33 protein-coding genes and 1 pseudogene are annotated in these 48439 nt (G+C 66.6%); 15 read left to right on the top strand and 19 right to left on the bottom strand.

The genetic code is table 11. The features are described from left to right. Nucleotides 1–286: 286 nt before the first annotated feature. Nucleotides 287–451: pseudogene (locus tag ASE59_RS21060) on the top strand (hypothetical protein); the annotation flags it as partial. Nucleotides 452–506: 55 nt separating this feature from the next. After that, nucleotides 507–1073: a hypothetical protein gene (locus ASE59_RS19330; protein WP_235515796.1), complete on the top strand. Its 567-nt coding sequence runs from the start codon at nt 507–509 to the stop codon at nt 1071–1073. Here ASE59_RS19330 and ASE59_RS14870 read toward each other — a convergent pair. The 4 genes from ASE59_RS14870 to ASE59_RS14855 form a co-directional block, all read right to left on the bottom strand. After that, the gene (locus ASE59_RS14870; RefSeq protein ID WP_056457914.1) at nt 983–2074 is read right to left on the bottom strand and encodes an SGNH/GDSL hydrolase family protein; all 1092 of its coding nucleotides are present in this window, start codon (nt 2072–2074) and stop codon (nt 983–985) included. The two genes, ASE59_RS19330 and ASE59_RS14870, sit on opposite strands and share 91 nt — an antisense overlap. Nucleotides 2075–2286: 212 nt before the next feature. After that, nucleotides 2287–3777, bottom strand: coding sequence for a tryptophan halogenase family protein (locus tag ASE59_RS14865; protein WP_056457911.1), 1491 nt, complete (start codon nt 3775–3777; stop codon nt 2287–2289). Continuing rightward, nucleotides 3774–5084 (bottom strand): tryptophan 7-halogenase, encoded by a 1311-nt coding sequence (locus ASE59_RS14860; RefSeq protein ID WP_056457908.1) that lies wholly within the window; start codon nt 5082–5084, stop codon nt 3774–3776. The genes ASE59_RS14865 and ASE59_RS14860 overlap by 4 nt, the downstream gene beginning before the upstream one ends. Continuing rightward, a complete protein-coding gene (locus ASE59_RS14855) occupies nt 5081–6571 on the bottom strand; it encodes a tryptophan halogenase family protein (RefSeq protein ID WP_056457905.1) in 1491 nt (496 codons plus the stop codon). Before ASE59_RS14855 ends, ASE59_RS14860 begins: the two co-directional genes overlap by 4 nt. A 185-nt stretch (nt 6572–6756) precedes the next feature. Here ASE59_RS14855 and ASE59_RS14850 point away from each other — a divergent pair, with 185 nt between their 5' ends. The 3 genes from ASE59_RS14850 to ASE59_RS14840 all read left to right on the top strand — a co-directional run bounded on the left by ASE59_RS14850 (nt 6757) and on the right by ASE59_RS14840 (nt 11889). Next, the gene (locus ASE59_RS14850; RefSeq protein ID WP_056457903.1) at nt 6757–10053 is read left to right on the top strand and encodes a TonB-dependent receptor; all 3297 of its coding nucleotides are present in this window, start codon (nt 6757–6759) and stop codon (nt 10051–10053) included. A 260-nt stretch (nt 10054–10313) separates the two neighbouring features. After that, a complete protein-coding gene (locus tag ASE59_RS14845; protein WP_235515795.1) occupies nt 10314–11399 on the top strand; it encodes a serine hydrolase domain-containing protein in 1086 nt (361 codons plus the stop codon). Nucleotides 11400–11406: 7 nt separating this feature from the next. Further along, a complete protein-coding gene (locus tag ASE59_RS14840; RefSeq protein ID WP_082458490.1) occupies nt 11407–11889 on the top strand; it encodes a nuclear transport factor 2 family protein in 483 nt (160 codons plus the stop codon). A gap of 81 nt (nt 11890–11970) precedes the next feature. Here the strand turns inward: ASE59_RS14840 and nhaA are convergent, their stop codons facing one another. Beyond that, on the bottom strand, nt 11971–13158 hold the full coding sequence (gene nhaA, locus ASE59_RS14835; protein WP_056457900.1) for a Na+/H+ antiporter NhaA: 1188 nt from the start codon (nt 13156–13158) through the stop codon (nt 11971–11973). Nucleotides 13159–13467: 309 nt separating this feature from the next. Between nhaA and ASE59_RS14830 the strand changes: the two genes are divergently transcribed. Next, nucleotides 13468–14808 (top strand): glycoside hydrolase 5 family protein, encoded by a 1341-nt coding sequence (locus ASE59_RS14830; protein ID WP_056457897.1) that lies wholly within the window; start codon nt 13468–13470, stop codon nt 14806–14808. A 71-nt stretch (nt 14809–14879) separates the two neighbouring features. Further along, nucleotides 14880–16262 (top strand): M20/M25/M40 family metallo-hydrolase, encoded by a 1383-nt coding sequence (locus ASE59_RS14825; protein ID WP_056457894.1) that lies wholly within the window; start codon nt 14880–14882, stop codon nt 16260–16262. Between the two features lie 132 nt (nt 16263–16394). On the opposite strand, the gene ASE59_RS14820 is transcribed toward ASE59_RS14825, so the two are convergent. The 8 genes from ASE59_RS14820 to ASE59_RS14785 all read right to left on the bottom strand — a co-directional run bounded on the left by ASE59_RS14820 (nt 16395) and on the right by ASE59_RS14785 (nt 26837). Further along, the gene (locus tag ASE59_RS14820) at nt 16395–17969 is read right to left on the bottom strand and encodes an amidase (RefSeq protein ID WP_056457891.1); all 1575 of its coding nucleotides are present in this window, start codon (nt 17967–17969) and stop codon (nt 16395–16397) included. Between the two features lie 88 nt (nt 17970–18057). Beyond that, nucleotides 18058–18744: a response regulator transcription factor gene (locus ASE59_RS14815; RefSeq protein WP_056457888.1), complete on the bottom strand. Its 687-nt coding sequence runs from the start codon at nt 18742–18744 to the stop codon at nt 18058–18060. A 1-nt stretch (nt 18745) separates the two neighbouring features. After that, on the bottom strand, nt 18746–21433 hold the full coding sequence (locus tag ASE59_RS14810) for a sensor histidine kinase (RefSeq protein ID WP_156360103.1): 2688 nt from the start codon (nt 21431–21433) through the stop codon (nt 18746–18748). Continuing rightward, nucleotides 21433–22011 (bottom strand): potassium-transporting ATPase subunit KdpC, encoded by a 579-nt coding sequence (kdpC, locus tag ASE59_RS14805; RefSeq protein WP_056457880.1) that lies wholly within the window; start codon nt 22009–22011, stop codon nt 21433–21435. The genes ASE59_RS14810 and kdpC overlap by 1 nt, the downstream gene beginning before the upstream one ends. A gap of 11 nt (nt 22012–22022) precedes the next feature. Continuing rightward, on the bottom strand, nt 22023–24056 hold the full coding sequence (gene kdpB / locus ASE59_RS14800) for a potassium-transporting ATPase subunit KdpB (RefSeq protein WP_056457877.1): 2034 nt from the start codon (nt 24054–24056) through the stop codon (nt 22023–22025). An 11-nt stretch (nt 24057–24067) separates the two neighbouring features. Then, nucleotides 24068–25771 carry a potassium-transporting ATPase subunit KdpA gene (gene kdpA, locus ASE59_RS14795; RefSeq protein WP_056457872.1) on the bottom strand — a complete coding sequence of 568 codons (1704 nt, stop codon included), beginning with the start codon at nt 25769–25771 and terminating at the stop codon, nt 24068–24070. Nucleotides 25772–25784: 13 nt separating this feature from the next. Further along, nucleotides 25785–25874, bottom strand: a complete 90-nt coding sequence (gene kdpF / locus ASE59_RS14790; protein WP_019517694.1) for a K(+)-transporting ATPase subunit F — start codon at nt 25872–25874, stop codon at nt 25785–25787. Between the two features lie 108 nt (nt 25875–25982). After that, nucleotides 25983–26837, bottom strand: a complete 855-nt coding sequence (locus ASE59_RS14785; RefSeq protein WP_056457869.1) for a TorF family putative porin — start codon at nt 26835–26837, stop codon at nt 25983–25985. A 648-nt stretch (nt 26838–27485) separates the two neighbouring features. On the opposite strand from ASE59_RS14785, the gene ASE59_RS14780 reads away from it, so the two are divergent. From ASE59_RS14780 to ASE59_RS14765, 4 genes are all read left to right on the top strand, one after another. Continuing rightward, nucleotides 27486–30587, top strand: a complete 3102-nt coding sequence (locus tag ASE59_RS14780; RefSeq protein ID WP_056457866.1) for a TonB-dependent receptor — start codon at nt 27486–27488, stop codon at nt 30585–30587. A gap of 97 nt (nt 30588–30684) precedes the next feature. Further along, the gene (locus tag ASE59_RS14775) at nt 30685–32187 is read left to right on the top strand and encodes a tryptophan halogenase family protein (protein WP_056457863.1); all 1503 of its coding nucleotides are present in this window, start codon (nt 30685–30687) and stop codon (nt 32185–32187) included. After that, entirely contained in the window at nt 32184–33485 is a 1302-nt protein-coding gene (locus ASE59_RS14770; RefSeq protein ID WP_056457860.1) for a sugar porter family MFS transporter, read from the top strand. Before ASE59_RS14775 ends, ASE59_RS14770 begins: the two co-directional genes overlap by 4 nt. After that, a complete protein-coding gene (locus ASE59_RS14765; RefSeq protein WP_056457857.1) occupies nt 33482–36862 on the top strand; it encodes a glycoside hydrolase family 2 in 3381 nt (1126 codons plus the stop codon). The genes ASE59_RS14770 and ASE59_RS14765 overlap by 4 nt, the downstream gene beginning before the upstream one ends. 18 nt (nt 36863–36880) lie before the next feature. On the opposite strand, the gene ASE59_RS14760 is transcribed toward ASE59_RS14765, so the two are convergent. After that, on the bottom strand, nt 36881–37981 hold the full coding sequence (locus tag ASE59_RS14760; protein ID WP_056457854.1) for a DNA alkylation repair protein: 1101 nt from the start codon (nt 37979–37981) through the stop codon (nt 36881–36883). A gap of 41 nt (nt 37982–38022) precedes the next feature. Continuing rightward, nucleotides 38023–39102 (bottom strand): CAP domain-containing protein, encoded by a 1080-nt coding sequence (locus tag ASE59_RS14755; protein WP_156360102.1) that lies wholly within the window; start codon nt 39100–39102, stop codon nt 38023–38025. 167 nt (nt 39103–39269) lie between these two features. Between ASE59_RS14755 and ASE59_RS14750 the strand changes: the two genes are divergently transcribed. From ASE59_RS14750 to ASE59_RS14740, 3 genes are all read left to right on the top strand, one after another. Beyond that, on the top strand, nt 39270–39506 hold the full coding sequence (locus tag ASE59_RS14750; RefSeq protein ID WP_056457846.1) for a DUF3253 domain-containing protein: 237 nt from the start codon (nt 39270–39272) through the stop codon (nt 39504–39506). A gap of 83 nt (nt 39507–39589) precedes the next feature. After that, the gene (locus ASE59_RS14745; protein ID WP_056457843.1) at nt 39590–39895 is read left to right on the top strand and encodes an ArsR/SmtB family transcription factor; all 306 of its coding nucleotides are present in this window, start codon (nt 39590–39592) and stop codon (nt 39893–39895) included. A gap of 3 nt (nt 39896–39898) precedes the next feature. Beyond that, nucleotides 39899–40069 carry a metallothionein gene (locus tag ASE59_RS14740; RefSeq protein ID WP_082458494.1) on the top strand — a complete coding sequence of 57 codons (171 nt, stop codon included), beginning with the start codon at nt 39899–39901 and terminating at the stop codon, nt 40067–40069. 49 nt (nt 40070–40118) lie between these two features. Here the strand turns inward: ASE59_RS14740 and ASE59_RS14735 are convergent, their stop codons facing one another. Then, complete coding sequence (locus ASE59_RS14735; protein ID WP_056457837.1) at nt 40119–42203, bottom strand: TonB-dependent receptor; 2085 nt, start codon at nt 42201–42203, stop codon at nt 40119–40121. A 195-nt stretch (nt 42204–42398) separates the two neighbouring features. Between ASE59_RS14735 and ASE59_RS14730 the strand changes: the two genes are divergently transcribed. After that, nucleotides 42399–44183, top strand: a complete 1785-nt coding sequence (locus ASE59_RS14730) for a M14 family metallopeptidase (RefSeq protein ID WP_414899192.1) — start codon at nt 42399–42401, stop codon at nt 44181–44183. A 239-nt stretch (nt 44184–44422) separates the two neighbouring features. Here the strand turns inward: ASE59_RS14730 and ASE59_RS14725 are convergent, their stop codons facing one another. Genes ASE59_RS14725 through ASE59_RS14715 form a run of 3 tightly spaced genes read right to left on the bottom strand, consistent with a single transcriptional unit; the run spans nt 44423 to nt 48188 of the window. Further along, the gene (locus ASE59_RS14725) at nt 44423–46234 is read right to left on the bottom strand and encodes a glycoside hydrolase family 15 protein (RefSeq protein WP_056457834.1); all 1812 of its coding nucleotides are present in this window, start codon (nt 46232–46234) and stop codon (nt 44423–44425) included. Continuing rightward, nucleotides 46227–47048 carry a glucose 1-dehydrogenase gene (locus ASE59_RS14720; protein WP_056457832.1) on the bottom strand — a complete coding sequence of 274 codons (822 nt, stop codon included), beginning with the start codon at nt 47046–47048 and terminating at the stop codon, nt 46227–46229. Before ASE59_RS14720 ends, ASE59_RS14725 begins: the two co-directional genes overlap by 8 nt. A 6-nt stretch (nt 47049–47054) precedes the next feature. Then, nucleotides 47055–48188: a Gfo/Idh/MocA family protein gene (locus tag ASE59_RS14715; RefSeq protein ID WP_056457829.1), complete on the bottom strand. Its 1134-nt coding sequence runs from the start codon at nt 48186–48188 to the stop codon at nt 47055–47057. Nucleotides 48189–48439 lie beyond the last annotated feature (251 nt).

The following is a 48439-nucleotide window of genomic DNA, read 5'->3' as shown; positions in this document are numbered from 1 at the left end:
GGCGGTGCCCAAACGGACATGCGCCTGCACCTCGCCACGATTGGGGTCGAAGACCGCGCCGGTTGCGCCATCTACATTGCCTGAACCGCCCGCGATCACATGATCGATGACCCGCATAGTCTCTCCTGTCGGTCGCGGTGGGCGGTCTGATGCCGACTCATCCGCGTGTAATTTTATTGCTTTTGGCATAGGCGCAACGAGGGGGCAATCGCCGGAAGTTGGCGAAGGTGTCACGTGGCGCCTGACTTCAGCTGATAATTAATAAGACAAATAGCGTAATTATTGGATGGAGAATGGCGATGACGCCGCCAATGAGTTGGAATGCTGCAATAAATTCGCCTGCAACGTCAACGAACAGGTGATCCGCGCTACCGCCGATGCGATCGCGGCGAACGGGATTCGGCAAGCGGGCTATGATTATGTCGTGATCGACGATTGCTGGCACGGCAGCCGCGACGCCAACGGCTTCATCACCGAGGACCGGCAGCGTTTCCCGAGCGACCCGCGTGCGCAACGCCGAGGAAGCCTATACCACCATGGCCGACGCGCCGATGACAGCGCCGCTGATCGCCGGCAACGACGTCGCCACCATGTCGCAGGCGACGCGCGACATATTGCTCAATCGTGAGGTGATCGCGGTCGATCAGGACCCGTTGGGGCAGCAGGGACGCCGGGTCGCGCGCGACGGGACCAGCGAGGTGTGGGTCAAGCCGACGGCCGATGGCGGGCGGGTCTTGCTGTTGTGGAACCGGGGCGACGCGCCGGCGCGGATTTCGGCCGAGTGGACGGCACTGGGTTTGTCGGCGTCGGTACGGTTAAAGGCGCGCGATCTTTGGGCGCATCGCGATCTGGGGCCGCTGGCGTGGGAGACGCAGCGGCGAATGGGCCTCCTTTGCGCCTCCGCGCCTCTGCGCGAACCATTTTGCGGTTACCCGGATAGAGCCGCTGGAGGCCCCAGCCTTCGCTGGGGCGACGATTGCGGTCAGCGCCGCTTCCATACGTCCGATCGCGCATCGATCGCGTTGCCGATTGCGGCCGCGATCTTTGCGTCGTCGGTCAGGTCGGGGTGGTAGTGGCAGCCGCCGAAGGTGAGACCGGTGAGCGGCACGACCGCAAGGCGGGTTTCGCCGGTGGCGCGGAGCTTGGTCGCCACCTGCCGCACTTCGCGCGCGATTTCGCCGTCGGCGAGGTCGGTCGCCCACAGCACGAAGAAGGCGTTCGGGTCGCGGCGGCGCAGGCTCTGGACGAAGGCGACATAGCGCGCCTCGTAATCGGCATGGAGCGCGGCGCGGTCGGCCCAGCGTTCGCCGGGTTTGAGCGGCGTCGAGAAATCGTTGGTGCCGAGCGCGATAACGATGGCCTGCGGGTGCCAGTTCGCGTCGTCGGCAGGCGTCTTTGCGTCGAAGAGGGCGTAGGGATAGGCCTGCGGCACGGTGGGTGCGGCGAAACCGCCATAGTTGCGGACGATGCCGCGCCCGGAAATGGCGTTGACGCGGGTGTCGGCAGCGTAGCGCTGGGCAAGGCGGCCGGCGATCCCCTGCGACGTGTCGGTGGTTTCCCACACCTGCGCCTCGGTACAGTCGCGGGTGGTCGAGGTGTTACCATAGCCGACGGTGTGAGAATCGCCGATGAACTCGATGCGGCGGGCGGCGGCTTTGGGTGCCGGAAGGGGCGTGGTGCCGGTGGGGGCGAACAAGCCGCCCAAGCCAGTCGCACCCGCCTGCGATTCACTGACCACGTCGATGCGGATGCGGTGGCGTCCGGCATTCGGCGCGTTGATGCGGTAGCGGCCGGGTTTCGGGCGGACCAGGGCGATCGGGGCGGCACCGTCGATGCGAATGCGGAGCGAGACGTCGCCGGAGCCGACGTTCAGGTCGACGGCACGGCCCTTGAACGCGGCTTCGAGATAGGTGCCGGGCCATTGGCGTTGGTAGCCGGTGCCGGCGGGGACGATACGGCCGCCGATGTGGAGCGGGACCGGCTTCGTGGCGGTTTCGGTGGTGGGCGTGACGGTCTGCGCCGGGGCGGTGGCGGGGAGGGTCAGCAGCAGCGCGGCGATCAGTGGACGGGACATGGTGGTTCCTTGGACACAAGCTGGGAAGATCCGTTCGTCCTGAGTAGCTATTGAGCTTGTCGAAATAGCGTATCGAAGGACCGTATGCGACCAAGTGCTTCGATACGGGTCTTCGACAAGCTCAGCCCCTACTCAGCACGAACGGTTGGATAGAGTTAATTTCCAGCGCCAGTCGGCACGGCCCGGTCCGATCGCCCGACGCCGGCCATCCCCTACCCCATCCGCGCCAGCACCGCGCCATGTTGCGGCAGGGTCGCGACCGCCGCCGCAGTGGCGCTGCGCATCTGGCGGATGGCGGGGAGCAGGCGTTCCTCGTCGAGTGCGTCGGCGATCGGGTCGTAGCCGACCGGTTCGATTCCCTGCCCCAGCAGCACCGCGACCCAACTGGGCATCGCGAACAATTCGTCCTCGTAGCGGAAGATGCGGCCCTTCTGCCGGAACAGGTCGATCTTGCGCGCGAGACTGTCGGGCACGTCCATCGTGCGGACATGAGTCCAGAAGGAGGAATCGTCGCGTGCGGTCGCGTGGTAGTGGAGGATGATGAAGTCGCGGATCGACCGGTAGTTGTCGGCCATCTGTCGGTTATATTCGTCGCGCTCGACGGCGGAAAACCCGCGATCGGGGAATAGCGCGAACAGTTTCGATATCCCCTGCTGGATCAAGTGGATGCTCGTCGATTCGAGCGGTTCGAGGAAGCCGCCCGACAGGCCGATCGCAACGACATTGCCCGCCCACATCGCATCGCGCCGCCCGGCGGTGAACGACAGGCGGCGGGGCGCGGCGGTGGGCGCGGCGTCGAGGCGGCTTAGCAACAGCGCCTCCGCCGCATCATCGTCCATATAGCGGCTGGCATAGACCACGCCGTTGCCGGTGCGATGCTGCAACGGGATGCGCCATTGCCAGCCGGCGGCGTGCGCGGTCGCGCGGGTATAGGGCAGCACCGGTTCGGTGCGTTCGGTCGGCACGGCAATGGCGCGGTCGCAGGGCAGCCAGCGCGACCAGTCCTCGAAACCCACTCCCATCGCTTCGCCGAGCAACAGGCTGCGAAAGCCCGAGCAGTCGATGAACAGGTCGCCTTCGACCCGGCGGCCATTGTCCAGCCGGACGGCGGCGACATGGCCGTTGTCGTGATGCTCGACGGCGACGATCCGCCCCTCGATCCGGGTAACGCCGTCCGCCTCCGCCCGGCGGCGCAGGAAGCGGGCGTAGAGCGTGGCGTCGATATGATAGGCATAGGCCATGCCCGACAGTGGCGAGCGTGGATCGGGGTGCGGCGGGCCGAAGGCGTTGGCGCGGGCGGCGACCGTCGTCGGCGAATAATCGCCGATCGGGCCGATGCCGTCCTGCCGCTTCAGCTTGGCCCAAAGCTGGTGGAAATTGACGCCCTCGATATCGCGGCCGAAATTGCCGAAGGGATGGAAATAGCCGCTGTCGGCGGTGTGCCAGCCAGCGAATTCGATGCCGAGTTTGAAGCTGCCGCGCGTTTCGCGCAGGAATTCGGCCTCGTCGATGCCGAGCAGCTTGTTGAAGTTGAGGATCGACGGGATCGTCGCCTCACCCACGCCGACCGTGCCGATCGCGTCGGATTCGACCAGTGTGATGCGGCGCTGGCCATCGTCGAGATAGCGGCCACAGGCGGCGGCGGTCATCCAGCCGGCGGTGCCGCCGCCGATGATGACGACATGGGCGATGGGATCGGTCATGATGGAAACTCCAGCGCGGCGAGGCGCTTGGCCAGCGTGTCGATCACGTGGGCGGCTTCGGCGGGCGAAAGCGACTGCGCGACCGGATCGGGTCGTTCGGGGCGTATCCCCTGCCCCAGCAGCAGCGCAAGCCATGCGTCGCGAGGGAGCGTTTCTTCGTCCGCGGTGACGATATGGCCGCGCCGGGCGAACTGGGTGAGGAGGTTTTCGAGCGAGGGGGGCCGGTTGGCGTGGCGGAGCGCGTGCCAGAACGGACCGGTGGTGCGCCCGCCGGCATGATAGTGCGCGGCGAGGAAATCGCGTAGCCGGTCGGCGCGCTCGTTCGCGCGGCGGTTCACCTCGGCGATCAGCAGCGGCTCGGGGTGGCGCGCGGGCAGCAGTTCTCGAATCAGCGCCAATTGGGTGAGCGCGAGGGTGAAGCCGAGCAGGCCGAGCGGGCCGGGCTGGGTCGCGGCGTCACCGATGGCGAGGATGCGACCGGCAAAGGGCGCGGTCAGGCGGCCGGGGGCGATGGCGATGCCCGCCCCATCCGCCTGCGCCTGTGCGGTGATGCCGGGCCAGTGCGCGCTCCAGCCGGTCGAGGTGGCGCGGTAGCGGTCGAGCGGGCCGGGATCGGCGATGGTGGGCGACAGGGTCAGGCGGGTGGCCGGCAGCGCTTCGCGCCAATCCTCGAATGGGGCGTCAGGGGCAAGCAGGCGCGGCGGGCCGCTGGCGTCGATCAACAGGTCGGCGGTTAGGTGCGTGCCGTCCTGACAGTGGAGCGTGTCGGCGGCGATGGCGGCGAAGGGCGCGGTCAGACGGATGCCGGCCTGTCCGGCGATCGCGGCCAGCGCCTGGGTCAGACGGGCAGGATCGAGGAGCAGCGCCGGTTCGACGCGCGGGTCGGCGATGCCGGCAGCGGCGGCGGCGCAGGCGGGGATCAGGTCGTGGAAGCGGTGTTGGCCGCGGGCGCGCAGCCACAGCGCGTGGAGGCGTCCTTCGGGCAAGGTCGCGGCGCTGTCGTCGCCGATCAGCCAATGGCGGCCGTCACGGCTCCAATCGTCGAAGCGGGTGGCAAGGCGTGGGCGAGCGACGCCTTTAGCCAGCAGCCGATCGGGGGCGAGGCCGAGCGTCGCGAGCAGATCGTGGGTGGCGGGCAGCGCGAGGGGGAAGCGATCGGCCAGCGCATCGGGCGCGATCGGCGCCGGGGTCAGGGTGACGGTGGCGCCGGGCAGCGCCTGGGCAAGGGCGACGGCGGCGATCAGTGCGACCGGGCCGCCGCCGACGACCGCGACCGAGCGCAGCGCTTCGCGGGTGTTGCCGGTCACAGGCCGAGTGCCCGGTCGTGGCTGGGCATCGCATCGACCCGGTCGGCGATCGCCTGTGCCAATGAGCCGAGGGCACGGTCGAGGCCGGCGGCATCGGGGCGGTCGGCGCGTGGGTCCCAACCGGTCGGCAGCACGCGCTGGCCGAGATAGACCGCGACCCAGCTGGGTTCGAGGAACAGGCCATGGCCGTATTTCGCGACCTGCGCGCTGGAACGCCACAGGGCCAGCTTGTCGGCGAGGGTATCGGGGACGGTCATCGTGCGGACATGATTCCAGAAGGTGGAATCGGTGCGCTCGGTGGCGTGATAATGGAGGATCAGGAAGTCGCGGATGCGGTCGTATTCGGCATCGATCGCGGCGTTGAAGCCGTCGCGATCGGCGTCCGCGACGCGGCTATCGGGGAAATGTTCGATCAGCGACGTGATCGCCGCCTGCACCAGATAGATGCTGGTCGATTCGAGCGGTTCGAGGAACCCGGAGGCGAGGCCGACCGCGACGACATTGCCGGCCCAGCTGCGTCGCCTGCGCCCCGCCCTGAACCGCAACATGCGCGGATCGGCAAGGGGTTGGCCGTTGAGGGCGGCGAGCAGCGCAGCGGCGGCTTCGTCGTCGGAGATGTGGCCGCTGGCATAGACATAACCGTTGCCGACCCGGTGCCGCAGCGGAATGCGCCAGCGCCAGCCGGCGGACATGGCGGTGGCGCGGGTGAACGGCTCGATCGTGTCGGGCGGGCTGGTACAGGGCACCGCCACCGCGCGGTCGCAGGGCAGCCAGTGCGACCAGTCCTCCCACGGCTCCGCCAGCGCCTCACCCAGCAGCAGAGAGCGGAAGCCCGAACAGTCGACGAACAGGTCGCCCTCGACCCGGCGGCCGTCGTCGAGCGTGACGGCGGTGACCGTATCGCCCTGCCGGTCGGCGGATACGATGCGGCCCTCGATCCGGGTGACGCCGCGTGCTTCCGACCAGTCGCGCAGGAACGGCGCGAAGCGGGTTGCGTCGAACTGATAGGCATAGCCGAACGAGGTCGTCGGGTCGCTGGGATCGCTGCCCGGCCGTTCGAAGCGGCGGCGTTCGGCAGCAACTACGCCAGCGGAAAAGGCGCCGATCGGCGGCACCGCCCCTGCCTGCGCGCGACGCAACCAGTAATGGTGGAAAGCGACGCCGGACAGCGGGCGGCCATAGGTGCCGAACGGGTGGATGTAGCGGTCGCCGATGCGGGCGAAATCGCGGAACTCGATGCCGAGCTTATACGTCGCCTCGGTCGCGGCCATGAATTCGGCTTCGTCGATGCCAAGTCGTTCGAGATACAGGCGAAGATGCGGCAGGGTCGCCTCACCGACGCCGACGATGCCGATCGCTTCGGATTCGATCAGCGTCACCTCGCATGCGGCGGGCAGCAGTCCTGCAAGGCCGGCGGCAGTCATCCAGCCGGCGGTACCCCCGCCGACGATCACCACGCGAACCTTGCGCTTCTCCCCCGAATCCATGTCCGCCCTGTCCCGCAACTGTCGCCGTAACGCCACAGTGAATTGGCGATCGTGCTTAATTAAAGCAACTTACAATATTTCTATTGTGTTGCTGAAATCCGGCAATTAGCGAGAGCAATCGGTCGCGATTGTCGAACGTATAAGGTTGAGTCCCGCCGACGGGACATTCGGGGAGAGGAAGCGTGATGGGGAAGCAATTCGCCATGGATGGTTTGAATACGCGCAAGCGGCTGGGCACGACGGCGTCGCTGCTGGCGCTGACGGTCGCGGTGCAACTGGCAGCGACGGGCGCGATGGCGCAGACGACGGTCGCGCCGGCATCGCGCGACGACCAGTCCAAGCCGCAGACCGACGCACCGCAGACCGACAATTCGGTTCCGGCCGGCGCCGGCGCGGGCAAGCGTCCGGTATCGGGCAGCATGTCGATCGACAACCAGACCGCGCCCGACCAGTCCAACGTCACGGTAGCGGACGTGCAGACCCCGGCGGCCGATGAATCGGGCGGCGATGACATCGTTGTCACCGGCCTTCGCCAGTCGCTTGCCAACGCGCAAAGCATTAAGCGCAATGCTGACACCGTTGTCGACGCGATCACCGCTGAAGATATCGGCGCCTTGCCCGACCGTTCGGTCAACGAAGCGCTGCAGCGTGTGCCGGGCGTTGCGATCACCCGCTTCGCCGCCGCAACCGACACCGCGCACTTCTCGGTCGAAGGATCGGGCGTCACCATCCGCGGCCTGTCCTACGTCCGCGGCGAGTTCAACGGCCGCGACAGCTTCGGCGTCAGCGGCGGTCGCGAAATCGGCTTCAACGACGTACCGACCGAGCTGGTCGGATCGGTCGAGGTCTACAAGAATCTCACCGCCGACATGATCGAAGGCGGCATTTCGGGTTCGGTCAACATCAACACCCGCAAGCCGTTCGATACCAAGGAAACGCTGGTCTATCTGTCGGCCAGCATGAACTATGGCGACTATAACGGCCGCGGCGAGCCTGCGTTCGTCGGCCTGTTCTCCAAGCAGTGGGATATTCCCAGCGGCGGCCGCTTCGGCATCATGGCCAGCGGCAGCTACAACCGTCAGCGCAGCCGGTCGGACTCGGTATTCTATTCGGCGTTCCTGCCGCGTTACAACGACGACCGGAACGGCAACGGCGTGCAGGACGCGGGCGAAGGCCGTGTGCTGAATGCGGGCACGCCATATCAGTCGACGCTGTTCGACCGCTATCCGGTGCCGTCGGACCGCGAACTCGTTTACGTGCCGTTGGGCGCGGGCATGCGAATGCAGGAATTCGACCGCAAGCGCGTCGGCTATTCGGCGGCAGCGCAATATGAGAACGCGTCGCGCAACCTGCTGGTCACCGCGCAGTTCCTGCGCGCGGAATCGGGGCAGAGCTGGCTCGACCGGACCGTCGAACCGAACGTCTATTATGCCGATGCGAACGCCATCTTCCCGCAAGCCGGCACGCAGCCGACCTATGACGAGGACGGCCTGTTCACCAACGGCACGCTGATCCGCCAGGGCGGCGGGCAGTACACGACGCTCGGCAACCGGTATTTCCAGACCAGCGGGTTCACGCAGGACCAGTCGCTGAACGTCAAGTGGGATCCGACCGATCGCCTGCACCTGAATTTCGACGGGCAGTATGTCTATTCGAAGGCGCGCGATTCCGACGACGTGGTCGAACTCGCCAACTTCAACGGCGTGTCGATCGACGGGCGCGGCGACGTGCCGCAGATCAACCTGATCCCCGCCAACGGCCAGTCGGTCCGCGATTATTTCGCCAGCCAGACCAACACCTATATCCGCGACGCGATGAACAATCGCACGCATTCGGACGGTGACGAATGGGCGTTCCGCGCCGACGCGCAATATGACGTGTCGGACGATTCGTTCCTGCGCAAGGTCCGCGTCGGCGGTCGCTATTCGACCCGCGACCAGACGGTGAAGGCCAACGACTACAATAACTGGGGCGCGGTGTCGGACACCTGGACTTCGGCGCTGGCGACCGTCGACAAGTATCGCGACAGCATGACGCCGGTGAACTTCGCCGACTTCTATCGCGGCGAGGCGGTACAGCCGCCGACGGCATGGGGCATCCAGGACGGCATCCTGACCGACCACGATGCGTTGACCGCGCTGCTGCGGACGGCCACCCGTCAGGGCGGCGGCGGCTACACGCCACTGGAGGATCGCGGTACCGCCGCAGCCCCGCTGGTCGACGGCTATTTCCGGCCGAACGAAGTCTATCGCATTACCGAAAAGACCTATTCGGGCTATGCGCGGCTCGACTTCGGCGTCGACAATATCGGCGGCGGCGAAGCCAATCTGTCGGGTAACGTGGGCGTGCGCTTCGTCCATACCGAGGACCAGTCGTTCGGCGGCGTCGCCTTCCCGAACATCGGCAACACGATCGGCAGTTCGGCGAACGTCGCGGCCTATTGCGCCTCGGCCAACCCGAACAACACCATCCGCCCGATCTGTACGCTGACCGCGGCACAGCAGGCGGCGATCGTAGCCTTCTCGAACAACGGATCGACGACCGACGTCGCCGCCCAGAAGTTCGACAAGTGGCTGCCGAGCCTGAACATCAAGTTCCAGCCAAATTCGCAGTTGCTGTTCCGTCTGGCGGCATCGAAGGCGATTTCGCGTCCGGGCTTCACCGATCTGCGCAACTTCGTCGGCCTCGCGCCGTCGTCGTCGAACACGACCGGCATCTACGGCTTCAGCGCCAATGCGCGGAACCCGTTCCTGCGGCCGATCGACGCCAAGCAGGTCGACCTGACCGCCGAATGGTATTTCGCCAAGGTTGGCTCGCTGACCGCCGCGGTATTCTACAAGCAGTTGTCGAACATCATCCTCGACAATTTCGGGTATAGCCGCAGCTTCACCAACAACGGCCAGACCTTTGCCGCGACGATCAACGGCCCGGTCAACGTGCCCGGCAACGCCAACATCAAGGGTGCGGAATTCTCGTACCAGCAGACCTACGACTTCCTGCCGGGTGCATTGCGCGGGCTGGGGACGCAGGCGACCTTCACCTATATCGAGCCAGGCAAGGTTCCGAACGCGGTGCCGGACAACCGGCCCGAGGACGGCAACCGCCCGCCGCTCGACGTCGCGGGTCTGTATGACGGCCTGCCGCTGGCGCAACTGTCGAAGTACAACTTCAACGTGTCGGCTTTCTACGATCTGGCCGGTGTCTATGCCCGTATTGCCTATAGCTGGCGGTCGAAGTATCTGCTGACCAACCGCGACTGCTGCTTCCCGTTCCTGCCGGTGTACGCACAGGCGACGGGTCAGGCGGACGCATCGCTGTTCTACACGGTCAACCCGCAGTTCAAGATCGGCGTGCAGGTCCAGAACCTGTTCGACGCGACGACGCGGACGACGTTCGTGCTGAACGACGAAGGTCTGGAGGCACCGCGTTCGTACTTCAAGAGCGATCGTCAGTTCCAGATATCGGCACGCCTGACGCTCTGATCCGGTTTCCCTCCCCTTGGGAAAGCGCCTCGAGGGCCGCGACTTGCGTCGCGGCCCTTCTTGTTTGGGGAGCCACGGTTCCGACGTTCATGGTTCCCGCGCAGGGTTGCCGTGCAAGGATGGTCGCAATCGCACGCCAAGCCCGGCGACCGTTCCGATCGAGATGGTATTTTGGGAGTATCGCGGTTCTCACGTCGGTCACGTCAATGGCCGTTGCGATCCTGGTTGCGGCCAAACTTCGATGTCGCTAACTGTTGTATATGAGCAATACAGTTAGCACGTTGCGACAGGGAATTCGTGGCGGCATGGTCGCGTTGATGGCTTGCGCCTCGATGGCGGCCGCCACGACGAACACCGCACTGCCGGATATGAGCACAATCCTTCGCGAACAGCACGTTGAAAGCGCGTCGGTCGCGGTGATTCGGGGCGGACGGATCGTTTCGACCGGGGCCTGGGGCGTGGCTGGCCCCAGCCGTGCGGCGACCGTTGCCACGCCGTACAATCTCGCTTCGCTGACGAAGCCTCTGACGGCGCAGGTCATCCTGCGACTGGTGTCGGCCGGCAAGCTGTCGCTCGACGAGCCGATGGATCGCTACTGGAGCGACCCCGACCTGTCGCGCGATCCCCGGCGGATGAAGCTGACGGTCCGCATGGCGCTGAGCCATCGCACCGGCTTGCCGAACTGGCGCGATGCGAAGGGGCTGGCGTTCGATCATGATCCCGGCACGACCACCGGCTATTCGGGCGAGGGGTATCGATATGCGGCGCGCTACGCCGAGCGTCGCACCGGGCAATCGTTCGAGACACTTGCCGGCCGCTGGCTGTTCGTCCCCGCCCATATGCGGGCGTCGGGCTATGTGTCGGCACAAGGCGAGACGGCGCCGATCGCCGTGCCCTATGACGACGCCGGCAAGCCGCTGCCGGTCGAGCGGGTGACGCGATATAATGCTGCCGATCTGGCGCATGCGACGGCGCGTGATTATGCGCGCTTCCTCATCGATGCCCGCAACGACCGGGGCCTGGTCGCGTCTGTCGCGGCGGAGCGCAGCACATCCCAGGCCGACCTGACGCCCGACATATGTGCCGGATCGAAAGCGGCCACCTGTCCGCCGTGGACCGGCTTCGGCCTCGGCTGGCAGCTGCTCGGGTTTCCCGAGGGCACGACGATGCTGCATACCGGCAAGGATGCAGGCGCCTTCACCTTCGCCGCGATCGATCGGGCGAGCGGCGACGGCATCGTCATCCTGACCAACAGCGACAACGGGTGGCGGGCCATCCTGCCCATCCTCGAAGCCACGGGAAGCGATCCGAAGCTGATCGCCTTCCTTCGCGGCCAGATGAACTGACAGGATCATGCGCCTGACGACCGCGATCGCCGTTGCCGCCGCTGTGCTCGCGACGTCCGTCCCGCCCCCCGCCGATCCGTTGGCCACCGAGATCGGCGCGCTCGATGCGAAGGTATTCGACGCCTACAACCGCTGCGACCTGTCGACCTTCTCGGGCTATTTCGATCCGAAGGTTGCCTTCTACCACGACACCGGCGGCGCAACGTTCGAGCGTGACGCAATGGTCGACGGCGTTCGCAAATTTATTTGCGGGAAGGTGAAGCGCGAGCTGATCCCGGCGACGTTCCGCGTCTATACGATCAAGGACTATGGCGCGATCGAGGAAGGCGAACACCGCTTCTGTGATCTGGCGACGGGACGATGCGAGGGTGTCGCCAGGTTCGTTATGGTCTGGGCGAAGCAGGATGGTGCCTGGCGGATCACCAGCGTCCTGAGTTACGGGCACCGCGCTGCGACACCTGCCGAACAGCGGAGCGCTGCCACCAGATAGCGCGTAGGCTGCCTCCAAATTGGGAACGGCCAGCGAGGTGGCTAAGCCGTTCCCATCGAGATCGAGTTTCGGGAAGGCCAATCACGACCGGATCATAGGACCGCGGTCATCACGGCTGCCCCATCGCAGGATCGTGTAGCCGAGCAGTCCGGCCACCAGCGAACCGGCCAGCACGCCGATCTTGGCCTCTGCCTGGAGCAATGCGCTGTTCGGGAAGGCGAGCAGCGTTATGAAGATGCTCATCGTGAATCCGATCCCGCAGAGGCATGCCACCCCGAACATCTGAAGCCGGCCGGCATATGCGGGCATGTCCGCCAGACCCATGCGGACGGCGAGGGTGGTGAACCCGAAGACGCCCGCGATCTTGCCGATCAGCAACCCCGCTGCAACGCCAAGCGTGACCGGCGCGACGAGGGCGCCGGGCGGCAACCCGAGTACCGGCACCGCGGCGTTCGCCAAGCCGAAGATCGGCACCACGAGGAAGGCGACCGGAAGGTGTAACCGATGCTCCAGCGTGTGAAGCGGACTGGTGTTTTCGTCATCGGCACGGCCGGGTGTGCGATCGATCGGGATGGTGAAGGCGAGCATCACCCCGGCGAGCGTCGCATGAATGCCGGACCGCAGCATCAAAGCCCAGAGGACCAGCCCCACGAGCATATAGGGCGAAAGCCGCCGCACCCCGAACCGGTTGAGGCAGATGAGGACGGCCAGCGCGCCACCTGCCCCGGCAAGGTCGGGCAGTGACAGACCGGCCGTGTAGAACAGCGCGATAATGACCACTGCGCCGAGGTCGTCGATGATCGCCAGCGCCGCGAGGAAGATGCGCAGCGACGCGGGCACCCGGTTGCCGAGCAGCGCGATGACGCCAAGCGCGAAGGCGATGTCGGTCGCGGCCGGTATCGCCCACCCGGCTGCGGTCGGACCGCGGTTGAAGGCGAGATAGATCAGCGCCGGCACGATCATCCCGCCCGTCGCGGCGATCCCGGGCAGGATGCGCCGTGGCCATGTGGAAAGCTGACCGTCCAGCACCTCGCGCTTGATCTCCAGACCTACCAGCAGAAAGAACAGGGCCATCAGGCCGTCGTTGATCCAGTGTTCGAGCGAGAGCGGCCCGAAATAGGTGTGCAGCATCGCGGCATAGCCCGGCCCGATCGGCGAATTTGCGATCCCGAGTGCAACGGCCGCCGCGGCCATCAGGACCAGCCCAGCTGATGATTGTGCGTGGAGGAACCGACGCATGGTGCCGGGGCGGGAATGGGCGTGACTCATAGGATCGTGTTCCAGACGCAGGCAGGCAGCGCTGGCGGCCCGACCAGCGTAGAAACCTGCCTGCCCCGGCGTACCGGTAGCAAACACCCGGTGTCGTTATCGCATCCATGCTTCGGCGCGGCAACTCGGCAATATCCGCCCACTTCCTTGCAGGAGAAAGCGCGCAAGCCCTTCCGGCTCGATCACGCGGCCAAAGAATAAACAAAAACGAAATTCGTTTGTTGACAGCCTCGCCCTGCTTCCGCAGTCTGACAGCGATCGACAAGAGCGGCGCGGCATGACCGACGTCGAGATAAGGGGCTGGAGAGAATGACGACGATCGCACGGCGCGGCTTCATCGGATCGGGCGCGCTGCTTGCCGGCTGTACCATGGCGCCGCCCTTGTCGCGGACCGGCACGGACGGCGCGAACGGTTTCGTACGGCGCGAGGGGATGCGGTTGACGCTGGAGGGCCGCCCCTATCGCTTCGTCGGCGGCAACATGTGGTATGCCGCTTATCTCGGCGCCGATGCACCCTATGGCGACCGCGCGCGATTGGGCCGCGAACTCGACGCGCTGGCGGCGATGGGGGTGACCAACCTGCGCGTGCTGGCGTCGAGCGAGGAAGGGCCGCTCAAGAACTCGATCAAGCCGGGCTTTCGGGGGCCGGGCAAGGACTATAACCAGACGCTGCTCGCCGGACTCGACTATGCGCTCGCCGAGATGGGCAAGCGCGGCATTCGCGCGGTGCTGTACCTGACCAATTTCTGGGAATGGTCGGGCGGCATGATGACGTATCTGTCCTACGTCAATGGCGGCAGCTATCTGAACATGAACGATCCGGCGCATCCATGGCCGGAGTTCGCGAACTTCAACGCGCAATTCTATGGCAATCGCGCCGCCATGGACCTGTATCGCGACTGGATCCGTACCGTCGTCGGGCGGACCAATGGCGTGACCGGCAAGGCGTATGCCGACGATCCCACGATCATGGCGTGGCAGCTGTCGAACGAACCGCGCCCGTCGGGCGACAAGGCGCATGCCAATCTGCCGCAATTCTATGCGTGGGTTCGCGACAGTGCGCAGCTGATCAAGTCGATCGACCGCAACCATCTGGTGTCGACCGGCAGCGAGGGACTGAAGGGTGGGCTGGAAAGCGCCGAGATCGTGCTGGCCGAACATGCGATCCCTGAGATAGACTATCTCACCGTTCATATCTGGCCCAACAACTGGGACTGGGTGAAGCAGACCGACCTCGCCAACACCGCCGCGCGCGGCGAGACGCTGACCGACCAGTATATCGCCGACCATGTCGCGCTGGCCCGGCAACTGAACAAGCCGATGGTGATCGAGGAATTCGGTTATCCGCGCGATGGCGGCAGCAACGATCCGGCAGTCGCGACGACCTACAAGGACCGGTTCTACGGCCGCATCTATTCGGCCGCGATCAACGACATGCGCGAAGGCGGGCCGATCGCCGGCACCAATTTCTGGGCATGGAATGGCGAGGCGCGCGCCGCGCATCCCGACTATCGGTTCCAGGACGGCGACCGCCAATATATGGGCGACCCGCCGCACGAGCCGCAGGGCTGGTACGGCATCTTTACCGGCGACAGCACGATCCGGCTGGTGTCCGACCATGCGAAGGCGATCGCGGCGCTGCCGGCGTGACCCATGCGGGGCGGTCTTGCACACCGCCCCTTCCCCGGCGCAGACTGACGACGTTCCTGTCGGAGAAGTCCATGCGCCACCTGTTCGCCGTCCTTGCCGCGTCCACCCTGATCCCCGCCGCCGCAATCGCGCAGGATGCGCCGACCTCTGCGACCGGCAAGGAAGCGCTGGGCCTGTTGACGCGCGGCATCGCGTTCAAGACGGTGCAGGGCGAGGGGCAGGTGCCGGCCTATGCCGCCTATCTGAAGCAGCAGCTGGTGTCGGCGGGCTTCGCCGATGGCGACGTGACCTTCGTGCCGATCGGCGAGACCGGTTATCTGACCGCGCGCATCGCCGGGCGCGACCGGAAGGCCAAGCCGACGGTGGTGCTGGGCCATATGGACGTCGTCGCCGCCGACGCGAAGGACTGGACCCGCGATCCGTTCACGCCGGTGGTGGAGGACGGCTATGTCTTCGGGCGGGGCAGTCTCGACAACAAGGCGAACGTGTCGCTGGTCGTCGCGACGCTAATGAAGCTGAAGCGCGAGAAATGGGTGCCGAAACGCGACCTCGTGCTGGTGCTGACCGGTGACGAAGAGACCGAGATGAAGACGACGCAGGCGGCGGCCAATGCCTTCGCCAATGCCGGGCTGGTGCTCAACGCCGATGCCGGTGGCGGCGCGCTGGGTGAGGATGGCAAGCCGATCGCCTACGGCCTGCAGGCGGCGGAAAAGGTCTATGGTGACTGGCATCTGACCGTCACCGATCCCGGCGGCCATTCGAGCCGGCCGGGGCCGCGCAACGCGATCGCGGTGCTGGCGAATGCGGTGGTGCGGATCGCCAATTACCGCTTCCCGCCACAGCAGAACGAGATCACCAAGGCGTCGCTGGCCGGTACCGCCGCCGCGACGCCGGGCGAGCTGGGCGCGGCGATGAAGGCGTTCGCCGCCAATCCGGCCGACACCGCCGCCGCCGACATCCTGTCCGCCGACAAACGCTATGTCGGGCAGGTGCGGACGACCTGTGTGCCGACGATGTTCAACGGCGGCCATGCGCCCAACGCCCTGCCGCAGCGGGCGATGGCGAACATCAATTGCCGCATCTTTCCGGGCACGCCGCGCGCCGAGATCGAGAAGAAGCTGGTCGAACTAGTCGCCGATCCGACGATCAAGGTGACGTTTCGCGACAATGGCACGATCGAGGCAGGCGCCTCCCCGCTCGACCCGAAGGTTGTCGGCGCGGTGAAGGCGGTGGTCGCCAAGCGCGCACCGGGTACGCCGGTGCTGCCGATGCAGGAAGCGGGGGCGACCGATTCCATGCATTTCCGGGCGAAGGGGATACCGAGCTTCGGCGTGGGCGGGGTGTTCATGAAGCCGGGCGAAATCTTTGCGCACGGGCTGAACGAACGGGTGCCGGTGGCGACGATCGATCCGGGCGTGGTGTGGTGGGAGGAATTGCTCAAGACGTTGGGATAGCGTCCCCGATTTCGTCCCGAGGGTGACGAAACCTTGCCGAACTTCCCGATCTGACCGGACTTCCGCCGTACCCCGGCGGAGGCCGGGGTACGATGAGTTGGTGGTCGAACGCTGGAACGTCGCGGTCTGGCCCTACCGGCTCCCTTCCAACCCTGCGCCCACGTCCGCTCGCTCCAGATAGCGCGGCGCGACCCGCGCCTGCGCCTTCTGCTCATAGGCGTAGCCGGCGTTCAGCACCTGCTGGTCGGCCCCCGCCGTCCCGATGAACGACAGCCCGACCGGCAGCCCCTGCGCCAGCCCCATCGGCACCGTCAGATGCGGATAGCCCGCCACCGCCGGCAGTTCGGAGGCCGACGGGCCGCCATATTGATCGCCATACACCGGATCACTTAGCCACGCCGCGCCATAGGTCGGTTCGACCAGCAGATCGACCTTCGCCGCCTTCAGCATCGCGTCGATCCCCTCCGCCCCCGCCAGCCGCAGCGACTTCGCCCGCGCGGCGCGATAGGCGGGATCGTCCAGCCCGCCGGTCTTTGCCGCCGCCTCGAACGTCTCCTGTTTGAAGAACGGCATTTCCGTGGTGGCATTGGCGCGGTTGAACGCGATGACCTGATCGAGCGTGCGCGCCGTCACCGCCGGCGGGGTCGTGGCGAGATAGGCGTTCAGATCGGCCTTCAACTCGGTCTGGAGCACCAGCAATTCCGCCTCGCCCAGCCCGTCGAGATTGGGCGGCGTCACCTCGACCAGCGTCGTGCCCGCCGCGCGCAGCACCGCCAGCGCCGCATCGAACCGCTGAATCAGGGGCGGCGTCATGCCCTTCGGCCGGATCACGCCGATCCGCCGCCCCTTGAGCGCGTCCGTCGACAGGCCGGCGGCATAGTCGCGAACCCGGGTACGTGCGGTCGCAGCGTCGGTCGGATCGGGGCCGGCCATTGCCGAGAGCAGCAGCGCCGCGTCGCGCACCGACCGCGCCATCGGGCCGGGCGTGTCCTGGCTATGGCTGATCGGCACCACCCGGCTGCGGCTGATGAGGCCGAGCGTCGGCTTGAACCCGACCAGCCCGTTGATCGACGATGGACAGACGACCGATCCGTCGGTCTCAGTCCCGACCGCGGCGGCCGCAAAGCTCGCTGCAACAGCGGCGCCCGATCCCGATGACGATCCGCACGCGGTGCGATCGAGCGCATAGGGGTTGCGCACCAGCCCGCCGACCGCGCTCCATCCGCTCATCGACCGAGTCGAGCGGATATTGGCCCATTCGGACAGGTTGGTCTTGCCGAGGATCACCGCCCCCGCGCGGCGCAGATACGCGACCAGCGGCGCATCCCGCCCGGTCACGTTGTCGCGTAGCGCCAGACTGCCGGCGGTGGTCGCGGTCCGATCCGCGGTTTCGATATTGTCCTTGATGAGGACGGGCACGCCGTGCAGCGGCCCCCGCACCCGCCCGGCACGGCGTTCGGCATCGAGCGCGGCCGCCTGTTGCAGCGCATCGGGATTGACCGCGATGACGCTGCGCAGCGTCGGTCCGGCGCGATCCATCGCCGCGATCCGGGCGAGATAGGCACGGGTAACGGCAACGCTGTCGGTCGCGCCCGCGCGCATCTGCGCCTGCAACTGGTCGATCGATGCTTCCTCGACCCGTTGCGCGGTGGCGGGCGTCGCGGCCGTCAACGCCGCCCAGAGACCGATCCATCCGTAACCGCGCATCCCGAGCCTTTCGTTGATTGGCGAGGATGTTAGCGCGGTGCGTGCCGGTCGGATAGTGAGACAGGCCGTTCGGTAGCGCGTCACCCGCTCAATGGTCGGCACGCAGCCGGTATCCGACGCCCAGTTCATTGGCGATGACGCTGCCGACCGGGGCGGGGGTTTCGAGTTTTTGGCGGAGGTTTCGGATGACGATACGCAAATATTCCACCCGCGCATCCTCCCCCGCGCCCCAGCAGGCGGCGAGGATGCGTTCGTGGGTCACCACGCGGCCGATGTGATGCGCCAACAGCCCGAGCACTTCATGCTCCTTGCGCGTCAGATGCAGTTCCTCGCCAGCGCGGCAGACGATCCGCCGGTCGAGATCGATGCTGAGATCGCCGCGCCGGACGATCTTTTCCGCCGTCGCCGACGATCCCCGATGCCGGAGCGCCACCCGCAGGCGGGCGAGCAGTTCCTCGGTATCGAACGGCTTGGTCACGAAGTCATCGGCACCGAGGTCGAGCGCCGCGACCTTTTCATCCACCGCATCGCGCGCCGACACCACGAGGATGACCATGTCCCCCTGCCCGCGCAGTTGCGGGATGATGCCCAGCCCGTCGCGGTCGGGCAGGCCGAGATCGAGCAGCACCGCGCCCGGATGTTCGACCGCCGCCTGCCGCAACGCTTCCTTCGCATCCGCCGCCTCCACGACACCATAGTCCGCGCGGAGCAGCGTGTTGCGCAGCAGGCGGCGGATCGCGGCATCGTCGTCGACGACAAGGACTTTGGCGGGCATGTCAGGAAACGCTTTCGGTCGGAAGATCGCGGACGATCAGGTCGGAAGGGAAGACCAGCACGAACGCGGCGCCGTTGCCGTCCGGCCGGTTGCTCGCCTCGACTGTCATACCCATGGCCTCCGCAAACGCCTTGACGATGGCGAGGCCGAGGCCCGTACCGCCGATCGCGCGATCGGATCCTTCGAGGCGTTTGAAGGTCTCGAACACCTCGTCTTCGCGACCGGGTGGCAAACCCGGACCGTGGTCGAGCACGGTCAGCCGCAGTTCGCCGAAGTGGTTGCGCCCCTCGATCACGATATCGGTGCCGGGTTCGCCATAGCGACCGGCATTGTCGAGCAGGTTGAGCAGGCAGTGGTGGAGCAGTTGCGGATCGGCGCGCACCAGCGGCAGGTCGGGCGGCACGTCGAGCCGCACGGCATGACCCTCCAGCGCGCGCCGGGCATCGTGTGCGGCACCGGTCACCGCGTCGCTGAGATCGGTCGCCTCGATCCGCAGCTTCAGCGCGCCCGCCTCGACCCGCGCCATGTCGAGCAGGTTGGCGACGAAGCGATTGAGCCGCTGCGCCTCGCTCTCGATCGTGCCGATCAGGTCGGGCGTCGCGCCATGGTGCAGTTGCGCGGCGGCGGCGATGACGGCGGTCAGCGGGGTGCGCAGGTCGTGGCTGACCGAGGAAAGCAACGCGGCGCGCAGCCGGTCGCGGGTGCGGACGACGTCGACGTCGCGCATCTCGACCTGCAGCCGCAGCCGTTCGAGGACCAATGCCGACTGGTCGATCAGGCTGCCGAGCAGCGGCAACTGATCAGGGCGGACCGGACTGCCCGCCCGGTCGCTGGCGACGCCCAATACGGCCAGCACCCGCTCGCCCGCCTTCATCGGCTGGAACAGCCATTCCGATGCGGTGAGCGTGCCCGATCCCCTGCCCGCCGGGCTGCCGGTATCGAACGCCCAGCCGGCGGCGGCATGGTCCATGGTGTCGAGCCGGTAGGCGGGGTCGCTGGCGGCGAGAATGGCGAGATCGCCGCCCTGCGTCCGCGCCAGCAACACGACCTGTACGTCGAGCAGACGGCCGACATCGTCGCAGATCATCTGCGCGGCGACGTCGCGATCCCCCACCCCGGCGATCCGACGCAGGAAGCCGGCAAGGATGGCGTTGGTCCGCGCGCTGGTGGCGGCAAGGTCCGCCTGCGCCCGGACCCGCGCGGTCAGCTGGCTGGTCGCGACGGCGATGCCGAGCAGCACGAAGATCGAGACGATGTTTTCCGGGTTGTTGACGCTGAGCGTACCGACCGGCGGCAGGAAGAAGAAATTATAGGCGAGGCTGGACGCGATGCCGGCATACAACCCGGTGCGCAGCCCGAACAGGCTGGCCGCCGCCATGACCGGCAGCAGGTACAGGAGCGCGACGTTGCCGAGATCGAGGATCTGGAACAGCGCGCTGGCGATCGCCGTCACGCCGCCGACCATGGCGGTCGTGATCGCATAGCCGGTCCGCGTCCCCCACTGGCCCGGCCTTGCTCGGGCGCGCTGGCGTGTCGCGACAGCCTGCGGCATCGGCAGCACATGGACGGTGACGTCGGGCGTGTCGCGGACCAGACGGTCGACGATCGATCCGTGGCGAAGCTCGAACCAGCGCGAGCGGTGCGATTTGCCGAGCACCAGTTGCGTGGCACGCAGGTCGCGCAGCACCGACTGGATACCTGCGACGACGTTTTCGGCAGGCACGGTCGCCACCGCCCCGCCCAGTTGCGTCGCCAGCGTCATCGTCCTGGCGATGCGTGCATGTTGGTCGTCGGTGAAGTGCGCGGCGCGCGGCGTTTCGATGAACACCGCGGTCCATGGGCCGCGCAGGCCATCGGCGACGCGCTTGGCGGCGCGGACCAGCGTATCGCATCCCGGCAGCTCGCTGATCGCCACCACGATCCGGTCGCCGCCTGCCCAGGTCCCGCCCAGCCCCAGCGCGCGGACGTCGTCGAGCATCCGCGCATCGACCGCCTGCGCGGCCCGGCGCAGCGCCAGTTCTCGCAGCGCCGACAGGTTGGATTTGGAAAAGAAATGATCGAGCGCGCGGGTCGCCTCGGCCGGGAGATAGACCTTGCCCGCCTTCAACCGATCGATCAGTTCGTCGGGCGGAATGTCGACGACCTCGATCTCGGCCAGTTCGAGGATGCGGTCGGGCACCGTCTCGCGCACGCGGACGCGGGTGAAGCTGGCGACGACGTCGTTCAGGCTTTCGACGTGCTGGATGTTGACCGTCGAATAGACGTCGATGCCGGCGGCCAGCAGTTCCTCGACATCCTGATAGCGTTTGGGATGGCGGCTGCCCGGCGCGTTGCTATGGGCGAGTTCGTCTACGAGCGCGAGGCGCGGCGCGCGGGTGAGGATCGCGTCCAGATCCATCTCGGACAGGCGACGCCCCTCATGGGGCATGTCGCGGCGATCGACGACCTCATGCCCGCGGATCAGAGCTTCGGTTTCGGCGCGGCCATGGGTTTCGACCACGCCGATGACGACATCGACGCCATCGCGTTTGCGCGCCGCCCCCTCCGAGAGCATTTCATAGGTCTTGCCGACGCCGGGCGCGGCACCGAGAAAGATTTTGAGCCGCCCCCTGCCCTCCTGCGCGGCGGTGCGCAGCAGGGCGTCGGGATCGGGGCGGCCCGCGTCCGGTCCTGATCCGGCCATTGGCATCAGCGCGTCGGCGCCGCGCCGTCGAGCGCGCGGTTGAGCGCGAGGACGTTGACGTGGCGGTCGCCGAACAGCGACCCTTGCGTATGGGCGGCAACCAGCCCGCGAACGCGCTCCACCGACAGCCCACGGACCTGCGCGATACGGCGGGCCTGTGCCAGTGCGGCGACCGGCGACAGGTCGGGATCGAGACCCGAGCCGCTGGCGGTAACGAGGTCGGCGGGAACCGGCCCGGTCGCGCCCTCGCCGTGCTGCTTCGCGACGTCGGCCTGCACCCGGTCGACCAGCGCCTGCGACGTGGGGCCGAGGTTGGAGCCAGACGACGCCAGCCCGTCATAGCCCTTGCCTGCCGCCGAGGGGCGCGTCTGGAAATAGCGATCGGCGACAAAGGCTTGCCCGATCACCGTCGATCCGATCACCGTCCCGCGCGCATCGCGTACCAAGCTGCCATTCGCCTGGGTCGGGAATATGGCCTGCCCGATGCCGGTCATCGCCAGCGGATAGGCAAGCCCGAGCAGGGCCGCGAACAGGATCGTCATGACGATCGCCGGGCGAAGTGCCGAAGAGAAATCCTTACCCATTTTCCTGATCCTTACGCGAGGCCGAGGGCGCCGACCACCAGGTCGATGACCTTGATGCCGACGAACGGGGCGAGCAGGCCGCCAAGGCCGTAGATGGCGAGATTGCGCGCGAGCAACGGCCCCGCCGCCATCGGTTTGTACGCGACGCCGCGCAGCGCCAGCGGCACCAGCAACGGGATGATGATCGCGTTGAAGATGATCGCGCTCAGGATCGCGCTTTCCGGTGTCGCCAGCCCCATGACGTTGAGCACGCCCAGCCCCGGATAGAGCGCCACGAACATCGCCGGGATGATCGCGAAATATTTGGCGACGTCGTTGGCGACCGAAAAGGTCGTCAGGCTACCGCGCGTCATCAGCAATTGCTTGCCGAGGCCGACCACCTCGATCAGCTTGGTCGGATCGCTGTCGAGGTCGACCATGTTGCCCGCCTCGCGCGCCGCCTGCGTGCCGGTATTCATCGCGACACCGACATCGGCCTGCGCGAGCGCGGGCGCGTCGTTGGTGCCGTCGCCGCACATCGCGACCAGCTTGCCACCCTGCTGTTCCTTGCGGATCAGCGCCAGCTTGTCCTCGGGCGTCGCCTGCGCGAGGAAGTCGTCGACGCCTGCCTCGGCAGCGATCGCGGCGGCGGTCAGGGGGTTGTCGCCGGTGATCATCACCGTGCGGATGCCCATGGTGCGCAATTCGCCGAAGCGTTCGCGGATGCCGGCCTTCACCACGTCCTTCAGGAAGATCGCGCCAAGCAGACGCCCCTCCTTCGCGACCGCCAGCGGGGTGCCGCCGGCACGCGCGATCTCGTCGGTGATGCGGCGGAGTTCGGTCGCGGCAGCGGTGGTGCCCGATCCCTCGTTGGCGCGCAGGATCGAATCAACCGCGCCCTTCTGGATCAGCGTGTCGCCGAAGCGGACGCCCGATACGCGGGTCTGCGCGGTGAAGGCGATGACCTCCGCCCCGTCGGGCATCGGCCGCCGAAGACCGAATTTGTCGCGGGCGAGGACGACGATCGAGCGGCCTTCGGGCGTTTCGTCGGCAAGGCTGGCGAGCAGTGCCGCTTCCGCCAGTTCGGCGTCGCTGGTGCCGCCGACGCTGCGGAACTCGCTCGCCTGACGATCGCCGATCGTGATCGTGCCGGTCTTGTCGAGCAGCAGCACGTCGACGTCGCCCGCCGCCTCCACCGCGCGGCCCGACTTGGCGAGCACGTTGAAGCGGACGAGGCGGTCCATCCCCGCGATGCCGATCGCCGACAACAGCGCGGCGATGGTGGTCGGGATCAGCGTGACGAGCAGCGCGGCGAGGATCGCGACCGGGATGCTGCCGCCGGCATAGGACGCGAAGCCGGGGATGGTGCCGACGGCGATCAGGAAGATGATCGTCAGTCCGACCAGCAGGATCGTCAGCGCGACCTCGTTCGGGGTCTTCTGGCGCTCGGCACCCTCGACCAATGCGATCATGCGGTCGAGGAAACCCTTGCCCGGCTCGACCGTCACCTGCACGCGGATCTCGTCGGAGATGACGCGGGTGCCGGCGGTCACCGCCGATCGGTCGCCGCCCGCCTCGCGGATCACCGGCGCGCTTTCGCCGGTGATGGCGGCTTCGTTCACGCTGGCGACGCCCGCGACGACTTCGCCATCCGACGGGATCAGGTCGTTCGTCTCGACCAGCACGACGTCGCCGACCTTGAGCTGGCTGGCGGGGACATTGTCATAGTCGCGGCCGTCGCCGTTCAGCCGCTTGGCGGTCAGTTCGGCCTTGGTCGCGCGCAACGACGCCGCCTGCGCCTTGCCGCGCCCTTCGGCCAGCGCCTCGGCAAAGGTGCCGAACAACACCGTCAGCCACAGCCACGCGGCGAGCTGCGCCTTGAAAGCGATGGTCAGGTCGTCCTGCCCGACGATCAGCAGAACGGTCATCAGCGTCGCCACCGCCGCCGTGACGAACATGACCGGGTTGCGGACCAGCTCGCGTGGATCGAGCTTCACGAACGATGCCGTGATCGCCGGCAGGACGAGGTCGGCGGTGAACAGGCTCTTGGATTGGGTTTTTGCCATGATGGCCCCCGTCAGAACAGCTGGCCGCGGATCATGCTGAGATGATCGGCGATGGGACCGAGCGCGAGGCTCGGCAGGAAGGTGAGGCCGCCGAGGATCAGGATGATCCCGACCAGCAGGCCGACCCACAGGCCGCCGGTGGTCGGGAACGATCCGGCGCTTTCCGGCGTGTATTTCTTGGCCGCGAGACTGCCGGCGATCGCCAGCATCGGCACGATCACGAAGAACCGGCCGAACCACATCGCGACGCCCAGCAGCGCATTGTAATAGGGCGTGTTGGCGGTAAGGCCCGCGAACGCCGACCCGTTGTTCCCGACCGCGCTGGTGAAGGCGTAGAGGATTTCGCTAAAGCCGTGCGGCCCCTTGTTGAGCGGCCCCGCCAGTCCCGGCTGCACCACCGACGACAGTGCGGTGAAGCCGAGAATGACGAGCGGAAGGACCGCGATGGCGAGCACCGCCAGCTTTACCTCGCGCGCCTCGATCTTCTTGCCGACATATTCGGGCGTGCGGCCGACCATCAGCCCGGCGACGAACACGGCGAGGATCGCGAACAGCAGGAAGCCATAGATGCCGGCGCCGACGCCGCCGATCACGACCTCGCCCAATTGCATGTTGAACAGCGGGATCATGCCGCCCAGCGGCGTGAAGCTGTCGAGCATGGCGTTGACCGCACCGCAGGATGCGGCGGTGGTGACGACCGAGAACAGCGCGCTGGCGGCGATGCCGAAGCGGACCTCCTTGCCCTCCATATTGCCGCCCGCGACGCCCAGTTGGTGGAGGATCGGATTGCCCGCCGCTTCCTGCGCATAGGTGACGGTGACGCCGGCAAGAAACAGGATCACCATCGCGGAGAGGATCGCCCAGCCCTGCCGCGTATTGCCGACCGCCTTGCCGAAGGTCCAGGTCAGGCCGAAGCCGATGACGAAGATCGACAGCATCTGCACGAAATTCGTAAGCGCGGTCGGGTTCTCGAACGGATGCGCGCTGTTGGCGTTGAAGAAGCCGCCGCCATTGGTGCCGAGCATCTTGATCGCTTCCTGGCTGGCGACGGGGCCGAGCAGGATCGACTGGCGCGCACCCTCCAGCGTGTTCACCTCGACCGCGCCCGCCATCGTCTGCGGCACGCCGCTGGCGATCAGGAACACGGTATAGACGATGCACAGCGGCAGCAGCAGGTAGAGCGTGATCCGCGTCACGTCGGCCCAGAAGTTGCCGATCGCCTTGGCTTCCCGCCGCGCGAACCCGCGCAACAGCGCGAAGGCGAGCGCGATGCCGGTTGCGGCCGACAGGAAGTTGTGGATCGTCAGCGCCAGCATCTGGGCAAGGTTCGACATGGTGCTTTCGCCACCATAGCTCTGCCAGTTGGTGTTCGCGGTGAAGCTGATCGCGGTGTTGAAGGCGAGGTCGGGCGACAGGCCCGGCAACCCCTGCGGATTGCCCGGCAGCACGCCTTGCAGGCGAAGGACCGCATAGGTCAGCAGCAGCAGCGCGACGTTGAAGAACAGCATGTGGATCGCATAGCGCCGCCATCCCTGCTCGGCGGTCGGATCGATGCCCGAAAGCCGGTAGAAGCCGCGCTCGACCGGGCCGAGCACGATGTGCAGCGGGGTCCGCCGCCCCTCGTACAGCGCGTGCAGCCACAGCCCGATCGGCTTGGTCAGCACCAGCAGGATGCCGACGAACGAAAGGATCAGGAACCAGCCCTGAAGTGTCATGATACCGCTCCCTTCAGAAGCGTTCGGGGCGGATCAGCACCGCCACCAGATAGACGAGAAGGCCGATCGCGGTCAGCGCCGCCAGCCAGAGGTCGAGCGTCATCGCCGGTTTCCCTTCACGCGTTGTCGCACAGGCGGGCATAGGCGAGCGTCAGCGCGAACAGCCCGATGATGATCGCGACCCAGAGCAAATCCGTCATGGCGTGGCTCCTCAAAAAGCGGCGGTCAGCGCGACGACGACGGTGCCGCCCGCGATGTTGCCGGTGCCGTCCTGCCCCTTGCTGAAGCTGGGGCGGAGATAGGTCGCGTCGCCGTTCGAAATGTCGGTGTCGGCATAGCTTACGTTGACGGTCAGGTTCCTGACCGTGACGTCGGCACCCAGCGACCAGTCCCAGTAGCTGCCGGTCGGCGTCACCGCGGTCGCGTTCGGGCCGAGGCCGTCCTGCCCCCAGCCATGACCGATATGCGCTTTCGCAGTGATCGGCGTGCTGGCGATGCCAAGCGCTCCGTCGCCCCACAGGTACAGATTGTCGTCCTTCGCGCCGGGATCGGTATAGACGCCGGCGGCGGCATCGGCGCCGGTGGCGTACCATTTGCCGATCGCCTGCTGCCGGGGCGCATAGGCGATTCCGGCGGTCAGCGTCGTCGGCCCGGCGGTGCCGGTCAGCCTGGCATAGGGCTCGGCGAAGTCGGTCTTGTCCGCTCCGCCGGGATACAGATACCACGTCAGCCCGAGATCGAGCGTGCCGTTGGCGAGCGGCAGCTTCACTCCGCCGATCAGGTCTAGCTCCATATTGGCGCCGCCGAACGTGCCCCACCCGGCAAGGTTCGAGGCCCAGCTGCCGATATATACACCGCTGCGATGGGCGACGGTGATGCCGCCCTGCACCGCCATTTCCCGGTCCGACTGCGACACGCCGCGAAAGCGATAGTCCGTCGCGATGGATGTCGAACCGCTCACGGTGATCGCGGGCGGCGGTGTCGGGTCGGCCGGTGCCGACTGCGCCTGCGCGGCAACCGGCAATGCCAGGACCGCTGCTGCAACGACGGCTGAATAGGATTTCATGTTTGCACCCCGTACGCGGCGATCGTCCCGTGACGACCGCCTTCAGGGAGGTGCGATTAGGCGCAGCCAGCGTTTAGATTCGAGAGCGATTCCCGCCGATCGCATAGTGCGCGCATATAGCTGTCGCTTTTTTTGGGGACCGCGAGCCGGTTCTTGGGGCCGATCGACATTCAACGACGATCGCAAATTCCTGTCATTCCCGCGCAGGCGGGAATCCATAAACGTTGACGTTTCGGGCTGGATTGACGACGCGGGCGCATATGGACTCCCGCCTTCGCGGGAGTGACGATAGCAGACAGAGAAGTCGTCTCGCGTCCACGGAACGGAATATCGTCGAACTGCTCCCATCCCTGACAAGAGCTTCGGGGCGGTCATGCCCCCGGCATGACCTGAACAGTGCGGGGCACTGTTTACCCGAAGCTGGGCTGGGGGTGGGTAGGTTTGGGCTGGTGCAACGCTCTCTCGCGGGCCGACCCACCCCCGACCCCTCCCTTGTCAGGGAGGGGAGAGGTGGAACCCTTTTCGCCGCAACCGTATGGCTATCGTACGTCACCGGGTTGACAGATCGCGCGAAGAAAAGAATAATTACTTTAATTAATTGTATTAGGCTGCGGATGACAGTCTTGCCGGCATAAAAGGGGAGTTTGGATGCGCTACGAATCGTCGACGACTGTTCGATCGGTACTGCTGGGTGCGGTGTCGGTGATCGGTCTGGCCGCACCGGGTGGCGCTTTCGCCCAGACCGCGACCGGCAACAGCCCCGCCGCCACGGCGACCCCGGCCGATGCCGCCGCCGCGCCGACGCAGGTCGAGGGCGGCGACGACATCGTCGTCACCGGTATCCGCGCATCGCAGGCCCGCTCGGTCGAAATCAAGCGCAACGCCGCCAGCGTGGTCGAGGCGATCAGCGCGCAGGACATCGGCAAGCTCCCCGACGTCACCATCTCGGACTCGCTGCAACGCATCCCGGGCGTTCAGATCCGTCGCGAGGCGGGTGAAGGCGGCGCGGTCAACATTCGCGGCCTGCCGCAGGTCACGACGCTGATGAACGGCGAACAGTTCCTCGGCGCCAATTCGGTGACGACGGTACAGCCGAACTTCACCGACATCCCCTCGCAGCTGTTTTCCGGCGCGACGGTGTTCAAATCGCCGACCGCCTCGCTGCAACAGGCGGGCCTGTCGGGCACGGTCGACCTGCTGACGCGCCGGCCGATGGACCTGAAAAGCGGGCTGACGCTGTCGGCCGCCGCCGAAGGGCAATATGGCGACAATACCAAGAAGTGGAGTCCGTCGGCCAACGGCCTGATCGCCTATCACGGCGACCGGTTCGGGGTGCTGGTGTCGGCCGCCTATAGCGACCTGACGCTCGGCAACAGCTTCCGGGGGATTCAGGATTACGGCGTCGCGCTGAACAACGAAGGCGGCAGCGCCACCAACCAAGGCAATTTCGCGGTCGGCAACAACGGCGTCAGTCGCGGCACCCCGGTGCGCAATGCGCAGGGCGCCATCATCGGCTTTGACGTGAACGGCGATGGCGATGCCAACGACGCCTTCATCACGCCGCAGTCGCACACCGCGTGGAACCGCATCACCAACCGCGAACGCTTTGGCGCCAATGCGTCGTTGCAGTTCGAGATCAACGACGCGCTGAAACTGACCGCCGACGGTTTCTACACCCGCCAGACGCAATATGATCGCACCGCCGGGTTCCAGTTCCAGAATGTCGACTGGCTGTCGTCGCCGTTCCTGCCGACCAAGTCGCGCGATACCGGCGCGGTGGTCAACGGCTATAACGTCAATACGGTGCAGCAATATACCTACAGCCTGCCCAGCTTCGACAGCTATTCGGAAACCTTCCGCACCGTCAGCGAGTCGCAGAACTACAACCTGCAACTCGACTGGCAGCCGAGCGACCAGTTCAAGGGCACGATCCGCGGCATTTACGGCAAGGCATCGCGCGAGCGCGACCAGGCCTATACGCAGTTCAGCCTGACCAACGGCACGCAATGGGCCTATAACGGCGTCGGCAACTATCCCGCGTCGATCGGCGGCGACCGGCAGTTCAATCCGACCGGCTACCAGATCTACAGCCAGACCGCGATCGTCGACTATTCGAGCGGCGCGCCGGTGTTCGGCTTCTCGCCCGCCTTCTTGGCGCAGGCGTCCGACCCGTCACGCTATGGGCTGAAGACGATTTCGTCGGAAGGCAACCAGTATCAGAACGGCGATCTGTGGGCGGTGCGCGCCGACGGCGAATATACCGCCGACAATGGCGTCAAGCTGTCCTTCGGCGGCCGCTATGGCGAACGCAGCGTCGACCAGTTCACCTTCGACCGGGTATCGCCCTTCTATGCCGGCAACACCGACAATGCCGCCAATCCGGCGGGCGGGTGCCTAGTCAAGTGGAAGGCGTTCGACGTCAACCTGAACGACGGCAAGTGCGCGGTGCGCGACGCGCAGGGCAATGCCTATACCGCCGGCTATACGCGTCAGGCGAACGATCCGATCTTTGCCGACCTGATCAAGCAATATGCCCTGCCCGCCGGCGGCACGCCCGCCCTCTATGCGCTCGATCCGAAAGCGATGGACGACAGCGAGGCGTGGCAGAACAAATTCTATCCGGGCAGCCAGAATCTGGTCAATCCGGCCGACAGCTTCACGGTCAACGTCCGCCAGATTTCGGGCTATGGTCAGGTATCGGGCGAAGGCGAACTGTTCGGCATGCCGTTCCGCGCCAATGGCGGTCTGCAGGTCGTCAACACCCGGCTGAACGTGCGGCAGAACATCGTCGGTGCGCCGCAGCCCTATGGCGTGTCCGGCGTCGATGCCGGCGATGTGACGACGAACCGCGAATTCACCGACTTCCTGCCCGCCTTCAACGTCGCCTTCGACCTGAGTGACAAGCTGCGCGCCCGCGCCGCCTTCTCGAAAACGATGACGGTGCTCGACTTCCTGCAATGGGGCGGCGGTCTGAACGTCAACTACGCGATCAATACGCAGGTGAACCCGGCCCGGTTCGAGGCGCGGACCGCGGATTCACGCGGCAACCCGAACCTGAACCCGTGGCGCGCGACCAATGCCGAAGCGAGCCTCGAATATTATACCGGCCGCTCCAGCCTGGTCGCGGTCGGCGCCTTCTACATCTCAGTCGACAGCTTCATCACCACCACGACCGAAATCCGCAACGACATCCCCGACAATGACGGCGTGATCCGTCGCCCGGTCACCACCAACACGCTGGCACAGGGCGAAGGCGGCACGCTGAAGGGGATCGAGGCATCGGCACGCCAGTCGCTCGCCGATTACGGCGTCAACGGCTTCCTCGGCGGGTTCGGCGTCGATGCCAACTACACGCTGTCGCTGGGCGACGCCGGCCTCGTCGACCTGGCCGGCAACAACCAGCCGTTCCAGGACAACAGCAAGCATCAGGTGAACGCGGCGCTGTGGTTCGAGAAATACGGGTTGCAGGCGCGTGTCGCCTATAACTACCGCTCGAAGCGTCTCGCCTCGTCCAACTATGGCGGCATCCGGGACCAAGTGACCGGTCGTGGCCTCGCGCAATATCAGATGCCAACAACCTATCTCGACGCCTCGATCTCCTACGACATCACGCCCCAGTTCAGCATCTATGGTCAGGCATCGAACCTGACCGGCGAGACCGAACGCTATTACCTCACTTGGGCCGATCAGGTGTTCAACGAGAACATCTACGAACGCCGCTTCATCGCCGGCGTCCGCGCCAAGTTCTGATCGGCTCCCTTCGTCCGCAGTCGCCGTCGCGCAGCGTCGCGGCGGCGACACGGGACAAGGGGTGGGGTATCGATCGAACGCGACGAAGGGGGGACAGATGCCGCACGAACCGGTTCGATCGATCGTCATCGTCGGCGGCGGCACCGCCGGGTGGATGGCCGCGACCTATCTCGCGCGGCGGCTCGCGCATCTCAAGCTCTCGATCACCGTCGTCGACAGTGCCGCGATCGGCACGGTCGGCGTCGGCGAGGCGACGGTGCCGGCGATCCGCGATTTCCTGTCGGCGATCGAACTGGGCGAACCCGACGTGCTGCGCGAAACCGGCGGCACGATCAAATACGGCATCCGTTTCGATGGCTGGGGCGGCGACGGGCATCGCTTCTTCCACCCTTTCGGCCTGTACGGGGTCGGGGCGCAGGGGGTGGCCTTCCATCACTATTGGCTGAAACTGAACGCGATCGGCCGCGCAGGTCCGCTCGCCGACTATTGCCTCGCGACGCAACTGGCGCGGGGCGGCCTGTTCCTGCCGCCGGCTGAGCGGCCCGCCAACGACCTTGGCGTCTTCAACTTCGCGCTGCATTTCGATGCGGCGAAGTTCGCCGCGCTGCTGCGCCGCCTCGCCCTCGCCAATCACGTCACCCATGTCGACGGACGGATCGTCGACGTCGCGACCGATCCGGCACGCGGCCATGTGACGCAGGTCGAGCTCGACGACGGACGCGCCATCGCCGGCGACCTGTGGATCGACGCGTCGGGATTTCGCAGCCTGTTGCTCGGCGAGGCGCTGGGTGTGCCCTATGTCGACTGGTCGCACTGGCTGCCCTGCGACCGGGCGGTGGCGATCCCGTGCCGCGCGGGGCCGGGCGATCCCACCCCCTATACCGTCGCCACCGCCCGCCCCGCCGGCTGGCAATGGCGCATCCCGCTGCGCCACCGTATCGGGAATGGCAGCGTCTATTGCAGCGCGTTCCAGTCCGATGCCGATGCCGAGGACGCGCTGCTCGCCTCGCTGGAGGGCGCACCGCTCGCCGATCCCAATCGGCTCCGCTTCGTCACCGGGCACCGGACGCGCTTCTGGAGCGGCAATGTCGTCGGCCTCGGCCTCGCCTCGGGCTTCCTCGAACCGCTCGAATCGACCAGCATCTCGCTGATCCAGTCGGGGCTGGAACGCTTCGTCGCCTTGTTCCCCGACCGGACCTGCGATCCCCGCCTCGCCGCCACCTACAACCGGCAATCGGTGCTGGAATTCGAACGGCTGCGCGACTTCCTGTTCCTGCACTATCTCGCCAACGGCCGCGACGAGCCGTTCTGGCAATCCATTCGCGCGGTCGAACCGCCGGAACCCTTGCAGATCAAGCTGGACGCATGGCGTTCGGGAGGAGAATTCGTGCGCAACGAGTGGGACACGTTCCAGGACCCGAGCTGGTTGAGCCTGTATGCGGGCTTTGGCGACCTGCCGCTCCGCCATTCGCCGCTGGCGGATGCGATCGGCGAGGACGATCTGGCCGACAGTTTTGACCGGATGCGCGCCGCCATCGCCAGGACGCTGGCCCATGCCGAACCGCATGGGCGCTTCCTCGCCCGGGTGGCCGGCGCATGAGCGGCACCACCCACACCCGCGCCGTCGTCGCGATGAGCCTGGGCGGCCTGCTGTTCGGGTTCGACACTGCCGTCATCTCCGGCGTCACCGACGCGCTGCGCAGCCAATATGCGCTGTCCGAAGCGGGCTTGGGCTTCGCCGTCTCCGCCGCTTTGTGGGGGACGCTGGTCGGGGCATTGTTCAGCGGTGCGCCGGGCGACCGCTGGGGTAGCCTCGCGGTACTGCGGGTCATCGGGTTGCTCTATGTCGTGTCGGCCATCGGCTGCGCGATCGCCACCACGCTGACCGGTTTCGTTGCGTTCCGCGTGCTCGGCGGTCTCGCCATCGGGGCGTCGTCGGTACTCGTGCCCGTCTATATCGCCGAGATCAGTTCGGCGAAGCGGCGCGGGCTGCTGGTCGGGCTGTTCCAGTTCAACATCGTCGCCGGCATCCTAGTCGCCTATCTCAGCAACTATCTGGTCGCGCAGGCGGTCGCACCCGACCTCGCCTGGCGGTGGAAGCTGGGCGTGGCGGCCGTTCCCGCCGCGCTGTTCCTCGTGCTCTTGACCGGCCTGCCGCAAAGCCCGCGCTGGCTCACCGCGCGCGGCCGCGATCAGGAAGCGGCCCGGGCGGCGGCGCGGCTCGGCCTCGATGCGATCCCGGCGGCGGAGACCGGCGGGACGGGCCGGCTCGACTGGCGCGTCCACCGCCTGCCGATCCTGCTCGCCATCGCCATCGGCCTGTTCAACCAATTGTCGGGCATCAACGCGATCCTCTATTATCTGAACGACATCTTCGCCGCCGCCGGCTTCACCGGCGTGTCGGGCGATGTGCAGGCGATCGCGATCGGGGGCGCGAACCTGATCGCGACGGTCATCGGCATGGGCGTGATCGACCGGGTCGGGCGCAAGCCGCTGCTGATCGGCGGCGGTATCGTCACCGCGATCGCACTCGCTGGGGTCGCGCTGGTGTATATGGGCGCGGCGTCGCCCGCCTTGCTCCTGCCGCTGCTGATCCTGTTCATCGCCGCCTTCGCCATGTCGCAGGGCGCGGTGATCTGGGTCTATTTGAGCGAGATATTCCCGACCGACGTACGCGCGCGCGGACAGGCGATCGGCAGCGCCACCCACTGGGTCGCCAATGCCGCGCTATCCTTCGCCTTTCCGCTCATCGCGCAATGGGACCGCGCGCTCCCCTTCTGGGGCTTTGCCGCGGCGACGCTGTTGCAGGCGCTGCTGGTCTGGCGGCTGTTCCCCGAAACCCGTGGCCGCGATCTCGAAGCGATCAGCGCCGACCTGACCAAAAGGACTTCTGCATGAAATTCGGCGTGATCGCTACGCTGCTTGTCACGGTGGGATCAGGCGGCATCGCCGCAGCCCAAGTGCCGGCCAATGGTGGGCCGTACAATGCCAGCTTCCTGTCCGGCGGGATCGGCATTGAACGCCCGATCGACGGACCGGTGCTGTCGGCCGGCGCGCCGTACAGCGTGACGCTCTGGATCAAGGGCGCGGCGCGGCAGGCGGGCATGGTGCCACTGGTCGCGATCGGCGATGCGCGGGTACTCGGCCTCGACGACGGACGGCTGATGCTGCGCGACGGCGCCTCGACGATCGCCGGTCCCGCCATCGCCCCCGGCCGCTGGACGCAGGTCGCGGTCGTTTCCGACGGCAGCCGTGCGACGCTGTATGTCGATGGCCGCCGGGTCGCCGCCGGCGCCGCCCGCGCCAGCGCGACGCAGGGCATCCTGCATGTTGCCCGCGCGATCCCAGGCAAGCCACATTTCGGCGGCACGCTGGTCGGCGTCACGCTGCACGAACGGCCATTGTCGGCAGCGGACGTCGCGAAGCTGCCCCGCCCCGATTTCGACAATGTCCAGCTATGGGAAGTCGGCGTCACCTGGCCGTTCCAGAAACAGGCGAATATCGGCCTGACGCAACAACAGGACCCATGGACCCTGCCGCAGTCAAAGGGCGGGGCGTACAGCCCACCCGTCGCCAAACCACTGCCGACCGCGCCTGTCATGCAGCCGACCACCCCTGGACGGTGGCAGATCAATGGTTGGCAACTCGCCGCCGCCCCTGACGTCGTGGCGGACGGCGCCGCCTTGTCGCGGCCCGGTACGGCCAAGGGCACATGGCGCGCGGCGACGGTGCCCGGCACCGTGCTCCAGACGCTGGTCGATCGCGGCGTCTATCCCGATCCCTATTACGGCCTCAACAACCTGAAGATTCCGGAGAAGCTGGCGCGGCAGGACTATTGGTACCGCACCCGCTTCACCGTGCCGGCGGAGGCTGCGGGCAAGAAGCTGACGATCGTGTTCGGCGGCATCAACTATGCCTCCGAAATCTGGGCGAACGGCGCGCCGCTCGGCACCACACGCGGCGCGTTCATTCGCGGCCAATTCGACTATGTACCGGTCGCGGGCGAGAACGTCATCGCGGTGCGGGTGTCGCCGCCGCCGCATCCGGGCATTCCCCACGAACAATCGGTCGCGGGGGGTGTCGGCGAAAATGGCGGACAACTGGCGATCGACGGGCCGACCTTCGTCGCGACCGAGGGGTGGGACTGGATCCCCGGCATCCGCGATCGCAACACCGGGCTGTGGCGCCCGGTTGAGCTGCTGGCGCATGGCAGCATCCGCATCCTCGACCCGCACGTCGTCACCGACCTGCCGCTGCCGCGCACCGACCGCGCCGCTATCCATATCACCGTGCCCATCGACAATAGCGGCCCCGCCGCGCCGGTCACGGTCAGGGTCGCGTTCGAAGGGGTCACCGTCGACAAGCGCGTGACCGCCCCCGCCGGGCGCAGCGACGTGCGATTCACGCCCGCCGATTTCCCCGCGCTCACCGTCGCCAATCCGAAATTATGGTGGCCGAACGGCTATGGCGAACCCCATCTCTATCACGCGACCTATCAAGTCAGCGACGCGAACGGCGTGTCCGACAGCAAGGCCGGACGCTTCGGCATCCGCGAGGTCAGCTACGACCTGTCGCTGTTCGACGCCGCCGGGGCGCTGCGCCGCGTGAACGTGCAGACCACCGATGGCGGTCTGGCCGGACAGAAGCTGATCGACGTCCGCCACGGCGCGATCAAGCAGACGCCGACCGGATGGGCGGAATCGCTGACCCCTGCGGGCGAGGCGTCGCGCGCGGTGACCGCGATCCCCGAAACCCTGCCCGAACCGCATCTGACCATCCGGGTGAACGGCGTGCGCATCGCGGCGCGCGGCGGCAACTGGGGCATGGACGACGCGATGAAGCGGGTCAGCTATCAATGGCTTAGCCCCTTCTTCCGCCTCCAGCGCGAGGCGCATATGAACGTCATTCGCAACTGGATGGGCACCAATACCGAAGAGGAATTCTACGACCTGGCCGACGAGAACGGCATGATGGTCCTGAACGATTTCTGGCAATCGACGCAGAATTTCCAGGTCGAGCCCGACGACGCGTCGCTGTTCCTGGCCAACGCGCGCGACACCATCGCCCGCTATCGCAACCACCCGTCGATCATCCTGTGGTTCGGCCGCAACGAAGGCGTCCCCTATCCGGCGCTGAACGAGGGGCTGGACGATGCCGTGTTCCAGTTGGACGGCACCCGCTGGTTCACCGGATCGTCCAACGTCGTCAATTTGCAGGGGTCCGGCCCGTATAATTACCGGGCGCCGGTCGGATATTTCACCGATCTCGCCACCGGTTTCTCGGTCGAAACCGGCACGCCGTCGCTGTCGACCGCAGAATCGATCGCATCCTACGTTCCCGCCGCCGATCGCTGGCCGCTGGGCGACGTGCTCGCCTATCACGACTGGCATTTCGGCGGGAATGGCGACACGAAGACGTTCATGCAGACGCTGGCGACGATGTTCGGTCCGGGCAAGGACTTCGCCGATTTCGAGCGCAAGGCGCAGATGATGAACCTCGAAACGCACAAGGCGATGTATGAAGGGTTCCTCGGCCATCTGTGGACGAAAAATAGCGGACGGCTGCTATGGATGACGCATCCGGCGTGGCCTTCGAACGCGTGGCAGATCTATTCATGGGATTACGACACTCATGCCGCCTATTATGGTGCCAAGAAGGCGACCGAGCCGCTTCACGTCCAGCTGAACCTGCCCGGCAACGAACTGGTCGTGCTCAACACGACGCAGGCGGATGCGAAGGGGCTGACCGCCAGCGTGCGGGTCGTCGGGCTGGACAATGCCGAGCTGTTCGCGCGGACCGACCGGGTCGATGCGCTCGCCAACCGGGCGACGCCGCTCGCCGTAGTACCGCTCGACACGCTGTACGCGGCGCATCCGGTGGTGCTGGTGCGGCTAACCCTGTCCGATGCGGCGGGCAAGCCGGTGTCGGACAATTTCTACTGGCGCGGGCGTGATGCGGCTTCGTATGAGGCGCTGAACGCGCTCGCCCCGGCGACGCTGACCACGCGGATGACCGCGCCGGTGGTCGATGGCAACGACCGCATGGTTACGGTGACGCTGTCGAACGACGGCCCGGTCGCCGCGCTGAACGCCAAACTGACGCTGCTCGGCCCCGACGGGAACCGCATCCTCCCCGCCTTCTACAGCGACAACTACATCTCGCTCCTCCCAAGGGAGTCCCGCACCGTCACCATCCGCTATCCCGCGACGATCGGCGTGCAGCCGACCGTGACCCTGCGCGGGTGGAACGTCGCGCCGACGAAGGTGCCGCAATGAAGGAGGCGGTTGACCGGCTCAACCGCCCGCCAGATCGAACGCCGCGATCGCCCGGATGTGGCCGTTAACGAACAGCTCGACGACGTGCCGTCCGGGGTGATGGCGGCGGGTGCTGAAATCGCGGATCGTCTGCCGGGTCGTCAGCGCCACGGTCGCGCTGGCGGGCAGGTCGAAGGTCTTCAGCTTGAAGACCTTGGCCGCGCTTTTGCCACGCGGTCGGACATAGTGGAGCCGATAGTCGACCACCACATGCTGATCGACCGGCGCGGTCGAGCGTAGCCGTACGTCGAGGGTGATCGCTTCCCCTAGCGCGACCGCCGCCGGTGCGACCGCGAAATGCTCCACCGCCAGTTGCGCGTCGTGATCGGCGCCGAGCAGCGCAAGGGCGGCGGGATCGCCCTGTTTCACCAGCGTACGCAACGCATGGCGGACGATCCACGACGTCGCCGCATCCTCGCCCGGCCAGCGCGACAGATGGGCTACCAGCCAGTCGGGCCGGTCCTTGCCGATATCGTTTAGATGGTTGGCGACCGATTTGCGGACATAGGCGCTGGGATCGGCGCGCAGCGTATCGAGGATCGGCGCGGCGAGCGTCGGGTCCTGTCGGAACGCGGCGATACGGCTGCCCCATGGCAGGCGTGGCCGGCTGCCCTCGCTGGCGAGGCGGCGGACGTGCTCGTTCTCGTGACGGCTCCAGCGTTGCATCGCGCGCAGCGTGCCTTCGACATCCTGCGCCAGGAACGGCCGGACCGCGAATTCGGCGCTGCCGAAGCGGGTGAGGTCGGCCAGCGCCGCAAGCGAGCGATCGACATCGGACAGGCCGTGGCGTGGCACATATTCGGTGATCGCCATCACCTGAAACGCATGGGTCAGGTGCGGCGCCATCGCCCGCAACAGGTCGAGTGCCGTCGGGTAGTCGGCCGGCAGTGCCGGATGCAGCGCATCGGCGATATGACGGACCCGCTCCATGATCGACAGCGTGTCGAGGCCGGCCAGCGCGGCCGTGGCGAAGGCGGCCCGATCGAAGCGGGCCGAGGCGGCGACACCGGCATCGGCGATGGTCGCGACCGCATCCGGCCCGAGCAGGTCTTTCAGCAGCGGAGATTTGGGTTCGGTCATGACAGGCCGATCATCGGCCACCCCATGACCGCAGGCAAGGTTCAGGGCGTCAGGCGGAAATAATAGCTGTAGTTCTTGGGCACGCCCGCGACCACGACGTTGCTGATGGTCACGTCATAGGTGGTGTTCGCCGCCAGACCCGCCACGCTCCATTGCAGGCTGTTCGGCAGGCCGAAACCGTCATTGTCATACGCGATATTGCCGACCGTCAGCGCCGCCCCGTCGCGCGGCCGGACCGTGATCGCCGCGTTGGCGAAGCGAACCTGTGCGTTCGCGCCGAAATTGCGTGTCTTGTCGGCGATGACGCTGAACGACAGCAGCGCGCCATTGGCGTAATAGCGCGCCGGATAGTCCTGATAGGGATAGGCGACGAAATCGGGCAGCGGGCCGGTGAAGTTCTGGGTCGTGTTGATGACCTTGATCGACGCCCCGTCGGCGCGACCGCGCGTCGCCTCCGCCCCGGCGACGCGGCCATAGGCGACGCTCGACAGGAATGGATAGAGCAGCCAGCGGCGGTGGCCGATATTGTTCGCGATCAGATTGTCGACGTCGGTCAGGAACCCGATCATGATGTCGGCATCCTGCGAATAGCGCAGGCCGGAGCCGTAGCCGAGATAGATGTTGCTCTGCCCGGCCGCAGTGGCACCGGCACCGGTATAGCATTTCCAGTCGGTCGGCGGGGTGTGGCTCAACTGGCCATTGGCGGCCATCATCAGCGCCGACTGCATCGATGCTGCTTCCTCGGCCATCGCATAGGTGACGGCAGGCAGGCCGTGGTGCGCACGGATATCGTTGAGCACCGCCAGCACCCGGGCACCCACCGCCGGTTTGAGCTGTCCGGTCTGGCAGGCGGCGATATTGGGCGCGGCGGCATAGAGTTGCGCGACGGAAGTCGTGAAATCGGCGCCGGTCGGGGGTTCGTTGACGGTCGCGACGGGCGACGGCGTGGGGGTCGGCGCCGGCGTGGGCGTTGGGGTCGGCGCAGGCGTGACGATCGGGGTGACTATCGCCCCGCTGCTGGGCGTACTGCCGCCGCCGCACCCGGGCAGCAGCGCGAACAACAGCCATGGCGCCGCCCGATACAGGCAGCGGCGCGGACCGGACGAGGGGACTGGACGCATCATACGACTTCCGGTTGCGGCGATAACGGCACGATTCCCGGTCATTATCGCCGCAACGGGTTGCATTCCCGTAAATGGGCTGCGCCCGGCGTCGAAGCGACCGCGTGCGCGCCCCGACCTGAACTGGATCGGTTGACGCGGCGCCGCGCGGTGCGGAATGAAGCGGCATGACGGATGCCAAGGCCGCGATACTGTCCCTCCTCGCCCAACGCGCGCCGGATGCGACCATCTGTCCAAGCGAGGTGGCGCGTACGATCGCGGCCGATTGGCGCGCCGAAATGCCCGTCGTACACGCCGCGATCGATGCGTTGGTGGGCGACGGGCTGGTGCGATTGAGCTGGAAGGGACGACCGATGGCAACGCGGTCGGGACCGTACAGGATCGGCCATCCGATCGACCGGTAAGCGCGGGTCGTCGCATCCGAAGGAATGATTGACACCGCGTCGAATGCAAACATATTAGCACGTGTTCATATGTTTGTAGGTGCATGACACAGGACGAGGGTATCCAGCTTGCGGAGCTGTTCCGCCTCCTTGGCGAGCCGAACCGGCTTCGCCTGGTCGTGGCCTGTCTCGACGGGCCGCGTTCGGTGGGGGAGCTGACCACGGAAGTCGGCGTCAGCCAGAGCCTGGTGTCGCAGCATCTTCGGCTGCTGCGGGCCGGGCGATTGCTGAAGCAGACGCGATCGGGGCGGAATGTCTTTTACGCGCTGCCCGACTGCCACGTCCGTACCATGCTGACGAACATGATGGACCACGTGATGGAACCCGAAGACCACTTGCACGAGGAATAGATGATGAGCGTCAATGTCGAAATGGTGAAGTGCGCCTGCAACGATTGCGTCTGCGTGGTCAGCACCAGCAACGGTGTCGAAGCCGAAGGTCGCATCTTCTGCGGCGAGAATTGCGCCAACCATCACCAGCAGTCGGCCGGCTGCGACCATGCCGGTTGCCCCTGCCACGGCTGATCGCCGGCAACGTGACTGGACGGGACCGGCGAAAGCCGGTCCCGTCCAGTCAGATCTCCAGACGAAGCGATGCCCGTACCGTCCGGGGCGCGCCGGGATAGATCCAAAGCGCGCTGTACGAGCTGGCCGCATAGCGCCGATCGAGCAGATTGTCGGCCTCCAGACGGAAGCGGACCCCCTCGACGACCGGCGCTTCGATCGCCGCCTTCACCTTCGCATATTCCGGCAATACCACCGGCCGTGCCGTCAGCGATCCCGCCCGATCGCCGATATAGGCGACGCCCCCGCTCAGCTGCCAGTCGCCCCGGTTGGTCGGGATGCGATGGACGACCAGCAACGTTCCCGAATGCTCGGGCACGTTCAGCACGTCCGACGTCGGAAACGCGGTGTCATCCGCCTTCGCATCGAGCCATGCATAGTTGGCGACGATCTGCCAGCGATTGCCGAGCCGCGCCGACGCATCGAGTTCGATCCCGCGGCTGACGATGCTGCCGACCGGCGCGAGGAAGTTCGCGTCGACCGGGTCGGTCGTCAGAATGTCCTGCTTGCGGATGTCGAACCATGTCGCAGCCAGGTCGATACCCGGCAGCTTGGCCGCGACCCCCAATTCGTAGCCGCGCCCCCGTTCCGGGCCGAACCCCGCGCCGTTGCGATCGGTGCCGGTGTTCAGCGAAAAATTCTCACCCCAATTGGCGTGCACGGCGATCGCGTCGGTGACGCGGTAACGCGCACCGACGCGGAAGTTCACCGGCGCGTCAATATTGCGGCCGACGCCGCCGGTGTTGTTGTTGACGATCTTCTGCCGGTACGGATCGACCCGTGCGCCGCCGACCAGCGTCAGCCGATCGGTGACGTCCCACATGTCCTGCACATAGAAAGTGCCCGCCCAGCGGCTCTCATCGTTGTTCGTGAAGGGACGCAGCGCCGCCGCCACCGATCCATAGGCCGGATCGTACAGGTCGATCGCGTAAGGGGCGGCGGCCGACGGGTTGATACGCAGCCAGCGTTCGCCGTAGAAAAAGCGATAGCCCTTCACGCCCGCACTGATGCGATGCCGCCCGACCTGTCCGGCCAGTTCTAGGCGCGCCGACAGGTCATCGACGCTGAAATCGCGCGACCGGCGCTGCCGCCACAGGGCGGTCCCGACGATACGCGACTGGTCGGCGGACAGGCCCTTCAGCGTCCCCGTCCGCCAGACGATACCGCCGTTCAGCGTCCAGCTGTCCCCCAGTTCCGCCAATCCGGTGAACTGGTGCTGCTCCTGCCGCGACCTGGTGAGGCCGTTCGACGGTTCGCCATAGTAATTCGAACGCGGCAAGGCATTGGCATCGCCGTTGATCGCCGGAATGCCGCGATCGAACGGCGTATCATATTGGCTGAATTCGCCGGTGTAGGTCAGCCGCAGCGCATCGCTGGCCTGCCATGTCAGCGACGGCGAGACGACGCGGCGGCGGAGGGTGACGGTGTCGCGCCATCCATCGCTGTCCTCTCCGGCGACGACGATCCGGGCGGCCAGCGTCCGGGTCAGCGGACCGGTAGCGTCGAGTTCGACGCGACGCGTGTCGAAGGAGCCATAGCTGACCATCGCATTGGCGTGCGGCGTAAAGCGCGGCACCTTGGTCACGATATTGACCCGCCCGCCGGGATCGACGTCGCCAAACAGGGCGCCCGCAGGCCCTTTCAGCACCTCGACACGTTCGGTCGTCGCGGGATCGCGCGGCGGCGCCATGCCGCGATTGGCGAGGAAGCCGTTCAGATAATATTCCGCGCCCCCGTCCGGCGTGCCGAGAAACCCACGAACCGCGAAATTGTCGATGACGCCGCCCCGGTTGTTCTGCTGGCTGAAGCCGCTGACCAGTTCGAGCGCGTCGCTCAGCCGGTACGTCCCCGCCGCGTCCAGAATGTCGCGTTCGATCGACCGGCTCGACTGCGACATGCGTTCGGTGACGCGATCCGACGATAGCGTCCGATCGACGGTGTTGCGGGTACCAAGCACGACGATCTCGTCCGTATCATCGGGCTTCGGCGCCTCGTGCGCCTCGTGCGCCTGCGCCACGAACGGTCCCGTCCCGACCACGAACAGACAGGCGATGGCGGACGATTGCAGTCGTGAACGAAGGAAGCTGAAAGACATTGCGGCTCCGGGTTGCGGCGGGCGGATATGCGCCATGTGGGTTGCGGTATGTTGCAACGTCTCATAAAGCGACCGTGCTGCAACGCAACAGCCTTTGCGTATCCGCCGCCAGCCTACACGGCTACGGCGTTTCCCCGGCAGATGGTGAATACGCCGCATCGCCGGGTTCTGGAATCATGGAATGGAAAGCCCCCCTTGCGCCTGAACATCGCTCGCAATCTCGGTATCCTGCTGCTGGCCACCGCCAGCCCGCTTATCGCGCAAGGCCCCGCGCCCTTGCCGCCGGCGCTGCCATGGTCGGGGGCGAGCGAGCGTCTGATCGTCGCGCCGAACGATCCGTGGATCACCCCGGCCGAGGCGGCCGGGTTCCGCACGACGCCGCGTTACGAGGAAGTGCGCGCCTGGCTCGCCCGGCTCGATGCCGCGTCGCCGCTGGTCACGGTGCACAGCTTCGGCCGCACGACCGAGGGGCGCGAGATGATCTATGTCCGCGCCAGTAAGGGGGGCACGGGCAAGCCGGTCGTGCTGGTGCAGGGCGGCATCCATGCGGGCGAGATCGACGGCAAGGATGCCGGGCTGATGCTGCTGCGCGACATCGCGGTGGGTGGCAAGGACAGCCTGCTCGACCGGGTCGATCTGGTCTTCGTGCCGATCTACAATATCGATGGCCATGAACAGATGAGTGCGTACAATTACCCGCACATTCGCGGGCCGTTCGAAAAGGGGCGCGATGCGAACGCGCGCAACATCGATCTCAACCGCGATTATGCGAAGCTGGATGCGCCGGAATCGCGCGCGATGATCGGCCTGATCCGGTCGCTCGACCCGATCCTCTATATCGACTGCCATGTCAGCGAAGGCTTCGACATGCAGTATGACGTGACCTTCACCTATGCCGGATGGGGCAGATATGCGCGCCACCGCGCTACCGCCGACTGGCTGGAGCGCCGTTTCGGCCCCGCCGTCTCGACGGCGCTGACGAAGGCAGGCCATATGCCGGTCATCTATCCCAGCCCGGTCGACACCCGTCATCCCGAGAAGGGAATACGGTACAGTCCGGAAGGCCCCCGCTATTCGACCGGCTATGGCGACTTCATCGCCATGCCGACCGTGCTGGTCGAAAACCATATGCTCAAGCCATATCGGCAGCGCGTGCTTGGCACCTATGTGCTTCTCGAAGCCGCGTTGCAGGTCGCGGCGAGCGATGCCGCACGCATCTCGGCCGCGAAAGCCGCCGATCGCGCCAGTCGGCCGGTCGAACTGCTGACCCGCTGGAAGCCCGCCGCCGCCCCGATCGGCTGGATCGAGAAGTTCAGGGGCGTGGCGTTCGACACCTATCTGTCCCCGGCCTCCGGGCGGGAGGAGCAGCGCTGGCTCGCCAGGCCAATCACCTTCCGCATGCCGATCATCGGCCAGACGCCGACCGAGCGCGTCCGCCTGCCCAAGGCATGGTGGGTGCCGCGCGAGCAGAGCGAGGTTATCGACCGCCTGCGCCTGCACGGCATCGCGTTCGAGACGATGGCGGATTGGAGGACGCTGAACCTCGATCGGGTCCGGGTAATCGATCCGAAGGTCATGCAGCCCAACGAAGGACGCTATCCGATCACGGCACGGTTCGCGCACGAACGCGTCGAACAGGTCATGCCTGTCGGCAGCGTACGGGTGCCGGCCGATCAGCCGCTCGGGCTGCTGGCGGCGGCGTTGCTGGAGCCGGAGAGCCAGGATTCGTTTCTCGCCTGGGGTTTCTTTCCCGAAATGCTGGCGCCGGCCCCCAATACGGACGCCTTCGTCCTCGCGAGGCTCGGCGAGCAAGTGCTGGCGACCGATCCTAAAGTCAAGGCGGCGTTCGATGCGAAGTTGCGCGCCGAACCCGCCTTCGCCGCCGATCCGGATGCGCGACTGGCGTGGCTGTATGCGCAGGCGGGGCCGGGGCATCCCTTTGTCCTGCGCTATCCCATCCTGCGCGAAACGGCCGAATGACGGTGGTAACGGAACGCATTTGATCGGCCTGATCGCTGGACGATGCATTGGAATATGCCGGAGGGGGCCTGCCAGAACGACTGTGGCCGCCAACGCACGTCCGGATGTCGCTCCCTGGAGCGTGATGACATGGTTTTGACCCGTCGGGATTGAGCTTGGGCGGTTGCCGGCAAGGAAGGACGCGCAGCACGGGCCGTTGGCCCGGGCCTGCGCAAAGTGCCCGGATCGCGCACCTCATGTCATGGCTGCCAGTGCGGGCGGTAGGAGGGGTCGAGCCGGCGGTCGATGAAATAGGCGGCGCTGATGAAGGCGAGATGGGTCAGCGCCTGCGGGAAGTTGCCGAGCGGCAGGCCGCGCCGGTCGACTTCTTCCGAAAACAGCCCCAGCCCGTTGGCATAGGCCATGCCCTTGGCGAGGATCATCTGCGCCTCGTCCATCCGCCCGGCGCGCGCGAGGCATTCGGCATACCAGAAGGTGCAGGTGGTGAACGCCCCCTCGCCGCCCTCCAGCCCGTCGGCGTTGCGATAGCGATAGACCAGTCCGTCGTCGCGCAATTCGCTGCCGATCGCGTCGAGCGTCTTCAGCCAGACCGGGTCGGTCGAGGAGACGAAGCGGACCAGCGGCATCATCAACAGCGCGGCGTCGAGTTCGCGCCCGCCGCGCTGCTGCACGAAATAGCCATGTTCGGGATGGCGGAAGTTGGTCCACACATCGTCGACGATGGCGTCGCGACATTCGGCCCACGCGACCAGCGGGGCGGGCAGTGAGCGTTTCTTCGCCAGCCGGATCGCCCGGTCGAGCGCGACCCAGCACATCAGCCGCGAATGGAGGAAATGGCGCGGCTTGTCGCGCATTTCCCAGATGCCGGCATCGGCTTCCTGCCAATGGGCGATGACATGGTCGACGATGCCGCGCACATGCTGCCAGCCTTCATGGCTGATCGCGCGGCCATATTTGTTCGAGAGATAGACACTGTCGAGCAGTTCGCCGAAGATGTCGAGCTGGCTCTGCGCATGCGCCGCATTGCCGATGCGCACCGGGCGGCTGCCGGCATAGCCCGCGAGATGCGCCAGTTCGTGCTCGTCCGCCGCCTCCGATCCGTCGATCGCGTACATGATGCGGATCGGATCGTCGGGGCCGGCGTCCATGACCCGCGCCGCCGCCCAGCGGTTGAAATGCTCGGCCTCGTCCACGAAGCCCAGACGGAGAAACGCGTAGACGGTGAACGACGCATCGCGAATCCACGTCGCGCGATAGTCCCAGTTGCGCCCCGCCCCGGTCGCTTCGGGCAGGCCGAAGGTCGCCGCCGCCGCGATCGAGCCGTGCCGGGCGGAGGTCAGCAGCTTGAGCGCCAGCACCGACCGGGTCATCGCCTCGCGCCAGCGCCCCTGATAGGTCGACTGCGCCGTCCAGCGCCGCCACGCATCGGCAGTGGCGGCGGTGACGGTGTCGATCGCTTCGTCGGTCGGCCGGTCGAGCAGATCGTCGCCGATCACGAACCATGCGCTCTCGCCCGCCGACAGGGTGAAATCGGCGGTGGCGGCATCGTCGCCGGCGGCAAGCGGGACCGACGCGAACAGGCGCAGCGTCTGTTCCCCGCCGGTGAAGCGGACGCCCCCCTTCTCCGCCGTCACCGCCGGCACGATGCGGGCATAGTCGAAGCGGGGCGCACAGCGCACGGTGAAGCGCACCGTCCCGCGCGTCACCCGCAGCCGGCGGATCAGACAGCGTGCGTCGAAATCCGGCCGGGTCCGCGCCTCGGCCAGCGGCATTAGGTCACTGACCTCGGCGCTGCCATCCTCCGCCATCCAGCGGGTGAGCAGCACGTTGGTGTCGGGAACGTACAGCTGCAAATGCTGTGCATCGTCGAGTTCGGGTTGCAGCGTGAACGCCCCGCCCCGTTCGGCATCGAGCAGCTCGGCAAAGATCGTCGGACTGTCGAGCGAGGGCCAGCACAGATAATCGATCGCGCCGTCGCGCGCGACCAGCGCCGCCGTCTCCAGATCGCCGATGATGCCATGGTCGCCGATCGCGCGGAGCGGCTCAACCATTGTCGCGAAACTCGGGGTACAGCGTCATGCCGCCATCGACGAACAAGGTCGTGCCGGTGACGTAATCGGCTGCATCCGATGCCAGCCACACCGCCGCGCGGGCGACATCGTCCGGCTCGCCGATCCGGCCATAGGGGATCAGCCGCAACAGCTTTTCCAGCGCTTCGTCGCCGTCCCATGCGTCGTGGTTGATCGGGGTGCGGATCGCGCCGGGGGCGATGGCGTTGACGCGGATGCGGTCGGCGGCGACCTCCTGCGCCAGCGACCGAGTGAACATGCGGCTGCCGCCCTTCGACGCGGCATAGTTGATATGCCCCGCCCACGGGATCACCTCATGCACCGAACTCATCGTCACGATCGATCCGGCGCTGCGCGCCGGGCGGCGATCGGCCGGCTGGGTGCGGAAGCGGCGCACCGCTTCGCGCGCGCACAGGAACTGCCCGGTCAGGTTGACGCCGATCACCGTGTTCCAGTCGTCGAGCGTCATGTCGGCGATCGACGCGTCCTTCTGCACGCCCGAATTGGCGACCAATATATCGATCCGGCCAAAGGCGTCGGCGGCGGCATCGAACAGCCGCGCAACCTCCGCTTCGTCCGAGACATTGGCGCCGACCGCGATCGCCCGTCCGCCATCGGCGCGGATGCGATCGACCAGCGTGTCGGCCGATGCGTTATCCGAATGATAGTTGACGACGACCGCCGCGCCGGCACCCGCCAACGCCTCGGCAACCGACAGGCCGATGCCCGAACTGGCGCCGGTGACGACGGCGACGTGCCCGGCGAGCGGTATGGCGGGATCAAAGTGCGACGCCATGATGCGTCACGCGCCGGTCGGAGAGGCGGCATTCACCGGATCGGGCGCCGATACCGGTCGCAGCGTCTGTTCCTGCGCATCGGGATCGATCCGGCGGCTCCGCGCCAGCGGCTCGATCGGCACCCGCCCGCCCGAACGCAGCGCGGCGACGATCGCCTCGATCACCAGCAGGTCGGCCAGCCCCTCCTCACCATCGGGTTCGGGATCGCGGTCGTGCAGGATACAGTCGGAGAAGTAGCGCAGCTCGCCGCCGAACTGGTCGGTTTCCTTGTACGTCTTGTGGGTGCGATCCTCGCCGATCTGGCGGTGATGCTCCAGTCCCTGGCCGAAGCCGAAGGCGGGGTTCATCTCGATCGATCCCTTGGTCCCGGCGATGATGAAGCTGTCGACATTGTTGGCATAATAGCTGACCGTGAACTGGGCGAGGCGATCGCCCGGCAGGCGCAGCATCACCGCGATCGTATCGTCGAGATCGCCGAAGCCCGCATCGGCATGACGCACGCCGATCGCCGACACCACTTCGACCGGCTCCGCACCGAACAGATAACGGATGGCGTTGATCGGATAGGCACCCATGTCGAACAGCGGCCCGGCCCAGATGCCGTTGGTCGCGCGGTGATTGGCGGGGTCGACCATCTGGGTGAAGCAGGCGTTGAACGCGATCAGATCGCCCAGCTCGCCCGCGCGGATCCGCCGGATCGCATCGAGCGTCGCCGGTTCGAAATGCAGGCGATAGGCGGTCATCACCTTCGCCCCGCCGCGCTCCGCCGCCGCCATGATCGCGCGCGCCTGTTTGGCCGAGATGTCGAGCGGCTTTTCGCACAGGACGTGGATACCGGCCTCCAGCGCCGGGACCGCGAATTCGGCATGGCGCCAATTGGGCGTGGCGAGGTAGATGGCGTCGATCGTGCCCGAACGCAGCAGATCGGGGAACTGGTCGTAGCCGTAGCGGTCGGCCACGCCATAGCGTTCGCCCAGGGCCCCCAGCTTTTCGGGATCGCCCGATACCAGCGCGGTGATCTCCGAATTGCCGGTATGGGCAACACCGGGCATCAGCGCCTCCTGCGCGATATCGCCCAAGCCCACGATCGCATAGCGCACCTTGCGTCCGCCGAAACCCAGTGCCGATGCTATACCCATGAACGCTCTCACAAACCGTTGTCGAGCGGCGCAACCGCCCCACGGCCCGAGTTGGTTCCATAACGGCGGGAAAGGGTGCGTGTGGTGCTAGGCCGATCAACACTCATCCCTCCCCTCCCAGGGAGGGGTCGGGGGTTGGGTTGGCCCGTTGGCGGGCGTGACCTTCTCTCGCAGGCCGACCCACCCCCAGCCCCTCCCTGACAGGGGGGACTGTTTACACCGGCAGCATTTTGGATTCTTGTCTGTTCCCG

Source organism: Sphingomonas sp. Leaf10 (assembly GCF_001421245.1).
In the GTDB taxonomy this organism is placed as follows: domain Bacteria; phylum Pseudomonadota; class Alphaproteobacteria; order Sphingomonadales; family Sphingomonadaceae; genus Sphingomonas.
This window is presented reverse-complemented; position numbering and strand designations above follow the sequence as displayed.

Bases quoted from the DNA above. Each gene is read 5' to 3' on its own strand.
- ASE59_RS14870 (WP_056457914.1), bottom strand. From the start codon at position 2,074: ATGTCCCGTCCACTGATCGCCGCGCTGCTGCTGACCCTCCCCGCCACC.
- ASE59_RS14865 (WP_056457911.1), bottom strand. From the start codon at position 3,777: ATGACCGATCCCATCGCCCATGTCGTCATCATCGGCGGCGGCACCGCC.
- ASE59_RS14855 (WP_056457905.1), bottom strand. From the start codon at position 6,571: ATGGATTCGGGGGAGAAGCGCAAGGTTCGCGTGGTGATCGTCGGCGGG.
- ASE59_RS14850 (WP_056457903.1), top strand. From the start codon at position 6,757: ATGGGGAAGCAATTCGCCATGGATGGTTTGAATACGCGCAAGCGGCTG.
- ASE59_RS14845 (WP_235515795.1), top strand. From the start codon at position 10,314: ATGAGCAATACAGTTAGCACGTTGCGACAGGGAATTCGTGGCGGCATG.
- ASE59_RS14840 (WP_082458490.1), top strand. From the start codon at position 11,407: ATGCGCCTGACGACCGCGATCGCCGTTGCCGCCGCTGTGCTCGCGACG.
- nhaA (WP_056457900.1), bottom strand. From the start codon at position 13,158: ATGAGTCACGCCCATTCCCGCCCCGGCACCATGCGTCGGTTCCTCCAC.
- ASE59_RS14830 (WP_056457897.1), top strand. From the start codon at position 13,468: ATGACGACGATCGCACGGCGCGGCTTCATCGGATCGGGCGCGCTGCTT.
- ASE59_RS14825 (WP_056457894.1), top strand. From the start codon at position 14,880: ATGCGCCACCTGTTCGCCGTCCTTGCCGCGTCCACCCTGATCCCCGCC.
- ASE59_RS14820 (WP_056457891.1), bottom strand. From the start codon at position 17,969: ATGCGCGGTTACGGATGGATCGGTCTCTGGGCGGCGTTGACGGCCGCG.
- ASE59_RS14815 (WP_056457888.1), bottom strand. From the start codon at position 18,744: ATGCCCGCCAAAGTCCTTGTCGTCGACGACGATGCCGCGATCCGCCGC.
- ASE59_RS14810 (WP_156360103.1), bottom strand. From the start codon at position 21,433: ATGCCAATGGCCGGATCAGGACCGGACGCGGGCCGCCCCGATCCCGAC.
- kdpC (WP_056457880.1), bottom strand. From the start codon at position 22,011: ATGGGTAAGGATTTCTCTTCGGCACTTCGCCCGGCGATCGTCATGACG.
- kdpB (WP_056457877.1), bottom strand. From the start codon at position 24,056: ATGGCAAAAACCCAATCCAAGAGCCTGTTCACCGCCGACCTCGTCCTG.
- kdpA (WP_056457872.1), bottom strand. From the start codon at position 25,771: ATGACACTTCAGGGCTGGTTCCTGATCCTTTCGTTCGTCGGCATCCTG.
- kdpF (WP_019517694.1), bottom strand. From the start codon at position 25,874: ATGACGCTCGACCTCTGGCTGGCGGCGCTGACCGCGATCGGCCTTCTC.
- ASE59_RS14785 (WP_056457869.1), bottom strand. From the start codon at position 26,837: ATGAAATCCTATTCAGCCGTCGTTGCAGCAGCGGTCCTGGCATTGCCG.
- ASE59_RS14780 (WP_056457866.1), top strand. From the start codon at position 27,486: ATGCGCTACGAATCGTCGACGACTGTTCGATCGGTACTGCTGGGTGCG.
- ASE59_RS14775 (WP_056457863.1), top strand. From the start codon at position 30,685: ATGCCGCACGAACCGGTTCGATCGATCGTCATCGTCGGCGGCGGCACC.
- ASE59_RS14770 (WP_056457860.1), top strand. From the start codon at position 32,184: ATGAGCGGCACCACCCACACCCGCGCCGTCGTCGCGATGAGCCTGGGC.
- ASE59_RS14765 (WP_056457857.1), top strand. From the start codon at position 33,482: ATGAAATTCGGCGTGATCGCTACGCTGCTTGTCACGGTGGGATCAGGC.
- ASE59_RS14760 (WP_056457854.1), bottom strand. From the start codon at position 37,981: ATGACCGAACCCAAATCTCCGCTGCTGAAAGACCTGCTCGGGCCGGAT.
- ASE59_RS14755 (WP_156360102.1), bottom strand. From the start codon at position 39,102: ATGCGTCCAGTCCCCTCGTCCGGTCCGCGCCGCTGCCTGTATCGGGCG.
- ASE59_RS14750 (WP_056457846.1), top strand. From the start codon at position 39,270: ATGACGGATGCCAAGGCCGCGATACTGTCCCTCCTCGCCCAACGCGCG.
- ASE59_RS14745 (WP_056457843.1), top strand. From the start codon at position 39,590: ATGACACAGGACGAGGGTATCCAGCTTGCGGAGCTGTTCCGCCTCCTT.
- ASE59_RS14740 (WP_082458494.1), top strand. From the start codon at position 39,899: ATGAGCGTCAATGTCGAAATGGTGAAGTGCGCCTGCAACGATTGCGTC.
- ASE59_RS14735 (WP_056457837.1), bottom strand. From the start codon at position 42,203: ATGTCTTTCAGCTTCCTTCGTTCACGACTGCAATCGTCCGCCATCGCC.
- ASE59_RS14725 (WP_056457834.1), bottom strand. From the start codon at position 46,234: ATGGTTGAGCCGCTCCGCGCGATCGGCGACCATGGCATCATCGGCGAT.
- ASE59_RS14720 (WP_056457832.1), bottom strand. From the start codon at position 47,048: ATGGCGTCGCACTTTGATCCCGCCATACCGCTCGCCGGGCACGTCGCC.
- ASE59_RS14715 (WP_056457829.1), bottom strand. From the start codon at position 48,188: ATGGGTATAGCATCGGCACTGGGTTTCGGCGGACGCAAGGTGCGCTAT.